Source organism: Streptomyces sp. NPDC050161 (assembly GCF_044460025.1).
Taxonomy (GTDB): domain Bacteria; phylum Actinomycetota; class Actinomycetes; order Streptomycetales; family Streptomycetaceae; genus Streptomyces.
The window spans coordinates 1-56,080 of record NZ_JBITJM010000015.1 but is presented as its reverse complement, the minus strand read 5'-3'; the positions used below and the strand labels follow the sequence as shown (position 1 = coordinate 56,080).

Sequence of the window (56,080 nt, the reverse complement as noted above, 5' to 3'; positions counted from 1 at the left end):
ACCAGCAGCGCGGGGCCCGCGACCGTGACGCCGGTGGCCCCCAGCTGGTAGATGCTCAGCTGGTAGGTGCGCTGCGCCTCGGGGGCCAGGCTGTAGGAGATACCCCAGCCGCCCGCCGACTGCCACAGCTCGCCCAGCGTGAGGGCGACGGCGGCCAGCAACAGCAGGAGTGCGGCGGCGAGTTCGTCCATGGTGCCGGTCATCGCGACCAGCAGACAGAACGCCGCGAGCGCGAGGCCCGCCGTCCGTTGCTTGCGGGCCGCGCACCCGATGGCGTCGCCGCCTCTGCTGAGCCGTACCTGGAGGAAGACCGCCATCAGTGTGTTGACGGTCAGCGCGACGCCGACCAGGGAATGCGGCGCTTGGGTGCGGGTGACGATCCACAGCGGGAACGCCACCGACAGGATCGGCATATGGGCGTAGAGGATGCCGTTCGTCAGGGACAGCAGCAGGAACGGCACGTTCTTGAACGGCAGCAGCTTGGAGCCTGGCGCCGGTTTCTCCGCCTGGTCCGCCGACCTGTGCGGCAGGCGCAGCCGTAGCAACAACAGCCCCGATACGAGGAATCCGAGCGCGTTGAAGAGGACGAAGGCGACGTAGGCGCGCGGCGAAGCCCAGGTGATCACCGCGGTCGCGGCCAGCGCGGACAGCGCGTACGCGGAGTTGCGGGCGACGGCCACCACCGCCATCGCGCCCACCATCGAATGCTCCTCGCTGGTGGTGCCGGCGACCGACTGGATGATCGGCACCGCGGCCCATTCGACGGCCCCGACCAGGCAGGCCACCACCAGGAACGTGCCGAAGCCGTGGACCAGCGGATAGACCAGGAAGGCGGCTGCCCGCCACAGTTGCAGCGCCACCAGGGTCGGGCCGTCGCCGAACCGGTCGGCGAGCCAGCCGATGGGGATCGCGCACACCAGGCCGACGAGACCCGCGACCGAGAGTCCCAGCCCCACCTGGGCGTTGGTCAGCCCGATGACCTGGGTGTAGAAGAGCGCCGAACCGGCGAGGAAGAGCCCGCGGCCCGCGGCGTCGACGAAGGCGACGAGGAGGAAGGTGCGGGCCGCCCGCCCCTGGGGGATGTTCCGGGCGGCCCCTCGTGCCCACGCGAGCGGCCCGCGCCCCGGCGGGAGCGGCCGGCCGGCCGGCGGTGATTCCTCGTCGTGCAGGTCCACTGTGCGGTTTCTGCCTTTCCTGGCGGCGGAAGAGGGGATGCGGGGAAGGTACCTGTGTGGCGGGTGTTCACGCCCGCGCGTCGTGTTTCGCGGCGGCGAGGCGTGCGAAGTAGGCGGTGGTGACGGCCATGACCGCGTGTCCCGTCATCCCGCCGACGTCGTGGGCCGGCGCGAACTCCACGATGTCGTAGCCGATCACCGGCTCGGGCAACTCCTCCAGCAGACCGAGCAGTTCACCGGTGCCGAAGCCGCCGGCCACCGGTGTGCCGGTGCCGGGCACGCAGGACGCGTCGAGCACGTCGATGTCGAGCGTCGCGTAGAAGTGGCCGACCCGCGCCGCGATCTCGGCCAGGTGGCGGCGGTAGGCGTCCCGTGCCCGCTGCGGGTCAGCGGCGAAGTGCGCGGCCCGTACCTCCCGGATGCCCTTCTTCTCGATGTAGCCGGCCTCGCCATCGTCGTACGCGCGGGTGCCGACGAGCAGCACGTTCTCCGGGGCGACCACGCCGTCCTCGATGATCCGGCGCAGCGGGGAGCCGTGCGAGACGGTGGAGCCCTGGTAGCCGTCCAGCACGTCCGGATGCGCGTCGAACCAGACGAGTCCGAGCTGCCGCCCGGCCCCGGCGGCCGAGACGATGGGGTAGGTGACCGAATGGTCGCCGCCGTAGGTCAGGACCGGCACGGTGGTGTCGCGGAACACCTCGCCGTAGACCTCCCGGATGTGGGCGACGGACCGGGGCAGGTCGAACCGCCAGGTGGGGACGTCGCCCAGGTCACGCAGCCGGACTCCGGACGCGTCCCGCCCGTGCCGGTCGGTGGTCTTGACGCGGCGGGACAGCTCCCGGACGCGGGCGGGCCCCAGCGAGGCGCCGCCCGCCCCGCCCGCGCCGCCTTCGAAGGGCACCCCGATGACGACGGCGTCGGGCGACGCGGTCGCGTCGGGGGGCAGGGCGAGCCCGTTCCAGAGGCCCGCGTCCGCCGCCACTGTCAGATCCATCGATGGCCTCCTGGTGAACCGAAGGGGTGGGAAGGAATGCGAGGGAATCGGGGAACGGGAGGGATTGCGGCGATATCCCCTAAGGGAGCGCCTGGACGGTGAAGTCGAAGCGTTCGTTCTCCTTGATGCGGCGCACGATGTCGGCCATGGGCGTCACCACGGCACAGTAGGAAGCCAGCCATTCCAGCGCGCGGTCGCGGTCCGCGTCGCGTGTGGAGACGACACCGTCGGTGGGCACCACGACGTTGTAGCCGCGGAAATGCGCGTCGGCCGCCGTTGTCTGGATGCACACCTGCGCCTGCATGCCCGTGATGATCACGGTGTCGATGTCGTGTTCCTGGAGAAAATCATGGAGACCGGTCTCGAAGAAGCCGCTGTCCTTCTTCTTCTCCATGACGATGTCGGACGGCTCGACGAACTCCGGAAGCAATGCGGCGCCCGGCGTGCCGCGCAGCACCGGAATCCGGCCGTCGTGGAGTTCGATCTTCTTGTCGCCCTCGTCGTAGATCAATTGAAGATGGATCACCGTGACACCCTGGTCCCGCATCTGTGCGAGGAATTCCCGGAACGCCGGTGTCATCAGCTCCACATTGGCCTTGCGCTGCTCGTTCTTGTCGACCAGATCGCGCTGGAGATCGTTGGTCAGAATCGCGTATCGAGGCATGCGTCGTCCCTGGATCGGGAGTTGGGGTGTGCCGAGACGTGGCCTCGGACGGCACGAGCGTAGTCATACGCATGATGCGCGGCAATGGTGGATCAATGGCTGGTTCAGGACAGTCTTGATACGGCCAGGAGTTGACATCTGACGCTCCTCTTGTCGGTGCGTCATGCGTATGACTAATCTGCCACGCGGTGGCCGGACTGCCGGGGCGGAAAGCCCCGTTGACAGCCGCCCCTTCGACACCGTACGAGAAAAGAGGCACGCCATGACCGAGCGCCTTTCCGTGCAGATCGACGAGAGGAACGACGCCTTCACCAATGCGGTGAAGGAGCAGCTGCTGAAGGATCTTCCGCAGGTCGGCACGGAGTCACTGGAGTGGCTGGTGCGGGAGCACTATCAGTTCTCCTTCGCGAACAAGACCCTCCTCCAGAAGGCCGTCGACTGCACCAAGAAGCTGGCCGACAAAGGGGTTTCGACGGAACTCCAGCGCAATGTCGACGAGGAGGACGGCCACGCCCCGATGTACAAGAAGGGCATGCTGGAAGCCGGTACCGACATGGACGAGCGGGTGGAGTTCGCGCCCACCACCCGCTTCCTCGCCGACGTCGACGCGCTGTGCGCCCCCGACCCCTCGCGCGCCCTCGGTTCGCTGTACGCGACCGAGACCGCGGCCATCTTCGAGCACGAGGTCTTCTACGAGATCTGCAAGGAGATCTGCGACCGCCGCGGCTTCACCTACGACGGCAGCCTGATCAAGCGCTTCCACGACATCCACCTGGAGGACGGCATCGAACAGGGCCACAAGGACGGCCTCGCCGCCTTCGTCGACCTCGGCCCCGACGCCGCCGACGGGGACGGCGACCCGATCGACATGGCCGAGGTCCGCAAGGGCGCCATGGACGCCATCGAGATCATGCGGGTGTGGTGGGACGCCCTCCTGGAGAAGACGCTCCGCGGCCCCGGTGTCACGGCTGCCTGACCGGTCCCGGCGGCTTCCCGCGGACTTCCGTGGCCACCCACGGACTTCCGCCCTCTCTTGAGTCTTCGCGTTCCCCCACGAAAGGCTGGCGCGTGACGAAGACAGTTGTCCTGGACCACGGAGCCGGTGGCGGGATGAGCCAGGAGCTCATCTCGGGCACCATCGCCTCGATCCTCGGCGATACCTACATCGGTGAGATGGAGGACAGCGCGCTGCTGGAACTGCCCGGCCGCCGGATCGCCATGACCACCGACTCGTTCGTGGTCGATCCGGTGTTCTTCGGCAACGGCGACATCGGAAAGATCGCCGTCGCCGGCACCGTCAACGACCTCGCCGTCAGCGGCGCCAGGCCGCTCTACCTCACCCTCGCCGTCGTCCTGGAGGAAGGCTTCGCGCTGGCGGACTTCCGGCGGATCCTGCACTCCGTCAGGGACACCGCGGAGGCGGCCGGCGTACGGATCGTCGCGGGCGACACCAAGGTCGTACGGCGCGGCGAGGCCGACGGGATCTTTCTCAACACCACCGGCATCGGCGTGCTGGAGCGCGCCACGGGGCTCTCCAGCCGCGCGCTGCGCACCGGCGACCAGGTCATCGTGACGGGCTACCTGGGCGATCACAGCATCCACATCCTCTCGCTGCGCGAGGGCCTGGGCTTCGAGCAGCGGGTGTTCAGCGACTGCGCGGTGCTCAACCACGTCATCGCCGACGTCCTGGACGCCTGCGGCGACGGCGTCCGGTGCATCAGGGACGTGACCCGCGGCGGCCTGGGCACCGTCGTCAACGAGTTCGCCCAGGCGTCAGGCGTGGCGATCGGCCTCACCCAGCAGGCGCTGCCGGTGCGTCCTGAGACCGCGATGGCCGCCGACATGCTGGGTGTCGACGTCATGTACCTCGCCAACGAGGGCAACCTCTGCCTGGTCGTCGCGCCCGACCGGACCGACGCCGCACTCAACGCCCTGCACGCGCACGGCACCTGTGCCGCCGCAGCCGTCGTCGGGAGCGTCGTCGAAGGACCGCCGGGAGAGGTGCGGATGACCGGAGCCGACGGCCGCGAGGCCACCGTGGAACTGCTCTACGGCGCCCAGCTGCCGAGGCTCTGCTGATGGATGCGGTCCGCCGCACCCTGCGCGTCACCGGCTTCGTCCAGGGCGTCGGCTTCCGGCCGTTCGTCCACCGCCTGGCCACCCAGCACCTGCTGGGCGGCTGGGTGCTCAACGACGCCCGGGGCGTCACCCTCTGCGTCGAGGGCCCGCGCGCCGCAGCCGACGCCTTCGGCCGCGACCTGCGCGAGCGGCTGCCCGGACTCGCCCGCATCGACACCTGCGAGGTCGTCGCCGAGGAAGCGGTGCGGGACTGGACGACCACCTTCGCCATCCGCCGCAGCCGCTCCGACGGCGGGGCCGGCGTCCTGATCACCCCCGACAGCTACGTCTGCACCGACTGCGTCGCCGAACTCTTCGACCCCGGCGACCGCCGCCACCGCTACCCGCTCATCAACTGCACCAACTGCGGCCCCCGTTACAGCATCATCACCGCGGTGCCCTACGACCGCCCGCAGACCACCATGGCCGACTTCGTCATGTGCCCCGCCTGCCGCAAGGAGTACGAATCGGCCGCCGACCGCCGCTTCCACGCCCAGCCCAACGCCTGCTGGGACTGCGGCCCGCGGGTGCGGCTGCTCGCGCCCGACGGCGCCGAACACCCCGCGCCCGACCCCGTCGACGCCGCCGCCGCACTGCTGCGCGGCGGCCACATCCTCGCGGTCAAGGCGCTCGGCGGCTACCAGCTGATGGCCGACCCGCACCACGCCGACGCCGTCGCCGCACTCCGCGCCCGCAAGGAACGCAGCGCCAAACCCTTCGCCCTGCTGGCCGCCGACAGCGAGACCGTCGCCCGCTACGCACACCTCGACACCCACGAGACCCGGCTGCTGGAATCCCCGGGACGCCCCATCGTCCTGCTCCGCGCCCGAGCCGGCAGCGGCCTGTCCCCGCAGATCGCCCCCGGCTCCCCGACCCTGGGCTTCATGCTGCCGACCACCCCGCTCCAGCACCTCCTGCTGGCCGGCACGTCCGGCGTCCTCATCGCCACCAGCGGCAACGCCCCCGACGAGCCGATGGCACGCACCGAGGACGAGGCCCTGGACACCCTCCAGGGCCTTGCCGACCACTTCCTGGTGCACAACCGCGCGATCCACCTGCGGATCGACGACTCCATCGCCCGCATCGTGCACAGCGCAGGCGAGCCCAAGGTGACCTTTCTGCGCCGCGCCCGCGGCTACGTCCCCGACCCGGTGCCCGCCCCGTTCGAGATCCCGCCGGTCCTCGCCGTCGGCGGCGAGCTGAAGAACACCGTCTGCGTCGGCTCCGGCACCTCCCTCTACGTCGGCCAGCACATCGGCGACCTCAAGACCACCGGCAACCAGCGGTTCTTCGCGGAGACCATCGACCATCTCCGCGGCGTGTTCGGGGTGACCCCGCGCTACGTCGCCCACGACCTGCACCCCGACTTCCACTCCACCCGCTACGCCCGCGCCTGCCGGGACATGGAACCGGTCGCCGTCCAGCACCACCACGCCCACATGGCCTCCTGCATGGCCGACAACGGCCTCGACCGCCCGGTCATCGGCGTGATCTTCGACGGCACCGGCTACGGCACGGACGGCACCATCTGGGGCGGCGAATTCCTCGTCGGCGACTACCGCGGCTTCGAGCGCGCCGGACACCTGGCCCGCTTCCGCCTGCCCGGCGGCGACAAGGCCGTCCGCGAACCGGCCCGCGTGGCGATTGCGCTGCTCACCCAGCACTTCGGCCCGGACGCCGCCTCCCTCCCGCTCGACCTGCTGCGGCACCGAGACCCCTTCGAGGTCGGCGTCCTGATGAAGATGACCACCCGCGGCATCAACGCCCCGCAGACCTCCAGCATGGGCCGCCTCTTCGACGCGTACTCCGCGCTGCTCGGCGTCTGCGAGGAGTCCGGCTACGAGGGCCAGGCCGCCGTCGAACTGGAGGCGCAGATCGCCTGGGACCACACCCCGGCCGCACCCTGGCCGCTGCGGCTGACCGAGGACGAGGGGCGTCTGGTGGTCGACCACCGGCCGTGGCTGGCCGCGCTGCTCGACGGAATCCTGGAACACCGCGCCACCACGGCCGAGTTGAGCCGGGCCTTCCATGAGAGTGTGGTGCACGCCGTGGTCGAGGTCTGTCTGCGGCTGTCGCGCACCCACGGGCTGCGCGATGTCGCTCTCAGCGGCGGGGTGTTCCTCAACCAGCATCTGCTGGTGCGTACGGAAGCGGAGCTGACCACCGCCGGTCTGCGGGTGCACACCCACCGGCGGATCCCCACCAACGACGGCGGCCTGTCGGTGGGACAGGCGATGGTCGCCGCGGCGCTGGCCACGGCGCAGGAGACGGCGAGCTGACGAGGCGGTCATGGACGCACCACGGGTACGGGAGTTGCTGGACTCCGTCGTCGGGCAGATCCGGAAGTACGTGCCCGACATGGCGCCCTACTTCGAGGACGGCAGGCCGCTGGGGGAGTACGCAGGCACCCTGCACCCCACCGCCCCGGCCGCCCCGGAGCACACCGCGCGCCAGGAACTGGTCGCCCGCGCCACCCGGCGGGTCCTGGCACGCGCCTTCGGCCCCCGGGGCCCCGGATCCACCGTCACCGCACAGCAGTTGCGCGCGGTGAACATCGTCGACCACCACCAGCTCCTCAACCACCCGCTGCTGCTGGGCACCAACATCATCGCCAACGCCTCCCGCCTCCTGGACGGCCGTCAGGGCGCGCCGATCGTCACCCTCTCGTGCAGCAACGTCGGCCCCGGCAACCACTACATGCGCGGCGGCTTCCGGTTCCGCGGCCGGGACGTCCCGTACTTCGCGGCGAAGGAACACCGGGACGTCATGTACCACGTACCCGCCCGCCCCTTCGACTTCGTGGAACGGCAGCGCGCCCTCAAGCGCTGGTCCGCCCACACCCCGGCCGACCAGGACTTCCTCCAGGAGTACCAGGACCTCCTGAACGGACTCGACCACTCCCGCACCCGCGCCCACCGCGACCAGCTCGCGGTCGCCGTGCACGGCACCTGGCCGCGGCTCTTCGCCCCGCCGCTGCGCGAGGGCGTCCCGCACCTGCTGTACGCCAACGCCGAGGACGTGGCACGGGAATCCCTCATCGAGCTGCTGGCGGGCGAGAGCGCCCTGGCCGACGCGCTGTTCGAGCCCACGCTGCGCGGCCACGTCCTGGACACCTTCCGGGGCGTCGTCGTCGCCTGGGACGAGGCGGCGGGCAAGGGCACCCACTTCTTCTGGCGCACCCACCCGCACCGCCCGGGGCTGCTGCGCCTGTACGTCCGGGGGAGGTCCCTGGTCCCCGCCGACCCCCGCTTCGCGCACCTGGGCATCGAGCTGACCCGGGACGCCGTCCGCGAGGCCCTGGCCCGCGAGGAGATCATCCCGTCCGTCGCGCTGTGGGTGAGCCTGCTGCTCTTCGCCGGCATCAAGCCCCTGGTCGGTCCCGGATCGCTCGTCTACACCAGCCGCCTCCGGCAGGGCTGGTCGGCGCTCTTCGAGGACCACGGGTTCCCGGACGAGGCCCGCCTGATGGCAGGCGCCGACATCAGCGGCATGATCGCCGGCACCCCGGTCTTCTTCGCACGCGCCGGATCCGCACTCACCACGCTCTACGCCGCCGACGTCATCCGCGGCGGCGGGGTCGACGAGAGCTACCTGGCCGCGGTGTTGCGCACGCCGCTCCACGACGTCCTGGCGGTGGGGGCGAGCGGCGTCCACGACCTGTTCTCCCACTCGTACATCCCCAAGGACCGGCAGCTCACCGAGCGCGTCGGCTTCGACGAGGCCGCGAGCGTCATCCACGGCTGGGTCTGAGGGGAGGCCCTCCGGAAGCGGCCCGCCCCGGTGCGGTCAGCCGCGCGGCGCCGGGCCGATGGAATCCCGCTGCCGGAACGTGACCGGCAGTGAGACACCCTCCGGCATCCGGCCGCCGCGCAGTTCCACCAGGGCGCGCATGCCCTGCCCGCCCAGCTCCTCCAGGGGAAGGCGCACGCTGGTCAGGGGTGGCGTGGTCGGCGGGGTGGACGGCGTGTCGTTGAAGCCGATCACCGACAGGTCGGCGCCGACGGTCAGGCCGAGGCTCGCCGCCGCGGCGTAGACACCCGTCGCCATGTTGTCGTCGTCGCAGATCATCGCGGTGGGACGGTCCGCCGCGGCGAGCACCGGGAGCACCCGCTCGCGCACCTCGGCGGGCGGCAGCGCACTGGGCACCCGCAGCGCCGCGGCCTGCGGGGCGGCCCGCATGCTCCGGTCGAAGACCTCGGCGCGCCTGCGGAAGGTCCACGCGCGCCGGTCGGCCCGTATGTGGGCGATCCGCCGGTGGCCGAGCGCCAGCAGCCGGGACACCGCCGTGGCCATGCCGGTGCCGACGTCCATGGTGACGGTGGGGGTGCCGGTCACCGGTGCGTCGTCCAGGACGACGAGCGGCACACCCGCGCTGAGGTCGCCGACGTTGTCGGCGGACAGCGAGCAGGCGATGACGCCGTCGAGTGCCTGCTGCGGGGCGGAGAACGGGCTGGCGCCGTCCTCGGCGCCGAGCGGGAAGACCACCACGCCGAGGCCGTGTCCCGCGCCCACCCGGGCCGCGCCCGCGTGGACGGCGGCGAAGGCGCTGTTGGTCAGCGTGGGCACCACGAGCAGAACCGTTCCGCTGGTGCCGAGACGCAGGTGGCGGGCGGACTGGTTGATGCGGTAGCCGAGCCGGCGCGCGGTTTCGGTGACCCTGCGGGCGGTCCGCTCGCTGATGCGGCCCGCCGACTTGCCGTTCAGAACGAGGGAGACCGTCGACTGGGATACACCGGCGACACGTGCGACGTCGGTCGCCGTGGTGGCGCGAAAGGGGTCAACTGTAGTCATTCCGGGATCTTTTTGGTGGGTGGTGCCGCGTTCAACGATCTCTTCTATCGCACAATCGCGGGGCGTGGGAGGGGAGTGTGCAAAGTGAGACCAAGCGGTTGGTGGCACCGGCCCCCGAACGGGAGGGCGCTGGCGCGAGGCGCCGACGGTGATGCCGGATGCGGGCCGCGCGCAATATGCGGCGAGAGGCCATGAGCTGCGCCGCATTCCGACCGGCGTGCCGGGCCGTGCCGTCCAGGCGTCGAGTGGTGAGTCAAGTGCCCCTGCCTGTAGTCGAGTTGAGGGTGTTCGCACTGGCCAGGGTGGCGGCCGGGCGCGGGCTCGGCGATTATCCGCCGTGCCGTCCAGGGCGGCGGCCGGTCGCACATCTGCGTAACAGGATGATCGCTTTCCGTATTTTTCTTTCGGGCTGCGTTGCACGTTCGCCCACCTCCTTCCGAAATCCTGCCCGTTGAGGACAGCACGTCCTCCGGCGCCCGCCGCGGACGCGGCAGCGCCGCCCACCGGAAGGAGGACAGAAACGTGACTCTCCACGACGCTCTCGCCTCACTGGCACCGATCACGACGAATTCGGCCGCGTCCCGCACCCCGACCCCTGCCTGGCCGACCGGATCGGAGAGCTGGCCGACGCGCTGTGACCCGGGGCGGGGAACCGCCCGCCCCCTCTCCGACAGCTCCCCACCAGCGGAAATCTCCGCGCCGCTGCGGCCGGGCCGATGGCATGCTGGGCCCGTGAAAGGACCCGACATCCCCTTCAGCTTCGCCCCCGCACTGCACCTCTTCCTCGCGGCGGGCCGCAGCGCCGACCGCACCCTCGTGACGACCGACGGAACGTCCACGCTCGGCCACGTCGTCGAGTCGCTCGGCGTACCCCTCACGGAAGTCGGACGGCTGCTCGTGGACGGCACGGAGGTACCCGTCTCGCACGTGCCGCAGGACGGCGAGAGCGTCACGGTGCAGGCCGTCGCCAGGCCCCAGCAGGTCCCCGGCGCCCCGCTGCGCTTCCTGCTCGACGTCCATCTCGGCACCCTCGCCCGGCGGTTGCGGCTGCTCGGCGTGGATGCCGCTTACACCAACGAGGACCCGGGCGACGCCGCACTCGCGAAGCAGTCGGCGCGGCAGCGCCGGGTCCTGCTCTCCCGGGACCGCGGGCTGCTCCAGCGGCGGGAGCTGTGGGCCGGCGCGTACGTCTACAGCGACCGCCCCGAGGAGCAACTCCGGGACGTCATCGGCCGGTTCGCGCCCGTACTCGCCCCCTGGACCCGCTGCACCGCCTGCAACGGCCCGCTCGCGGACGCCGACAAGGACACGGTCGTAGAGCAGCTCCAGGGCGGCACCCAGCGCACATACGACGTCTTCGCCCGGTGCACGGCCTGCGGACGCGTCTACTGGCGGGGCGCCCACCACAGCCGGCTGGAGGCGATCGTCGAGGAAGCGCTGCGGTACGGAGACAGCTGAGGCCGGTACCTCAGGGCGCTTCTGACGGATCTCCGCGGTGTCACGAAGCGCTCTGGCACGGGGTCAGGTGCCGGTCGAAGAACGTCCGTACGTGCCGCCGGACCGTGGGCACCGATTCCCGCGGCGGGAGCGCGCCGACCAGCGCGGTCCGCCGGGCCGTGGACATCAGCCCGGCGGCGTGGAGTTGCGGCGCGAGGGCGGCGTAGTCGGTGAAGACCCAGTGCGCGGCATTGCCGATCAGCCCTCGTTCGGTGCGGCCTCCCGGCCGGGAGAGCATCGCCGACCAGGAACGTGCCAGCTCCGCCCGCCCGGCGAAACCCTCGGACCCGAGCAGCAGCAACGGGCGGTCCACTCCGTGGCGGGCGACGGGGAACAACTCGCCTTCCTCGCCCGGCGCCTGCGGCGGATGGTCGAGGAAGCCCTCCAGGTTGACCGCGGCGCCGATCCTGCGGTCCTCGTACAGCGCCTCGGCGACCGCGGTGCCACCGGCCGAATGCCCGTACCCGCCCACCCGCCGCAGGTCCAGCGCACGCCCCAGACCCGCGGGCAGTGTGCGGCCGTCCGCGTCCGGATTCCGTCCGGCCGCCAGGAGTCCGAGCTGGTCGATGACGAACCGGAGGTCCGCGATCCGGGTGCCGACCAGGATGCGGAACTGCCCCGGATCCGACCGGGGATCGCCCCGCAACACGGTCGGGCGGACCTTGCCCCGCTCCGCCGTCCCGGAGGGGAAGTCGACCTCACTGGCGTCCCCGGGATGGTCGACGGTGACCACCACGTACCCGTGGCTCGCCAGCTCCTCGGCGACCCCGGTGCCGACCGTGCGCGGATCCCCGCCCCCGGGGCTGTACAGCAGGACCGGCCGCCGCACCGGCTGCGCGGGCGCGCCCGGGTGCGCGTGCGTCAGCGTCGCCGCCCAGTCCACCCCGCTCTTGGGCAGCTCCGGGTGCACAGCGGTGTCGATCCGTGCGAACCACGGGGCGGCGTCCGCGGTCAACTGCGGTGCGCGCGGGCGGCCGTGGACGGTACGGGCCGGGTAGCAGACCGTCACCATCACCTCGCGGACGCTGATGCCGTCCTCCCACGGGTCGCGCCGGGAGCGGTCGACGAGGTGCAGCGCGACGGACCCGACCGGGTGCGGACCGGTGGGCGCGGGCAGCCGCAGGATCAGGCCGCCGACTGCCGCCGCCCGCCGGGCGCGACGGCCCGCGGCATCCGCCCGCGCACCGTCCGCACCACCCGTGACCAGCAACGCCGCGGCTGTGACCGCCGACGCGGCGACCGTACGGCGGCCCACCCCACCGCCCCGCGCCCCTCGCTCAGGCGCCGCCTCCCGGCCCTGCCGTCCCCTGTTGTCGCGCGCTGTGTTCCGCATGGTTCTCCTCCGATGCGTGAGCGGTGTGCTGCTTCCGGCGGCCCCTCATGGGGGTGCAGGGGCCCGACCTGCATGCTGGTGCCGGACCGGTGGCCCGAGCGAGGATTCAGGGCCTGGCCGAAACGATGGCGCAGCGTCACCAGGGGGAGTAGTGATCCGGATCCACGTCACGGCGGCCGATGTCGCGCGGGTCAGGTTCGCGCCCCGCCCGGCCCCGTTGCAGGAGTTGAACGTCGCCCTCGCGATGATGGTCCGCCGCGACGACGAACTGCTCTTCGGGCGCTGGCGCCGGCGGCTGCTCAGATCCCTGCCGGCCGCCGTCCTGCCGCTGCGGGACCTGGTACCCGGGCAGGAGGCGCCCGCCTTCATCGACATCTTCGACGACCGTCTCGGCGACGGCCTCGACTCCGTCAGGGCCGCCGACCCGGCCTGGGTACGCGCCGAGATCGAACGGGTCCACGCCGCGCACCCGGCCCCGCCGCCGCTCTGGATCCGCGACCTGCACCGGGGCGACCGCGGCGCCTTCCAGCTGCTCCGCCGCGCCCAGCACGCGGCTTTCGAGACGGCGGTGCGGCCCGTCTGGCCGCAGGTCCAGGACCTGCACCACGCGGAGTTCACCCGCCACGCCCTGGCAGTCGCCGAGCACGGCATCGAGGCCGCCGTCGCCGCACTGCTGCCCGGTGCCCGGCTGCACGCCGACGTGTGGGAGTGCGACGGGCCCGACCGCGACGTCAGGCCGGCGGGCCGCGGCCTGGTGCTGATGCCCACCTTCCACTGGCGGGGCCACCCCCTCGTCTCCGACCTGCCGGGCAGCCCGCCGGTCGTCACGTACCCGGCAGGTCCGGGACTGCCGCTGCCGCTCACGGGGGCGGGCGGCGCGGACGAGGCGCTGGCCGGGGTGCTCGGGCGGACCCGCGCCGACATCCTGCTGCTGCTCGCGGACGAGCACAGCACCGGCGGCCTCGCCCGGCGGCTGCGCGTCAGCAACGCCACCGCGTCGGCCCACACCGCCGCCCTGCGCGGCGCCGGCCTGATCAGCACGGTCCGCGCCGGGCGCTCGGTGCTGCACCGGCGCACCGCGCTCGGCAGCCTGCTGGTCAGGGACGGCACGGCGCGGGGCACCGGCCGGTAGCCGCCCCGTGTGCCGGCCGGTCGCTACGGCGTCACGCCGTGATGCACCGCGCACTGCTCGATCAGCTTGGCGCGGGTCGCCTCCAGACGGTGCGCGAGGATTTCGGTGATCAGACGGACCAGCGCGAAGCCGAGGGCCGGCTCCTCCTCGCACAGCGCCCGCACCGCGTCCGCGTCGAATTCGTAGGCGCGGACCGGGCTGAACGCCTCGGCGCCGAAGTCCCATTCGTGCGGCGGGAACAGCCAGGACCAGCCGAGCAGATCGCCGGGCCCCAGCGTGGCCACGGTGACGCGACGGCGGCCAGGCACCTTCAGGTCCAACGAGACCGACCCCGAGCGCAGCACCCAGAACCGGTCGGCGATGCCCCGCTCCTCGAAGATCCGGGTGTCCTGCTCGAACAGGGCCTCGCGGGCCAGCGTCATCAGGCGGTCACGGTGGTCCTGCGGCAACGCGGTCAGCAGGCGGGTCGCGAGGGTCATGGCCGGTGACCTCCTCCCCGGGGCGATCGCCCACGCCGGGCCGCGCGGGCGTGCGGACGTCCTCCTCCCATTGAAACCGCGCCGGGCCCGAGGGGCACCCCGAGGAGGCGGAGTGCCCGGTCAGAACAGCGGAGCGGCGAAGAGATCACGCAGCCAGCGGGCGCTCTCCGCGTCGCCGGGACGGCTCGTGCCGGACGCCCCGGGGAAGAGCCGGCCCCAGGATCGGGCCCGGCCGATCGCGCCGACCCGGCACGCCACCCGCGCCGCCCGCCGCAGCTCCGCCGCCGTGAGCCCGGCCCCCGTCCACGGCTCCAGATACGCGTCCCGCAGCCGCGGCAGCGCCTCGGGCCCGTAGCGCTCGCGGGCCGTGAGGACAGGAACCAGCAGGCTGCAGAAGGGGTGGGACACCGCCGCGTCGCCCCAGTCGAAGAAGGTGAAACGGCCGGGGCGCGAAGCGAAGAGCTGGCCGTCGTGCAGATCGGCGTGGTCGAGCGCGTCGGGGATCCCGGCGCCCGCCAGCTCCGTGCACCAGCCGACGAGCCGGGGCCGCCGCGCACGCAGTGCCGCGCGGCCGGCCGGATCCAGTGCGGTGTTCGCCGCGACGAGCCGGTCGAAGTCGTCGGGCAGCGCCACCGTCGGGGCATCGGGCACGCCGAGCGCCCGGATCTCCTCGGTGTACGGGACCAGCGTGCGCTGCATCTCGGCGTATTGCGCGAGCGGCGCCTCCCAGGCGCGCGGGCCGGATCCGTCGCGCCGGAGCACCTCGCGGAAGAGCGTGCCGCCGTCGGGGAGCAGCGACCAGCCGCGCCCGGCGTCGACGGCGAGCGGCTCCAGGACATGGCCGGGAACCCAGCGGGCCAGTGCGGCGGTCAGGCCCGCCTCGAAGGCGCCGGCCGGCGGACCGGCCTTGAACCACACGGCGCGGTCCACCGCGACGGACATCCGCACCAGCACGGACCACGGCCGCACCCGCACCGTCCGCGGCCCCCGCTCGCGCAGCCCGTGCGCGGCGAGCGCGCGCCGTGCCCAGCCGAGTGCGTCCGCCCGCCAGTCGGCCCGCTCCCACGGCGTCACCGCGTCCCGGTACCGTCCCCGGTCCACCGTCTCGGGAACCTCATGTCGCATGCGGCCATCCCTACCACCGTGCCCCCGGAGCCGTCCGCCGCTTTTCCCGGGCCGGAGTGCCACGTGGTGCCCCGCCGGGACCGGTATGGATCCGGGCGGGGAGCGGGTGGGCCCGGTGCCCTGACGCGTGCAGGCCGGAGTCGGTTCCGTGAGGACCGTCACGCCGGTTTCTCGCGTCCGGTGTCGACCGGATGCCCCGTGCCGGGCGTAAGAGGAGTGAAGCGAGAGATCCGGGAGTGGCTGTTGACCGTCGAGGAGTTCGAAGAGTTCTACGCCCAGGCGGTCGCGCGGCTCACGGGGCAGTTGTACGTGATGCTCGGCGACCTGCACGAGGCGCAGGACGTCGTGCAGGAGGCGTTCGTGAAGGGGTGGAGCCGGCGCAGGCAGCTGGACCGGGACGGCCGGCCCGAAGCGTGGGTCCGCACGGTCGCCTGGCGGCTGGCGGTGAGCCGTTGGCGGCTGCGGCGCCGTACGGCCGACGCCTGGCAGCGCAGTGGCGCCCCGCCCCATACCGAGGGGCCGGGGCCCGAACAGGTGGCGCTGGTCGCCGCGCTGCGCGAACTGCCGGCCAAGCAGCGCCGCACGATGACCCTGCACTACGTCTGCGACCTCACCGTCGAGCAGATCGCCGGGGAGACCGGACTCTCCGCCAGCACCGTCAAGACACATCTGGTCCGGGGGCGGACCGCGCTCTCCCACCGCCTCCAGGATCCGCGTACGGAGGAGGAGCACGGTGCCTGAGTCCCACGACCCGCTGAGGTCCCTGTTCCGGGACGCCGCCGCCGTCGGGCAGTCCCACGCCCGCCCGGCAGCCGTCTCGGTCATCGGCGAACGCGGCAGGCGCGCGCGCCGGCACCGGCTGGCCGTGCTCGCGGCCGTGGCCTGCCTGGTCCTCGCGGGCGGCGGCGCAGCCGCGGCCACGCTGCTGCCGGGCAACCCGCCGCCGGTCCTGCCCGCCACCACTCCCGCTCCCTCCAGGCCCCCGGCACCCGTACCGACCGACAGCGCCCCGCCGTCCGGTGCCCCGCTCCCGGGCACGAGCTGGAGCCCGAGCACGGCAGGAGCCCCCACCGGGACACCCACCGCTTCCGACCCCCCGTACGCCACCGGAGAGGCTTCCCGGGACACGACACCGCCCACCCTTCCCGCGCGCACCACCGCGCCGCCGACCTGACCCCCCACCGTTCCGCGACCCGCCCGCCGCCGGGCGATCCGGTACGCCCAGGAGAATGTGAAATGCCCGCTATATCCCACCGGTTGCGCGAGAAAGCACCGGTGCCCGCGCCACGGACCGCCGCACCGGAACACCCCCCGGCATCGCCAGGGGAGAGCACCGCAACCGGCCCCCGCCCCACCAGGACCGCGTCCCCCGGCCACCTCGTGTCCCGCCTCGCCGCCCGCCTCACCCCCGCCGACCGTGAGGTGCTGTGGCTCTACCTCCTGAGCCGCATCGGCGTGGCCGTCACCGCCTACTGCGCCAGGTGGCTCTTCCCCGGCGACCGCGCCACCCGCACCGCCGCCTCCGTCCTCTCGCCCTTCGAACGGTGGGACTGGGGCCACTTCCTGCACATCGCGCGCGACGGCTACTTCCCCGGGCACGCGGGGCCCTGGCAGGCAGGATGGGACAACCGGGAGGCGTTCTTCCCCGGCTTCCCGATGCTGCTCCGCGCCGTCCACGTCGTCGTCCCGTCCTGGGCCGCGGCCGGCCTGCTGATCTCCTTCGCCGCCGGTGCGGTGGCCGTCGTGGCGCTGGCCAGGATCGCCCGGCTGTACCTGCCCGAAGCGGGCGCGGGACGCCGCACCGTGCTGTTCTTCCTGCTCTCGCCCTGCGCGATCTTCCTCGCCGCCGGATACACCGAAGCCCTCTTCCTCGCCTTCGCCCTGCCCGCCTGGCTCACCGCCCAGCGCGGCAACTGGCGCCTGGCGGCCACCCTGACCGCCCTGGCCACCACCGTCCGGATCAGCGGAGGCTTCCTCGCCGCCGCCCTCGTCCTGCAGTACGTACTCACCTTCCGCGGCCACCGCGACCTCCGCGCGCTGCCCTGGCTGGCGCTGCCCGCCCTGCCCGCCTTCCTCTACAGCTGGTACCTCCAGGCGCACACCGGCGACTGGATGGCCTGGAAGAGCGCGCAGGAACGCGGCTGGTTCCGGGACTTCCACACCCCCTGGGAGGCATGGCAGCACACCTGGCAGGCGGCCTTCGACCACACCCAGAGCACCGGGTACGCCGCGATGTTCCAGGCCGAACTCCTGGCCATGGTCGCCGGACTGCTGCTGACCGGCCTGCTGATCAGGCGCCGCCGGTGGCCCGAAGCCCTCTACACCGGCCTCAGCCTGTGGGCGCTCGGTACCTCCTACTGGTACACGTCCATCCCCCGCGCCACCCTCCTGTGGTGGCCCCTGTGGATCGGCCTGGCCGCCTGGAGCCTGCGCAACCCGCGGATCAAGACCGTCTACCTGAGCCTGGCAGGACCCCTGACGACCGCCGTCGCCCTGACCTTCCTGACCGGACGCTGGGCCGGGTGACGACGGTCTGGCCGATGGCCTGCCGGACGGTGTCCGCTACGCGGCGACCGCGTCCGGCAGGCCATCGGGGCCGGACTCCCCGTCCTGCCCCAGCACCTGTTCCGCCCAGATGATCTTGCCGTCGGTGGTGTAACGGGTGCCCCAGCGGTGGGTGAACTGCGAGATCAGGAACAGTCCACGGCCGCCCTCGTCGGTCGTACGGGGATGCCGCAGATAGGGCGAGGTGCTGTTGCCGTCCCAGACCTCGCAGATCAGGGTGTGCTCCAGGATCAGCCGCAGCTGGATCGGCGCCGACCCGTACCGGATCGCGTTGGTGACCAGTTCGCTGACCACCAGCTCGGTGGTGAAGACCAGGTGCTCCAGGCCCCAGGCCGTCAGCTGCCGGGCGGCGGCCCCGCGCGCACGGGCGACGACCGAAGGATCGGCGGGCAGATCGAACGAGGCCCAGCGGTCCGCGGCCAGCCCCCGGGTGCCGGCCAGCAGCAGCGTGACGTCGTCGAAGGGCCGGGCGGACACCACACTGCCGATGACGCTCTCGCACAGCGCGGAGAGCGAGAGGCCCGGCGCTTCGAGCGCCCTGCGCAGCTGCCGCGCGCCGACGTCGCCGCTCCCGCCGGGCGCGCTCCCGGCGAGCAGCCCGTCCGTGTAGAGCGCGAGGACGCTGCCCTCGTCCACCGGCAACTCGACGGTCTCGAAAGGGAGTCCGCCGATGCCGAGGCGCGGTCCGACGGGCAGATCGGCGAAGGCGGCGGTGCCGTCGGGGGTGACCACGGCGGGCGGCGGGTGCCCCGCGCTGGCCATGGTGCAGCAGCGGCCGACCGGATCATAGATCGTGTACAGACAGCTGGAGCCCAGCGCATCGGATTCGTTGCCCGGCCGGTGCGTCACCATCTCGCCCTCGGACACCCTGCCCACCAAGTCGTCCAGATGGGCGAGGAGTTCGTCGGGCCGCAGGTCCAGGGCGGCGAGGGTCCGCACGGCGGTGCGCAGCCGGCCCATGGTGACGACGGCGTCGAGGCCGTGGCCCGATACGTCGCCGACCACCAGCGCTACCCGGGCGCCGGACAGCGCGATGACGTCGAACCAGTCACCGCCCGCGTCGGCCAGTTCGTCGGCGGGCCGGTAGGAGGTGGCGACGTCGACGGCCTCCTGCGGGGGGAGCCCGCTCGGCAGCAGGCTCTGCTGGAGGGCCAGGGCCGCCCCGCGCTCCCGGGTGTAGCGGCGGGCGTTGTCCATGCAGACGGCTGCGCGGGCGACGAATTCCTCCGCGAGCCGGAGATCGTCCGCACCGAACGGCGCGTCCTGCCGGCCGCGGAAGAAGGTGGCCACCCCCATCGTCACGTGTCCGACGCGGATCGGCACCACCATCGCGGTGTGCAGCCCGAGTTCACGGAATCCGGCGGGCCGGCTCGCGAGGCCGCCGGCGGCCCAGTCGGGGCCCTGCGGATCCAGCCGCTCGGTCCGCCAGGACCGGCCGTCCGCCAGCGCGCGGACCGGCGGCGACCCGGCGCGGTAGGTGACCGGATCCCCGGTCCCCGCCACCGCCTCCGGAACACCCTCCCGCAGCGACCGCTGCCCGGCGCGCCGCAGCACCACCGTGTCCTCGTCGCCGAGCGGCCCGCCGGGTGGTTCCCCGCCGCTGGTCACCGCGTCCAGCAGGTCGACGGCGACGAAGTCGGCGAGGTGCGGGACCGCCACGTCCGCCAGGTCCTGTGCGGTCCGCAGGACGTCCAGGGTGCGGCCGATGTACTGCCCGGCCCGGTCCAGCAGCGTCAGCCGCCGCCGGGACCGGTAGCGCTCGGTGATGTCGATGACCGTGTAACAGACGCCGATGGCCCGCCCGTCGGCGTCGTCGAGGCGGACGAACGACATCGAGTACGCGCGCTCCTCGTGCGGGTCCGAACGGGGCCGCCCGACGTGCTCGTGGTCGAGCTGCGGCACCCCGCTCTCCAGGACCTGCCGCATCCGCGCCTCCAGGGCCTCGGCGTCGAAACCGGGCTGGATCTCGCCCAGCCGGCGCCCGATCCGCCCCTGCGCACTCCCGCCGCCGAAGCGCTCCAGCGCGGAGTTGGACCATACGCACCGCAGGTCGGTGTCGACGACGGCCATGCCCACGGGCGACCTGTCCACGATCCGCTCCAGGACGGCACGGGTCATCGTCCACGCCGCTGCGGGCGGCGCCTCGCCCGCCAGGACCAGCCAGTGGGCCCGCCCGCCGCCGTCGGTGACCGGCGCCAGCTGCACATCGACGCGGAGCGGGCTGCCGTCAGGACGCAGCGCCGACACCAGCCCCCGCCAGCCGCCGTGCGCCCGGCACTCCGCCGCCAGCGCCGGTACCCGGGCCGCGTCGTCCGGGGCGAGCAGCTCGCTGATGTCCGTACCCAGGACACCGGCGGCCTCGCGGCCGAGCAGCCGTACGGCGCCGGGGGACCAGCTCTCGATCAGCCCGCGCGCGTCGAGCAGCAGGACGGCGGCGTCGGCCAGGGCGAGTGGCCTCTCCTGTCCGGCGTCGCCGTTCGCCTGGAGCTTCACCATCACAGCTGCCCGTCTCTGCGGAATGCGCGCCTTTCAGTCTAGTTTTCCCAGTTTGCTGGCGTTCTCGCGGTTCGGCACCTTACGCGCGTACCGGACCCCAGGACCGGGAGCGCCGGACGGCACGGGGCCAGGGCCCCGGCTCTCAGCTCACCGCCGGTGGCCGCCGCAGCACGTACAGGCCGACGCACACCGCCACGGCGATGACGCAGCCCGCGAAGGCCAGGCCCGCGCCGCGCAGCCCCAGGCTCAGGGAGAGCGCCCCGACCCCGACGACCGGCAGCGAGATGCCCAGGTAGGCGGCCAGGAAGAACGCCGAGATGGTGCCGCCCCGGTGCTCGGGCGGCGCGGCGTCGCTCACCGAGGTCAGCCCGGCGCGGAAGGCCAGGCCCTGGCCGATGCCGCCGCACACCGCCCCGGCGACCAGCACCGGAAGCGACTGCACCACGAGCGACGTGGCCACCAGCACCAGCCCCGCCACCAGCACCAGGCACCCGCCGGGCAGCGCCCTGCGGACCCCCAGCCGCCCGGTCAGCGCCTGCCCCGCCGTCGACCCGAGGAACACCGTGAAGACGACCGCACCGGAGACGGCCAGGTTGTGCACGCCCAGCGTCTCGCCGACGAAGCTCGGGGCCACCGCGGTGAACAGCCCCAGCAGCGCGAATCCGGCGAACGCGGCGACCGCCGACGGCGCGAACACCCCCCGCACCTCCGGCGGCAGCCGCAGCCCCTCGGGCCGCAGCCGACGCGGTCGCCGGGGCGCCGCCACGGTCTCCGCCAGCCGCCAGGTCAGCACCGCCGCCACCCCCAGCAGCACCAGATGCACCAGGAACGGCAGCGTCAGCGGCCACGGCGCGTACTGGGCCAGCAGCCCCGAGAGCAACGGACCGCAGCCGAGCCCGCCCATGTTCGCCGCCGTCGCGGCGAAACCGGCCCGCGCTCGGTGGCCGGGCCCGGCCAGCTCCAGCACGGCGGCGGTGGCCGCACCGCTGAACAGGCCCGCGGCGAACCCGGACAGCACCCGGCCGAGCAGCAGCAGCGGCAGCCCGCCCTCGCACACGAAACACAGCGCACTGGCCGCGGAAAGCCCCAGCGCGCACAGCAGCACCGGCCGCCGCCCCACCTCGTCCGACACATTGCCGGCGAGCAGCAGCACGGTGATGACACCGACGGCGTACGCGGCGAAGACCACGGTCACCATCAGTTCAGAGAACGCCAGCTCGGCGCGGTAGAGCCCGTACAGGGGGGTGGGCAGCGTCGTGCCCGCCATGCCGATGGCGAACACGGCGGCGGCTGCCGCACAGCCCGGATGCCGGCCCTGATCCCTGCGACTGATCATGGTCGCAACAGTAGGATCGATCCGCGCTCCGCGCCGTCGAGCGCTTGCCCGCGGACCCGGTGGCTCCGGGCCCGCGGACGGATCAGGCGGTCAGCAGCTCGTGCAGCGCCAGCGGCGTCACATAGCCGGGCCAGCGGCCGTCGTCGAAGAGATGCATCCCGGCGTCCTGGTAGCACTGGTCGACGAGTTGGGAGCAGATCATGTGCCCGGTGGCGGCGACGTAGCGGCGCAGCCCCGGGACGTTGAGGTGGATGCGGTGGGTGGCGATCGCCAGGTAGTCGAGGAAGCTGTACGGCACGCCCACGTACTTCAGGGCCGCGGCACAGACGTCCGCGCGGTGCTGCGGCGAGTATTCCGGCGGACTGACATACAGCACGTCGGCGTCCGCGTACGAGTCGAGCCGGGCGATGCGCGCCCCGCCCGGTTCCGCTTCCAGGAGCTGTCCGTCGGGCAGCACCAGGAAGGCGTGCTGGTAGTCGGCGAAGCCGTTGCCGTTCAGCCACTGGCCGATGCGGATCAACCGGCCGGCCGTGCCGGGTATCTGGGTGAGCCCTATGTCGCCGGGCTGGGGTTCGGAATGAATCATGTGCGGCTCCGGGAGACCCGAAAAAGTTGGATTCCTGGAGGTCATACCCATATCCGCAGGTGATGGACCGTCATGGGAAGGATGGGGGCGTTGAGTTGGGCGGGCGCGACGGTCCGCGGGTGCCCGGCGTGACCGGTGGGGCCCGCCGCGCCCTCGTGACCTGCGGATGCGGGCCCGGTGCCGCCGACCTAGGCTCTCGTTATGGTCATCGACCGGCGCATGCTGCTGCGCGGCATGGGCAAGGCGGTGGTGGTGGGCGCATCGGGCGCCGCTCTCGCCGTCGGTGCCTCGGCCGGGCCGTCCGGCGGCCGGGGCACGGACCGCCCCGGGGGCCTGCCCGACTCGCCGCTCGCCACGGCCCGCCCCGCCATCACGCCGCGCACGGCCTGGCAGGCAGCCGAACCGGTACGACGGGAGCATGCCGCGCTGCACGCCGACGCGGTGAAAGCCGTCTTCCTCCACCACACGGGCAACGCGAACGACTACGCGCGGCGGGACGTCCCCGGCCTCATCCGGGCCGTCTACGAGGACCACGTCGGCAGCCGCCACTGGGACGACATCGGCTACAACTTCCTCGTCGACCGCACCGGAACCATCTACGAGGGACGGGCCGGCAGCATCGAAGGGCCCGAAGTCGGCGCGCACACCGAGGGTTTCAACATCGGCACCGTCGGCATCGCGGCCATCGGCGACTACGCGGGCGACGCCGAGGTGCCGGGGGCGCTGCTGAACGCCGTGGCCCGGATCGCCGCGTGGAAACTCGGCATGTACGGGGTCGACGCCCGCGGCACGGCGGTGCTGTTCTCGTCGAACGACCGCAGCAGGTTCCCCAAGGGCAGCCGCTGCGTCTTCCGCGCCATATCGGGACACCGCGACGGCTTCGTGACGACCTGTCCGGGCGCGGCCCTCTACGCGCACCTGCCGCAGATCCGCGACCGCGCCGCCCGCCTCCAGCGGCGGAGCGGGCCGTCCGCCCGCCGCCCCGCCTGAGCACCGGCGCAGAGCCGGCGCCGGGAGATCAAGACCCGGCGGTCACCGGCGAGTTGCCCCGGTCGCCCACCGAGTCCTTGCCCGCCGACTTCGGAATCGGCCGGTCCGCCCGCAGCGCCTTCCAGACCTGCTGCGACGCCTTGTCCAGCGGCAGCACCCGGTCCGGGTTCTGCGGGTCGTAGGTGACCGGCATCGTGACCATGTTCATGTTCTCGGGGCCGATGCCCTTGAGGTCCTTCGCCAGGCCCAGCAGCTTGCCGGTGGAGGCCAGTCCCGAGTCGGCCCTGACGGTCCGGGTCGCCGTGTCCGCGAGGCCGTAGAGCTGGGCCGGGTTGCTGAACAGGCCGATGCTGTCGATCCGTTGGGTCAGCGCCTTGACGAACGCCTGCTGGAGCTGGATGCGGGCGAGGTCGCTGCCGTCGCCGACGCCGTGCCGGGTGCGGACCAGGCTCAGCGCCTGCTCGCCCTTGAGGTGGTGGGTGCCGGCGCTCAGGTCGAGCTTGCTGTCGGCGTCCTTGACGGCCTTCTGCGTGGTGACGTCCACGCCGCCCAGCTCGTCGATGATCTTCTTGAAGCCGGTGAAGTCGACTTCCAGGTAGTGGTCCATGCGGACGCCGGACATCTTCTCGACCGTCTTCACGGTGCAGCCGGGGCCGCCCACCTGGTACGACTCGTTGAACATCGCCTGCCGGGCGGCCGGTGCGGTGCCGCCCTGCGAGGTCGGGCACTGCGGACGGTCCACCATGGTGTCCCGCGGAATGCTGACGACGCTCGCCTTGTCGTGGGACTTGTCGACGTGCAGCACCATCGTCGTGTCGGACCTGGCGCCGCTGACGCCGCTCCCGTACTCGCCGTGCGTGCCCGCCCGCGAGTCGGAGCCCAGCAGGAGGATGTTCATGGCGCCGTTGTGCGCCCCGCCTGGCCGGTCCTTGCCGAGGGCCGCGTCGATGTCGACGCCCTGGAGGTTGCCGTCGAGGTGCGCCCAGAGATAGGCGGCACCCGACCCTCCGATGACCAGGACGCCCAAGGCGGTCCAGGCGGTGACCCGCAGTGCCTTGCGCCGCGGGCGCCGCTTCGTGTGCGGTCCGTCGCCGGCCGGCACGTGGCCGGCAGGCTCCGGGGTGTCGCTCCCGCTCTCGTGCGGCATCTGCAGTCCGTTTCTACGTACGCGTCACTGGGTGCGCGAGGGCTCAGTACGCCGAGTCGACGTTGTCGATGGAGCCGTACTTGTCGGCGGCGTACTGGGCAGCCGCGGTGATGTTGGCGACCGGGTCGGTCAGGTCGTTGGCGGTGCCGGAGACGTGGTACGCGTCGAAGGTCGGCTGGATGACCTGGAGCAGGCCCTTGGAGGGCGTGCCGTTCTGGGCGTTGACGTCCCAGTCGTTGGCCGCCTCCGGGTTGCCACCGGACTCGCGCATGATGTTGCGGTGCAGGCCCTCGTAGCTGCCCGGGATGCCCTTGGACTTCATGATGTCGAGGGACTGCTGGATCCAGCCGTCCAGGTTGCCGGACGAGGAGCCCTGACCGGCCTTGGCGGCGGAGTTCGCCTGCGCGGTGACACCGGCGGCGGAGACGGTGGCGGCGGCGACGCCGTGCGAGGCCGGCTCGGCGGCGTGCGCGGGGGAGGGCGCGACGGTGAGCGCGGCGGCTGCGGCACCCAGTGCGGCGACGCCGGTGACGGCGAGCTTACGGAAGCGCGTGCTGGTGGCGGTGCGGGTGGTGGCGGTCATGCAGCAGTACCTCTTCGTTCGGTGATGGGACGTGCCCCGGGTTCCTTGCGCCGGCGTCTTGCGCTGTACGCGGTGGGCCCGATCGGCAGCGGCGGGCGATTCCCGCCGGGTCCGGCGATCGGCTTCCCGGGACGTCAGCCATGGTTAGCGAACCGGACGGATCAGGGCAATGCCCGCCCGTACTACCCCATGACGTAGCGGAGGCCGCATGACGGACACCCACCCGTCGTGGGCCCCGGCGCCGCCCGCGCCCCGTCTACTACCGCGCCCCGTACGTGACGGACGACCTATGGGCGGGCTCACAGCCGACGGCCCCCACGGGCGTCTCCAGAGCCCCGGAATGTGGCCGTGCGTCGCCCCCTCGTCGCCCTCCGCATCCCGCGAAAGGGCCCCCGGCAGCCGCCCCCGGGCCACCGCACGCCGAACGAGGCGCGGGCCGGCCCCCGGGATGCCCCGGTGACCGGCCCGCACCCGGCGGGTCAGGCGGTGGGAGCGCCGGAAACCCTGCGCTCGCCGCCGTTGCGCCGGTGCCACGCCCGGTACACGTCGGTGGCCGCGGTACGGGGCTCGTGCCGCATCGGCAGCCGCCGCTCGGTGTGGTCCTTGGCGAACTCGCCGTAGAAGGTGTCCAGTTCGAAGTACTTGCGGTCGTCGACGTAGTACGGCTCGTAGGCGTCGCGGGTGGTGAGGAAGACGACCTCGTCGGGGCTGCAGTAGTACAGCGAGCCCAGGCACATCGGGCACGGGTGGGCGAGGACGTAGATCGTGCTGCCGGTCAGGTGCTCGGTGCCCAGGCTCCGGCACGCCTCGCGGATGGCGAGGATCTCCGCGTGCGCGGTGGGGTCATGGGTCTGGGCGACGAGGTTGGGGCTCTCGGCCAGGATCCTGCCGTCCTTGACGATGACGGTGGCGAAGGGGCGGCCACCTTCCTCGACGTTGCGGCGGGCGAGGTCGATGGTGCGCTGGGCGAAGTCCATGGGAAGTCTCCGGGATCGGGTCGTGGGGCCGGCCGGCGTCGGCCGGCGACGGGGGAGCGGGCCGGGAGGACGCCCGGCCCGCCCCGCCGCGATCAGAACGGCTTGGTCGGCAGGTACTTGCCGTCGAGGGTGATCACCGCGCGCTCGCCGCCCTCGGGGTCGGCGACCTTCTTGACGTCGAGCTTGAAGTTGATCGCGCTGATGATGCCGTCGCCGAACTGCTCGTGGATCAGGGCCTTGAGGGTGGTGCCGTAGACCTGGAGCATCTCGTGGAAGCGGTAGATGGTCGGGTCGGTCGGCACGCCCGAGGGCTGCGAGCCGCGGGTGGGGATGGTCGCGAGCAGCATCGCCGCGTCCTCATCGAGGCCGAGCAGCTCGGCGACGGCGGTGGCGGCGGGCGCGGGCAGGGCGTGCTGGCCCAGCACCGCGGCGGTGACGAACGCGACCGACAGGCCCGCGGCGTCGGCGAGTTGCTGCCAGGAGAGGTCCTTGCGGGTCTTGGCCTCCACGGCGGCGATGGCCAGGTTCTGCCGTGCGGTCGGGTCGAACTGTGCGTGGATCATGCGGGTTTCCTTTCGGGGTGTCCGGCCCGGCGGATCAGGGTGCCGGGCCGGGGGTTCGGGGGGTGGCGGAGCCGCGTCGTGGTCAGGGTGCGACGGGCTCAGGCCGGCCGCTCGCCGGGTCGAGTTCTTCGACGGTGCCGGTGGCGATGTCGTAGACCCAGCCGTGCAGGGAGACCGCGCGCCGCCGCAGGGCACGGGCCACCGAGGGGTGGGTGGCCAGGTTCGCGAGCTGGGCGATGACGTTCCGGCGTACCCACGCGGCCACTTGGTCCGCGTCGCCGTCCGGTTCCGCGCCCTCGGGTGCGGTGTCAGGCCGGGCGGCCTCCGCGTGCCGCAGCCAGCCGGCGGTCATCGGCAGCGCCGTCATCTCGTGGCCGTCGGCGAGCGCGGTCATCGCGCCGCAGCCGGAGTGCCCGCACACCACGATGCCGGTCACTCCCAGCACCTCCACGGCGTACTCGATGCCGGAGGCCACACTGTCCCCGCCCGGCGCATGGGCCGGTACGAGGTTGCCCACGGTCCTGATGACGAACAGCTCTCCCGGCTCGCTGTGCGTGATCAGCTCCGGTACGACACGGGCGTCGGAACAGCTGATGAACAAGGTGGTGGGCCGGTGCCTGCCGGCGAGCCCGGCGAACAGGGGGGCCTTGGCCGGGAAGACCTCCTGCTGGAAGGTCTTCACGCCCGCTGCGAGGTCGTGCACGGTGACTCCCTTCGGTGCGCACCGGTGGTGTCCGGTGGTTGTCGGCCGGAGAGGCTGACGAAATCCACCCTGCACGACCTGCACCTATAGCGTCCAAGACGTAATAGCCATCGCATCTATTGCTCGCGTCTATGGCTGGGTCCGGCGTGGTCGGCTCCGGCCTGCCGGGCGCCGGAAGTCGTGCGTCCGGTTCCTGGTTCGCCGCCCGCTATCGAGGCTTTTTCCCGTCTGATCCCCACCCGTCGAGGGCGGTGCGAAGGTGCCTGTGCGCGGATGATCAAGGACCTTTTGCAGGTTTAAAACGATCACTGTCACTCGTCCGTGTTCATTGTCGCGGTGATACCCGGATCCGTTTCCCGGTGGCCGGTTCCGGACCCTAGTGTGATCAACAGTTCAACGGGGTCCGCCCTGCCCGGCTCGCCCGCAGGCCCGCGCCCCCCATACCCCCCTACCTGCACATACTCAACTCCCGCCCGGCGTACGGGACTTGCCGCGTCCGCGGCGCGGAGTGAGTGGTGCGCAATCGTCTTGAAGAGGAGCGTCGGATGTCGATCGATGCCGGCACCGAGGAACAGCACGGCCCGCAGCAGAGCCTGGGAACCGCGGCGGCGCGGAACCTCGCGACCACCACCAAGTCCGCGCCGCAGATGCAGGGCATCACCTCGCGCTGGCTGCTGCGGATGCTGCCCTGGGTGCAGACGGCGGGCGGCGCCTACCGGGTCAACCGGCGGCTGACCTACACGGTCGGCGACGGCCGCATCGACTTCAACCAGACCGGCTCCCGAGTCGCCGTCATCCCCCGCGAGTTGGGGGAGCTCGCCGCCCTGCGCGGCTACGACGAGGACGACGTGCTCGCCACGCTCGCCGGCCGGTTCGTCCAGCGCGAGGTCGAGCCGGGCGAGGTCCTGGCCGAGCAGGGCAGCCCCGCCGACCAGGTCTTCCTGCTCGCCCACGGACGCGTCAACAAGCTGACCGACGGCCGCTACGGAGACCAGGCCGCCCTCGGAGTGCTCGCCGACGGCGACCACTTCGGCGCCGACGGCCTGCTCGACTCCGACGCGGTCTGGGAGTACACCGCCAAGGCGGCCACCGCGGGCACCGTCCTGACGCTGTCCCGCCGCGAGTTCGACGCCGTCCTGGACGGATCCCCGTCCCTCCAGGCCCACATCCGCGAGTTCCGCGCGCTGCCGCAGCAGCGGCAGAACAAGCACGGCGAGGCCGAGATCGCCCTGTCGTCGGGCCACGTCGGTGAACCGATTCTGCCCAGCACCTTCGCCGACTACGAACTCTCGCCCCGCGAGTACGAGTTGAGCGTCGCGCAGACCGTGCTGCGGGTGCACACCCGGGTCGCCGACCTCTACAACGAGCCGATGGACCAGACCGAGCACCAGCTGCGGCTGACCATCGAGGCGCTGCGCGAGCGCCAGGAGCACGAGCTGATCAACAACCGGGAGTTCGGCCTCCTCCACAACGCCGACTACCGCCAGCGCATCCAGACCCACTCCGGCCCGCCGACCCCGGACGACCTCGACGAGCTGCTCAGCCGCCGCCGCGGTTCGAAGTTCTTCCTCGCCCACCCGCGCACCATCGCCGCCATCGGCCGCGAGATGAACTCCCGCGGCCTCTACCCCGACCACGTCGACCTGAACGGCAACCAGGTCCCCGCCTGGCGCGGCGTCCCCCTGCTGCCCTGCAACAAGATCCCGATCACCAAGGAGCGCACCAGCTCCGTGCTCGTCCTGCGTACCGGCGAGGACGACCAGGGCGTCATCGGCCTGCACCAGACCGGCCTGCCGGACGAGTACGAGCCCGGCCTGTCCGTCCGGTTCATGGGCATCAACGAGAAGGCGATCATCTCCTACCTCGTCAGCACCTACTACTCGGCCGCGGTCCTGGTCCCGGACGCGCTCGGCGTGCTGGAGAACGTCGAGATCGGCCGCGGCCGGGAGTAACCGGAAACCGCGGACGAGACGAACAGAGGTGAGGCGCAGATGACACAGCCCTTCAGGCTTCCGGAGTTCTACGAGCCGTATCCGGCACGGCTCAACCCGCATCTGGAAGCGGTACGCAGCCATTCCAAGGCGTGGGCCCGTGAGATGGAGATGATCGAAGGGTCGGGTATCTGGGACGAGCGTGACTTCGACGCCCATGACTACGCCCTGCTCTGCGCCTACACCCACCCGGACGCGCCGGCCGCGGAGTTGGCGACGGTGACCGACTGGTACGTGTGGGTCTTCTTCTTCGACGACCACTTCCTGGAGAGCTTCAAGCGGAGCCAGGACATGGCAGGGGCGAAGGCGTACCTGGACCGGCTGCCCGCCTTCATGCCGGTCGACCCCGTCGCCGCCGGACCCGAACCGGTCAACGCGGTCGAGCGCGGCCTGGCCGACCTGTGGCAGCGCACCGTGCCCGCCATGTCGCAGGACTGGCGGCGCCGCTTCGCCGAGAGCACCCAGCACCTGCTCGAAGAGTCGCTGTGGGAACTGGCGAACATCCAGGTCGGCCGGGTCGCCAACCCCGTCGAGTACATCGAGATGCGCCGCAAGGTCGGCGGCGCCCCCTGGTCCGCAGGGCTCGTCGAATACGCGGCGGGAGCCGAGGTCCCGGCCGCGGTGGCCGCCAGCCGGCCCCTGCGGGTGCTGAAGGACACCTTCTCCGACGCGGTGCACCTGCGGAACGACCTCTTCTCCTACCAGCGGGAGATCGAGGAGGAGGGCGAACTCTCCAACGGCGTCCTGGTCTTCGAGAAGTTCCTCGGCTGCACCACCCAGCAGGCGGCCGACGCGGTCAACGACCTGCTGACCTCCCGGCTCCACCAGTTCGAGCACACCGCGGTCACCGAACTGCCGCCGCTGTGCGCGGAGTACGCCCTGGACCCGGCCGCCTGTGCCGACATCGCCGCGTACGTCAAGGGGCTCCAGGACTGGCAGTCCGGCGGCCACGAGTGGCACCTGCGCTCCAGCCGCTACATGAACGACGCCGCGTCCTCGGGTGCGGCAGCGGGCCCCGGCGGGCTGTCCGCTGCGGGCGCCCGCGTGCTGGGCGGCCCGACGGGTCTGGGAACGTCGGCGGCCCGGATAGCCGCCTCGCTGGCGGCCACGATGCCGGCCAGGGTCAGGCGCCACACCCACGTGCCGTTCCAGGTCGTCGGCCAGGTCGCCATCCCCGAACTGCACATGCCCTACACCACCCGGCTCAGCCCGCACCTGGCCGCCGCGCGCGAGAACGTGGTGGGCTGGGCGCACCGGATGGGCATGCTGGACGGCCTGCCCGGCACCACCGCGTCCGCCTCCGCCTTCCCCGAACCCGGCATCTGGGACGAACACAAGCTCCGCGCCTTCGATTTCGCGCTGTGCTCGGCGGGCATCCACCCCGACGCGTCCCTGGAAGAACTCGACCTCACCACGGGCTGGCTCACCTGGGGCACCTACGGGGACGACTACTATCCCGCGGTCTTCGGACGTACCCACGACCTGGCGAGCGCCCAGCTCTGCACCGAACGGCTGTCGGCCTTCATGCCGGTGGAGTCCGCCGGCGACGTGCCGCCACCGGCGAACGCCCTGGAGCGCACACTGGCCGACCTGTGGGCCCGCACGGCAGGACCCATGACCGTCGCGGCCAGGCGCACCTTCCGCCGCACCATCGAGGACATGACGGGCAGTTGGCTGTGGGAGCTGGCCAACCACCGGGAGAACCGCATCCCCGACCCCGTCGACTACGTCGAGATGCGCCGCAAGACCTTCGGCGCCGACCTCACCATGAGCCTGTCGCGCCTCGGGCACGGCAGGACGGTCCCGCCGGAGATCTACCGCTCCCGCCCGATCCAGGCCATGGAGAACGCGGCGGCGGACTACGCGGGGCTGCTCAACGACCTGTTCTCGTACCAGAAGGAGATCCAGTTCGAGGGCGAGGTGCACAACGCGGTCCTCGTCGTCCAGAACTTCTTCGACTGCGGCCTCCAGGAAGCCCTCGGCGTCGTCAACGACCTGATGACCTCCCGGATGCGCCAGTTCGAGCACATCGTCGGCGTCGAACTCCCCGCCCTGTTCGACGAGTTCCGCCTCGGCACCGCGGCCCGCGCCACGCTGACCGGGTACGCGGAGGAACTCAAGAACTGGCTCGCCGGGATCCTCACCTGGCACGAGGACTGCCACCGCTACGAGGAGGCGGAACTCCGCCGCCCCGTCGGCAGCCCGGTGCGCCGCCTCGCGGGACCGCGGGGCCTCGGCACCTCCGCCGCCCGCATCGGCCGGAGCACACGGGTGCCGGTGCGGTGAAACCGGTGCGGGTCCGCGGGCCCGGCAGGGCCTTGCGGACCCGCACTCGCGGCCGGTCCTGGCAGCCGTCGCGGCACGGGGCGGGACGGCTACTGGCCGGCCGAGGCCAGCGGCGGGGGACCGGGCCTGGGCACGGGCGGCGGCTGCTGAACGGCCGCCGCCCACGCCGCGAGCAGTTGCTCGTACTCGGCCTGTTCCTCGGGCCCCAGGGGCCGGCCTGCCCGGTCGGACATGAACGCCCTGATTTCGGCGTTCACGTCGGCCAAGGACCGGGAAGGAACCGGTCGCGATGCAGGAGTCGGGCACATGGTGTGCATAGTATGTGGAGATTCGGTAAGTAGCCCAGTGGATATCGCGCCGTTGTGCAAAGACCAAGACCGGCCGCACTCGCGGGCCGCACCCACGGCCCGCATCGCCGCTCATCAGCCGTACCGGGCCGCAGCGTTGACCCTCGCCTCGTACGGAGCCCGCGGCCGGGATCCGCGACCGTCCCCCGTGGAACGAGCGACACCCTAGAATGAGCGCTCCGGACGGACGGAGAGCGGCAGTGGTGATGGGCATCGAAGGCGAAGGCGGCGCGGCGGACCCGTCCGCCGAGGTGCTGACCGAGGCAGCCGCGATGTTCGGGCTGCTGGCATCGCCCCCGCGGCTGCACATCGTGTGGGCGCTCGCACAGGGGGAGAGCGACGTCAGCGGGCTCGCCGAGCGGATCGGCGGGGCGCTGCCCGCGGTGAGCCAGCATCTGACGAAGCTGAAACTCGCCGGACTCGTACGGTCCCGCCGCGAAGGCCGCCGGGTCGTCTACCTGGTCGACGACCCCGATGTCGTGGCGGTGGTGCGACTCCTCGTCGTGCAGCTGGCCGCCCGCGCCGGGCAGGCACTTCCGGCACCGCTCCGTGACGTCGGTGCCTGAGACATCCGAGGCGACCGGAACCGGCCCACCGTCCCGCGATCAGGCGCGGACGCGGCCGGTCACGAACCTGCCGGCCGGCTCCGGAGCGAGCGGACCGGCCGCGCTCACCACCCACCACCTGATGCGTCTGCTGGACAGCGGGCCGCGCGGCCTGACCGAGCAGCAGGCCGACGAACGGCTGGCACGCGACGGTGAGAATACCGTCCCCGCCTGGCGGCCGATCTCCTGGCCGCGGCGCTTCCTCCGCAGCGTGCGCGACCCGTTCACCACGGTCCTGCTCTGCCTCGGCCTGGTGTCGGCGGCCGTCGCCTCCTGGGGCACCGCCTGCGTGATCCTGGTCCTCGTCGTGGTCAGCTGCGTCCTGCGCTCCGGCGGCGAGCACCACGCCAGCCGGTCGATGGCCGCGCTGCGCGAGATGGTCGCCACCACGGCGTCCGTCCAGCGGCGCACGGACGACGCGTCGCCGCCCATGGCGCGCGAGATCCCGGTGGAACAACTCGTCGTCGGCGACGTGATCAGACTGGGCGCGGGCGACCTCGTCCCGGCCGATGTACGGCTGCTGCGGGCGAGCGGGCTGACCGTGCACCAGGCGGCGCTGACCGGCGAGTCCGTACCGGTGCCGAAGTACGCCGTCGACGATCCGGGGGGCGGCGACGCGGAGCCGGAGCCGGGGCACATGTGCTTTCAGGGCAGCAGCGTCGCGTCCGGGAGCGGGACGGCGCTGGTGGTGGCCACCGGCGCGGCCACCCGGTTCGCCGCCGCCTACCGCGGCGCCGCGCGGCGCCGCGGCGAGACGGCGTTCGACCGCTCGGTCCACGGCATCGCCTGGACCCTGATCCGCTTCATGCTGCTGACCCCGCCGCTGGTCCTGATGGCCGACGCCGCGGTGCGCGGGCGGGGGCTTGAGACCCTGCCGTTCGCGGTCGCGGTGGCGGTCGGGCTGACCCCCGAGATGCTGCCGGTCATCGTGACCGCCGCGCTGGCCAGGGGCGCGTCCGCGCTCGCCCGCACCAGCGCGGTGATCGTCAAACGGCTGCCCGCGCTGCACGACCTCGGGGCGATGGACGTCCTGTGCCTCGACAAGACCGGCACCCTGACGCAGGACCGGCCGGTGGTGGAACGGACCGCCGACGCACGCGGGCGCCCCGACCCCGGCGTGCTGAGCTGGGCGGCCGTCAACAGCTTCTGGACCCTCGAACTGGCCGAACTGCCCGCCCCCGACTCGCTGGACGAGGCGATCCTGGACGCCGCGGAAGAACACGGCGCCGACCCCATGGCCTACGAGGGTGTGGCGGCCCTCCCGTTCGACCCGGCCAGGCGGCTCGCCACCGCCGTCGTCCGCCGCCCCGGGCGGCACGGAACCCGCACGCTCGTCGTCAAGGGCGCGGCCGAGGACGTCATCGACCGCTGCGGGCGGACCGCCGTCGACGGCGTGGAAGCCCCGCTCGACGAAGCCGGGCGGGCGCGGCTGCTCCGTTTCGCCGCCGACGAGGCGGCCGGCGGCCTGCGCCTGCTCGCCGTCGCGCTCGCCGAACGGCCCGCCCGCAACGGCCCCTACCGGGACGCCGACCTGCGCGGCCTGGTCTTCATCGGCTTCGTCGCCTTCCGCGACGCCCTCGCGCCGTCCGCCGCCGACGCGCTGGGGGTCATCGCCCGGCGCGGCGTGACGGTGAAGGTGCTCACCGGCGATCACCCCGGCACCGCGGCACGGGCCTGCCGGGATCTCGGCCTGGAGCCGGGCGAGGTCCTCACCGCCGACCGGCTCGGCCATCTGTCGGGAAAGCCGCTCGCCGAGGCCGTCGAAGGCGCCACGGTCGTGGCCCGCTGCACGCCCCGGGACAAGGCCCGCATCGTGGCCGCACTCCGGGAGAGCGGCCGGACCCCCGGCTTCCTCGGCGACGGCGTCAACGACCTGCCCGCGCTGCACGCGGCCGATGTCGGGATCTGCCCCCGGGGAGCGGTGACCGTCGCCCGCGAAGGCGCCGACGTCGTGCTCGCGGAGAAGGACCTCACCGCCATCGACCGCGCGATCACCGCCGGACGCCGCAGCAGCGGCAACATCGCCGCCTACCTGCGCATCACCCTCTCGTCCAACCTCGGCAACGTCATCGCCATGCTCTCCGCCGGCCTGCTGCTGCCGTTCCTGCCGATGCTGCCGGCCCAGGTCCTGGTGCAGAACCTCTGCTTCGACGCGGCCCAGCTCGCCTTCGCCTTCGACCGCCCGGCGCCCGCCGCGGTACGCAGGCCGTCCGCGCTGCGCCCGCGCCCCTTCCTCCGCTTCATCACCGCCTTCGGCCTGCTCAACGCCACCGCCGACCTGGCCACCTTCGCGGTACTCGCCTTCACCCTGCACACCACGGCGGGTTCCGGCGCCCCGGAGGTGTTCCACGCCGCGTGGTTCACCGAGAACCTCCTGACCCAGGCGATGGTGATGCTGCTGCTGCGCGGCGGGCGCCGCGCGGCGGAGGGCCGTACGGCGGGCCCGATCCAGATCGCCGTCACCGCCCTCGCGGTGATCGGCGTCCTGCTCCCGCTCTCGCCGCTGGGCCCGCTGCTGGAGATGGCGCCGCCGCCCGCGCTGTACTACCTGCTGCTGGCGGCGGTCCTCACGCTGTACGGCGCGGCGCTGGCGGCGGTCAGGGCCCGGTACGCGCGCCGCGAGGGCTGAAGCGCGGCCTGAAAATGAGCGACCGTCACACGGGAGAGGCCGGAGCGGCCAGGACCCCAGGGCGAACCGGCGCTCCCCAGGAGGATTTCGCGTTGTGGCGGACGGAGATCACGCAGCGCTTCGGTCACCACATGGGAGGTCAGCAGGCGGTCGATTCCGTCGGACACCGGTAGGTGGGTGAGCTCCGGGTCGTCGGTCTCCGAGGGCCGGGCCTGACGGGCCCGGTGCCCGTCTGTGACGAGGTTGCGCAGCACGGCAGACCCACCCCGGAGTAACCTGTCAATCGACTTGATGGAGTTAGCCGGGAAGGTGGGTCCGTGCTGGACGACCAAGCGCTGATGCAGGCGCTGAACAGTGCCCCTGTCGTGGATGGCCGATGCCAGGACCTGTGGCGTGACGACCATGAGGTGGACAGGTGGGCGCGGGAGCACGGCGGTCGCGGCGGCGAGGAGGAGCGCCGGTGGCTGCGCACCGCACGGGACGCGCTCCAGGCGGTGGAGTCGGGCACGTCGGCCGAGCCCCGTCTGCGCGGAGTCCTCGCGGGCGTCCGCAAAGTCCCGCAGCCCGGCGCGTCGGGCATCGAGTGGCGCCTGGAGGTGCCGCCGGAGCGCAGGCTCGCCGTGGAACTCGTGCTCGCGTGGGCGGACGTCAAAGAGCGCATGCCCGGCCGTCTGCGGCCGTGCGGGAACCCAGAATGCCGCCTCTTCCTACTGGACCGCAGCCGTGCCAACACCGCACGATGGTGCTCCATGAAGACCTGCGGGAACCGGCTCAAAGCCCGCCGGCATCAGGCTCGGGCGCGGGAGACCCCGCAAGCCGAGTAGCGCGCCGGCGCCTTCGGCGAAGAGTGCCGGAGTGCCACCCTTCGCCCGGCACGTCGAGCCCGAGCTCAATCGGACGGCGTGACCGGGGACCTCATGCCGAGCCACTGCTCGGCGTCGTAGGCATGGAACCGCTCCACCTCGACGAACCCCAGCTTCGCCGCGAGGCGCATCGAGCGGATGTTGGCGGTCTGGGTGGCGAGCACCACTGGTTCGCCGGGAAGCGCGCCGGCGAACCAGTCGAGTGCCGCGGCGCACGCCTCGGCGGCGTATCCGTGTCCCCACGCCTGCGGCAGGAACAGGTAGCCGAACTCGGCCTTCCCGGCGGCCTTACGAAGGCGCCCCGCTTCTCTGGTGAGCATGATCTGGCCGATCATCGCTCCGTCGAGATCGACGGTGAAAAGGCCGGGACGTCGGCCGGGCGCCCCGGGCATCTCGCGCTCGATGTCGTCACGCGGACGAGGGCCACCGAGGTAGGTGTTCACCTCTGGCGAGGCCAGCAGCTCGATGACCGCCGCACGGTCCCGGGCCTCGGGCTCACGGAGCACGAGCCGCTCGGTCCTGATCGGGGCAGGTGGCCAGGCGACGGGTCCGAGTGCAGTCATGCCGACCAGCTAATCAGCGGGCCCGTCAATGATCAAGACGCACGGGCCGGTCAACTCGCGTGCCCTGGCCCCGCCTTCACCAACGGACGTGCCTGGTCCGGCCCGTGCGCCGACCCCCAACAGGCTCTGCCCCTCACCAGTCGTCACCCCCGAAGCCGCCGCCGCTGTCACCGAAGCCGCCTCCGAAGTCGGCGGGATCGAAGCTCGCCCCGGAGAAGTCCCCGCCCTCGGTGCCGCTCTCCCCGTAGGGGGAGTCGGCGAAGGCGGACGGGGCGCTGAGGAACGAGCCGAGCACGGTGCCGGCGACAAGACCGGTCAGCATGCCGCCGCCGAAATAGCCGCCTGCCCACGGCGTGTAGGCGGGCCCCGCGTTCCAGTAGGGCTGTGGCCCGTCCGGCGTCTGCACCGTGCGGGCCTGCGGCTCCTCGCCTGCGGACAGGCGGGTGGCGTCCGCGGTGCAGGCGGGCACGGTGCGCGGTGCGCCGCCGGTGGGCGCCCACTGCACGTCGACGGTGGACGGGCCGTGCCGCGGGTCGAAGAAGCAGGGGGCACGGCGGACGGGCAGCGGTTCGCCGATGCGGCGCGAGGCGAGGGTCGCCAGCGCGAACCGCCCCTCGTCCAGCGCCTCGGTCACCGCCCGTACGTCCTCGGGGCGGCGCGCGGCGTCCATCGCGGACTTGGCGGTGTCGTACGCGTCCAGCGCGCGGGTGTAGTCCTGCCGCATGGCGTCGTCGGCCCCGGGCTCGGACGGGTGGAAGTCGAGTCGTTCGAGCGCCTCGCCGAAGGCGGTGATGTCCTCGTCGACCACCAGCCGCAGGGCCTTGAGTTCGGCCTGCTCCCGCTCCTCACGCTTCTTCCTGGTCCTGCGGTACAGCGCGTAACTGCCCGCGCCTGCGGCCACGATGATGGCGCCGCCGATGAGCAGCCCGCCCACGGAGCTCCCGTCGGTGCCGTCGTCGGCTTCCTCGCTCCAGGAGGCGGGCGCGTGGCCGTGTGCCTGGGCGGCGGCCTGCCCGGCGAATTCGTCCACCGTGGCCCGGGTGTCGCCTGCGTGGGACCGCCGCGCCGCGCCCTTGAGGTTGGTCACCGCGTTGCGGGGCAGCACCCGAGGGTCGGCCCCGGCGTTGAAGCCGTCGTCGCCGAGGTGCACGGCGTACACACCGGCGATGCCGACCTTGGTGCGCAGGTCCTGGAGCAGGGTGCGGCGGGGGAACTCGGGCGCGTCCGGCAGCACCGCGACGAACACCGGCCGGTCCGCCTCCCTGACCTTCTTCGCCAGGGCGTCGGCGGCGGCCTCGGGGAACTGCCCGCCGACCCGCGGGTCGACGTACACCGGGCCCTTCTTGAGGGCGGCAGCCACCGCGTCGAGACCGTCCGCGGCGTGGGCGGGCCGCGGTACCACGGCGGCTGCGGCCACCAGTGTGAGGACGGCCAGGAAGACGGCCGGCAGGAGCCTGGGCAGCAGCGCCCGGCTGAGGGCAGACATGGACGGATCTCCTTCAGGAATGCGGGAGTTTGACGGCAGGGCCTAGCCGTACGACAGGTCCGAGCACGGGTTGTCGTCGGCGGAACGGGCCTTCTTGGCCAGGTCGGGCGGCACTTCGGTGGTGGCGGGTGACGGGCCCGCTGCCGGGGCCTGTGCGTAGGAGGTGCCGACGGTGACGTCGATGCCGGGGGTGGTGGCCTGCCGGGTCGTCGAGTCGGGGAAGAGGCGCGCGACGGTGTGGGCCTGGTCCTCCTGTCCCGGACCGTAGGCGATGACCGTGGTGGCGAGGTGCTGGGTCGAGGCGGTGGTGGTGCGGTCGACGGTGAAGCCGGAGCCCTTCAGTTCGTCGGCCGCGCGGGCCGCGAGCCCCGTGACGGTGGTGCCGTTGTAGACGCTGACGCTGATGCCCGCGCCGGACACCGAGGCGCTGGGGCTCGGGTCGGCCTTGCCGCCGTCGTCCGCGTCCCCGCTCTTGTCCCCACGGGCGTCCTTGCCGTCGATGGTGCGGTCCGCGCGCAGCGCCGCCCACAGCTGGTCGGCCTCCGGGTGCACGATGGCGACCCGCGCGCCCTGGTAACGCCAGGGCAGCGTCACGAACTTGGTGTTGTGCAGGTCGATGTCCTTCAGCTCCATCGCGAAGGAGATCAGCTTGTTCGCCGAGCCCAGACCGGGGTCGACGGTCAGCGACTCGGTGGCGGCGGTGGCCAGCGGCAGCAGCGCTGCCGGGTTCATCCCCTGCGACTTGACCTTCTTGATCAGGCTGGAGACGAACGCCTGCTGGCGCTTGATGCGGCCGATGTCGGAGCCGTCGCCGATGCCGTGCCGCAGGCGTACGTAGTCCAGGGCCTTCTGGCCCGAGACGGTCTGCGGTCCCTTCTTGAAGATGACCTTGCCGAGCGAGCCGCGGTTGGGGTTGAGATGGCCCTGGCGGACCTCGTTGGGCAGGCACACCGGGACGCCGCCGACGGCCGACGTCATCTTGGAGAACCCCTCGAAGTCGACCACCATGGTGTGGTCCACCCGCAGCCCGGTCAGCTTCTCGACCGTGTTCTGGGCGCAGGCGGGGTTGCCCTTCGGTGTCTCGCCGATGGTGAACGCGACGTTGAACATGGTGTTGGGCTTCGGCCGGCTCCACTGCCCGTCGGGGAGTTTGCACGCCGGTATGGTCACCAGCGTGTCCCGCGGTATGGAGACCGCCACGGCGTGCTTGCGGTCGCCGTAGACGTGCAGCAGGAACGCGGTGTCCGAGCGTCCCACCGCCCCCTCGCCGCCGCCCAGTTTGCTGTTGCCGCCCGAGCGTGAGTCCGAGCCGATGACCAGCACGTTGCTGCCGCCGGTCCCGGCGGCGGGCCGGTCGCGGCTCACCCCGTCGGCGCCGAACGTGGTGATCTTCCCGTCGAGGTGGACGTAGAACCACCCGGCGCCGGCGGCGAGCAGTACGAGGAACGAGACCACGGTGATCGCGGCTATCCGGACCTTGCTGCGCTTGCGCCGCCGCCGTCGGGCAGGCCCCTCGCCGCTGCGGCGTCCCACTCGTGCCGTATGGCTGCCTGTCACGTGTACACCCTCATCCGTGCGGGGTTTCTTGCAGGGGAAGGCGGCTGGCACCGCCTTGGTTATACAGTTGCGCAATGTAGCAAGTGAAATCCGGGGCCGGGTCCTGCGGGACGCCGGTCCACAACGAACTGGGAGGCGGGCACACGATGCTGCGCAACGGACTTGAGCCCTGGCACCTGCTGATCGTGGCGCTTGTGGTGATCCTGCTCTTCGGGTCGAAGAAGCTCCCGGACACCGCTCGCGCCCTGGGCAAATCGCTGCGGATCCTCAAGAGCGAGACCAAGGCCATGAAGAGCGACGGCACGGAACCCGCGGCCACGTACGAGTCCGGCGAGCCGGCGCGTCCGGAGCCGCACACGATCCACGCCATGCCGGGCGGCCCGGTCACGGGGCGCCCCGAGGGAGTGGCCGATCCGGGGGCGTTCGGTTCCGGTGCGACGCGCGCGGGCGCCGGGCACCCGGCACCGGAAAATCCGGAACGTCATGAACGTCAGGAAACCGTGAACCGCCCTGCGGGGCCCGCTTCCTGACGTTCCGTCATGAATGGCTTGATGCGGACCGCTCCCCGTCGGGCGCCGACCTGCTTCCGCCCATGGGTAATACTTTAGATATTGCGCAAGCAGGGAACCATCATGGAGGGCACCTTGACGGTTCCGTACGACGCCGGAGGGCTTGCCGTCCGGTCACCCATCGCAGGCAAGAGGAGAAGCAGCACCATGGGCGTCAGCCTCACCAAGGGCCAGAACGTCGTCCTCAACCAGGACGGCACCCCGCTCGCGGATGTCACGGTCGGCCTCGGCTGGGACGCCCGGCCCGTCGGGGGCCGGGACGTCGACCTGGACGCCTCGGCCATAATCTGCGGCCCCGGCCAGAAGGCCGTGTCCGACCGGCACTTCATCTTCTACAACAACCTCGCGAGCCCCGACGGCGCGGTCCGTCACACCGGAGACAACACCACGGGTGACGGCGAAGGTGACGACGAGCAGATCCTCGTCGACCTCGACCGGCTGGACGCACCGGGCGCCGATGTCGAGCAGGTCGTCTTCACCGTCTCGCTGCACGACGCCGAAACGCGCGGCCAGAACTTCGGCCAGGTCGACGACGCCTACATCCGCGTCGTCGACAACCTCACGGGCCGGGAGATGTGCCGCTACGAACTCTCCTACGACGCCGCGGGCGAGACCGCCATGGTCTTCGGTGCCCTCTACCGCCGCGGCGGCGAATGGAAGTTCCGGGCCGTCGGCCAGGGCTACGCGTCCGGCCTGGCCGGTATCGCCACCGACTACGGGGTCGACGTTGGCTGACACCGGCGCCGCCCCACTCGCCCGCCCCTCTTCACCTGACTCGGGGGAACACGTGTATGAGCCCATCCGCTTAAGAGCGGAGGACGGACCCGACTTCGAGCAGCTGCTGGACCGCGCCCTGCGGACCCCGGAGGTCACCGACGCGCTGCGCCGCTGTGACGAGGGTGTCGACGCCGGGCAGTTGCGCGCCCAGGCGCTCGGTTCACAAGCCGCCATCGCCGCTGCGGCAGCGGCGGAGTACCGGACCTATCTCGCGCTCCGTACCGCAGGCGCCCGGCCGGTCACCCTGCCGCACCGGTCCGGCCGGACGGCACGGGCCACCGGCGGACTGCTGCCCGCGCTGGGCGTGCTGGTGCCGGGGCTGGCGGCCACCGCCGCCGCCATCTTCCTGCTCATCGGCTTCGGGCTGCGCGCCGTCGGCATGTCGTCCAGCCTCGCGGACGACCTGGTGTTCGCCGGGGTGACGGCGGCCTGCATCGCGGCGGTGGCGACGCTGGCCGGGCTGTTCTGGATGCTCGTCGTGGCGGCGCGCAACCGCTCGGTGCCGGACGGCGGTGCGGAGCAGGACCCCTATGCCGCGCTGGTGCGGGCGCGCGAGGCGTGGCACGGCGCGCTGCTGGAACGCGGCGTGCTGCCGTTCCTGCTCGGAAGGCTCGATACCGGACTCCCGTCCAAGAAGGCGGGCCCGGTCGCCGGCCGGGCGCTGCCGGTGACCGGCGTGGACGACGCGGGGACGGCGGGCGACGGCCATCGGCGTCGGCGCGGCGGGCCCGGCTACAGCGCGCCCGACTTCGCGAGCCCCGACTTCAGCAGCCCGGACTTCACCGGGCCCGAGGCGCCGAGCCGGGAATGACCGGGCCGTGAGGCGGCAGGCCGCCGGCCTTCCGGCGGGGCGGGCGGCCGTGCGCAGGCGGCGATGCACGGCCGCCCGCCTACCCGGCCGCCGGGGCCCGCTCGTCCTCGGGCACCGAGATCACCCAGTGCGTCGCCTGCCGCGGGCGGAGATAACCCACCCAGTACAGCGCGGCCACGGCCACGATGACGCCGGTGATGACCAGGCTCTTGGTGCTCTGCTGACACAGCACCCACACGAGCACCGCGACGAGCGCCACCGGGACCGCCGGCCACAGCGGCATGCGCCAGGCCGCCCGGTGCCTGTGCGCCCCGCGGCGGGACACCAGCGCGCCCAGCGCGACGAAGACGTACATCGCCGCGACCGCGACGCCGGTCACCTCGCTCAGGGTGTCGAGGTTGACGAAGCACAGGGCCGCACCGGGGACGCCCACACCCAAGGTCGCCGCCCACGGTGACCCGAAGCGCCTGCCGACGTGCGAGAAGACGCGGTTGACCCGGTCCGGCCAGGCCGCGTCGCGGGCCGACGAGAAGACCACGCGGGAGTTCTGGATCACCATCACGATCGCGGCGTTGATGATGGCCAGGGCGATGCAGAGGCTGACGAAGGTGCCGACACCCGAATTGCTCCAGCCCGTCACCATGCCGGCGACGTCACCGGCGCCCAGGGTCGCCAGGTCCGGTGCGCCCAGCGTGATCGCGACCACCGGGATCAGGACGATGGCCGCGCCGATGCCGAGGGTCCACAGCACGGTGCGGGAGACGTTGCGGCGCGGATTGTCCATCTCCTCGGCGAGGTACACGGCGGTGGAGAAGCCCTGGAGGATGAAGAGCGCGGTGGCCAGGCCCGTCACGATCAGTCCCGCGGTGACCGCGCTGCTGTGCCCGTGCCCCGCGTCGATCACGGGATGGATCAGCACCGACGCGGGCCGGCCGGCGTGCCCGAAGCCGAGGAACGCGACGACCGCGCAGGCCACCACCTCGAGCACCAGGAAGATGCCGGTGATCCAGGCATTGGCACGCAGGTCGAGCAGGCCCATGGCGGTCGCCAGCAGCATGACGGCGGCGGCGGTGAGCTGCGGATCCAGATGCACGAGCGGGGCCAGGTAGTCGGCGGTGCCCAGGGCGATGATCGGCGGAACGATCATGACGACGATCAGGGACAGTACGAAAACCAGCCACCCGGCGAGCCGCCCCATCAGCGTGCCGACCATGGCGTACTCGCCACCGGAGCTGGGCACCAGCGTGCCCAGCTCGGAGTAGGTGAAGGCGACGCCTATGCACAGCAGGGCCGCGACGGCGATGGTGAGCGCGGTACCGGTGCCCAGGGTGGCGAACGAATCCGGCACGATCACGAACAGCGACGACGCCGGTGTCAGGCAGGACAGGGTGAGCAGCGTGCCGCCCACCACCCCGATGGAGCGGTTGAGCTGGGGCGCTTCCCCGTCCGGCGCGTGACGTGAATCCCGGCCCGGCGGCGTGGAAGCAACGGGTGCGGTGGGCGTCTGGGTCATCCGTGTCCCATCAGTGCTGGCGGCAGGAGGGGGCATCCTTTGGGGGGAGAGTGCCTCGAAACGGCCTTCCGGTGGATCGAGGGCGTCGCTTCGGTGACCGAATACAACCGCTGCCCGGCACGTACGTCAAGGTCTCGTAAGGATTCACAGGCAACGAAATCCGTTGATGGGTACCTGTATTGAGGTCCTTATCCGTGCAGGGGGCGCAAGGCGTACGCGGAATCGGTTGCGCTGCTGCCATGTGGCCGGTCGCTTCGGATTCCCCCGTGGCCGGAACCCACTCCCCGGCGCCGGAGCGTGAGTTCCCGATCCCGGCGGGTTCAGCGTGTGTCGTCCGGAGCGGGGACGCGGCCGGTCGGCTCGGTGCCCGCCGTCGGCAGGAAGACGCCGATGAGGTACTTGTACAGACCGGCGCCGAGCACACCACCGACCAAGGGGCCGATGAGGGGCACCCAGAAATAGAAATTGCCCCACTGATCCCGCCAGGCACCCCGGTAACCGGTGAGGAAGCTGGCGAGCCGGGGCCCGAAATCCCGCGCCGGATTGATCGCGTAACCGGCGTCGGTCCCGAACGCCATGCCGATCGCGACCACGACAAGACCGATGACGAACGCCGCCATATTGGCTCCGGGCGGCGTGTTCAGCAGGTCGGTGATCGCGAAGATGAGAAGCAACAGCAGGGCGGTACCGATCACTTGGTCGCGGAATGCGCCCCACTCGTGAATGCCCGCCGTGGTCGAACCGTTCCCCGGCAGGGTGGAAAAGACGAACTGCGTCTTGAGGGAATGCGCCGGATCCGCCCTGGCCAGCACCTCGGTGTAATTCCAGCGCACCAGGAGCGCGGCGACGAAGGCGCCGGCCGTCTGCGCGAGCGCATAGGGCACGACCTTGGCCCAGGAGAACCCCTTGAAGACCGCGAGTGCCAGCGTCACGGCCGGATTGAGGTGGGCGCCGCTGATCCGCGCCGCGACGTAGACACCGAGCGTGACACCGAGACCCCAGGCCCAGGCGATGCTGTCGTGGTCACCCAGACCACCCTTGGGATCGGTGAGGGCGCCCCCGGCCACCACCTGGGCGACCACGCCGCACCCGAAGAGAATGAGCACCATCGTGCCCAGGAATTCCGCGGACATCTCGCGGATGATCCGGGACTGGGGAACCGGTTCGCTCATGGGATTCGGCGTCTCCTCGATGAATTCGGGGCCCGGCCTGCTCGCGTCGAGGCGTCCGCAATGATCGTCATTGCACCCCGGGCCATCGCGCCACCCGGAATCCGTCCGGCCAGGCATAAATGATCCGGCCGGGTGGCACGGCTGCGCCGTACGAGTTGCCGCACGGCAGAGGGAATCCCCGCCGACGTGGCGGCCCGCGAGCCATCCGAAAGCGAGGATTACGGTGCACAATCGCGGCGGAAGAAATCCCGTGGCCCCCGCCCCCGCCGCCGCTCCCGGCGTGAAAAGAGAGCTGCCCGTGTCTCTGCTACTGACCCTGCTCGGCGGACTGAGCGGCGCCGCACTCCGCTACGGCGCGGAACGCGGACTGCGCCGACGCGGCCGTGACCTCGCCCGCTGGATCCCCATCGCCCTGAACGCCGCGGGATGCTTCCTGCTCGGTGCCCTCGCGGGATGGGCGCATCTGCACCGGATGGTCAGTGGCCTGATCCTGCTCGCCGGTGCCGTCACCGCGTACAGCGTCGCCGGAGACGACAACGGGCGGCTGGCACTGGGCGGCCGGCGCGGGCCCGCACTGCGCCACGTCCTGGCCGGGTGGTGCGTCGGCCTGCCCGCCGCGGCCGTCGGTGCCTTCATGGCCCTGAACTGACGCCGCCCGCACGGCCGTTACGCGGGCGGGGGCGGCGGGTAACCGACGCGTGCGGCGCCCGCACCCCGCCGCCGTGGCCCACCTTCCGTACCGGTGCGAAGAGTTGGTGCCCGAGGGACATGTCACGGCGGATGACGGGCATGGGGGTGGGTGACGGAGACCGAGCAACCGGCGGGAGCCACGACATGCGCCACACCGGAACGACCACGATGGACACCGCACACCTGGCGGGGCAGCACACGCCGGAGACGGACGCCTTCGACGACCCGGTGGCACTGCCCCGCATCGAATCCCCCCGGACCGTCGCGCCGGCCGACGCCCGTGAGCTGTCGCGGCTGTTCTTCGAACGGCTCACGGCGCTGGAGGAGGGGACGCACGAGTATCAGTACGCGCGCAACACCCTCATCGAGATGAACCTGTCGCTGGTGCAGTACGTCGCACGCCGCTTCCGCAGCCGGGGACCGGAGACGGACGACATCGTGCAGGTCGGCACCATCGGCCTGATCAAGGCCATCGACCGCTTCGACACCTCGCTGGAGAACGAGTTCACGACCTTCGCCGTCCCCTACATCAGCGGCGAGATCAAGCGGTTCTTCCGTGACACCACCTGGTCGGTACGTGTGCCGCGCCGACTCCAGGAACTCCGCGTCGACCTCGCCCGCGCCCGCGAGGAACTGGAGGGCGACGGCGTCCACGAGCCCGGCGTCGCCGACCTGGCGAGCCACCTCGGCCTGAAGGAGGAAGAGGTCAACGAAGGGCTCGTCGCCTGCAACGGTTACGACTCCGACTCCATCGACCGGCCCGTCCACACGCGGGGCAGGCAGCAGGCCGGGCTCGTCGCCGATCTCATCGGCCAGGAGGACCCGGCGCTCGCGCTGGCCGAAGACCTGCACGCGCTCAAACCGCACCTCGCCGGGCTCGACGAGCGGGAGCGCATCCTGATCCGGCTCCGCTTCGGCGAGGAGATGACCCAGTCGGAGATCGGCGCGGAGCTCGGCCTGTCCCAGATGCACGTCTCCCGCCTGCTCAGCCGTGCCTTCAGCACCCTGCGCGACGGCCTGCTCGCCGAGGAGTGAGCGACCGCGCGGGCCATCCGGCCCCGGTGCTCACCGGGCGAGGGTGGCCAGCAGGATCTTGCCGCCGCACGGGTGCGGCCTGATCGTGATGTCGCGGGCCAGGCTGCGCACCATGGGCCAACCGAAGCCGCCCGTCCGGCCGGTGAGGTCGGGTCGGCGCTCCTGCGGGTGCGCGGGGCTGGGGTCCTCGACGCCGACCAGGATGCTGTCGAGATCCGCGGTCAGGTGCAGGGCCGTGACGGCGCCCGCGTGCCGCAAGGCGTTGGCGACCAGCTCGGACACCAGCAGGAGCAGGTTCTGGACGGTGGTCGCGGGCAGCTCGGGGGTGAGCGCGGCGACGAAGCCGGCGGCGAAGTCCCGGGCGTCCGCCGCCGTACCGGGACGGCAGACGGGCAGGGCGGACCGGGCCGTGTGATCGTCCGTCGCAAGCTGATGCATAAGCGTCTTCACCCCTGTCGGCGGGGCCTCTCGTTCGGTTGCTTTCCCCCAGGCGTCCGCCTGCGGTCCAGGTCCGTCTACCCAGCGGAATCCGGGTGAAAAGGATGCGTGGCAGGCGCCCGTGAGAGATCCCCGGCACCGCCGTTCACGGGAGGCCCTGAACGGGACGGTGTGCGGCAGGGCCGGGATGTCGTCGGTGTCCAGAATATCGGTGCGCCGGGCCGCCGCGACGCCCGGCCCTGGGGCGGGTCCGCCGGGCCGCCGGGCCGTCGGCCCGGCGCGGGAGAGGCGGTCACCGGCGCCGATGCGGGGAGCGGAACCGGGTGCCACACTTGTCGTGCCGGCGCTGAGGTGGGCGGCGCACGCGGTCCGACGCAACGGGCGGGTCCGCGTCCCGCCGGAACCGCGCCCCGCACCGGCGCGGACCCATGACCGCGACACCACCGACGGGCTCGGACCCGCCGGTGGTTCCCCACGTGTGGAGCGGACTTGTGATGCCTGACGGAGGGCAGTGGGACAGCGCCCTGTTCCAGGGAACCGCGGCCTACTACGAGCGCGGCCGGCTCCCGTACGCGCCCGGATTCGCCGGGACACTGGCCACGGCCATCGGTCTGGACGGCCGGGGCAGAATCCTCGACGTCGGCTGCGGACCCGGCACCGCGCTGCTCGCGCTGGCGCGCTACGTCACCGAGGCGGTCGGCATCGACCCGGACGCGGACATGGTGGCCGAGGCCGAGCGGCAGGCCGAACGCCGCGGGGTGACCAACGCGCGCTGGGCTGCGGTCTGCGCCGAGGACCTGCCGGCGGGTCTCGGCGAATTCCGCGCCGTGGTGTTCGCCAAGTCCTTCCACTGGACGGACCGCGAGCGTGTCGCGGCCACCGTGCGGGAGATGCTGGAGCCCGGAGGTGCGTTCGTCCACATCAGCGACCTGGACGTGCCGCCCGACGCACCGACGCCGCTGCCGTGGCCCGCGCCCCCGTACGACCGGATCGGCGAGCTGGTGCGCCGCTATCTGGGACCGGTGCGCCGTGCGGGGCGGGGAGTGCTCGTCAACGGCACACCGGACCGGGAGGACCTGGTCCTCGCCCGGACCGGGTTCGTGAACTGCGAACGGCATGTCGTGCCTGCCGGAGGCGTGGCCGACCGCACCACGGACGACATGGTGGCGTGGGTGTTCTCCCGCTCCAACTGCGCACCGCACCTGTTCGGCGACAGGCTGCCGGACTTCGAGCGGGACCTGCGCGAGGTGCTGCGGCAGGCGGCACCCGAGAACCGCTTCGCCGAACGGCTGCCGGCGACCGGAATCATGATCTGGCGCAAGCCCGAGCGGTGACACCGGCCGGGCGGACCGACGGCCGGTCCCGGGCCACGGGCCTGCTCACACCCGCGCCGGGCGGACCGCCGACCGCGGGCGTAATGTGGATCCGACGACCTCCGTGACCAGGGGCTTTTGTGCAGGCGGGCCCGGCCGACGCGCGTCCGGCGGGGTTCCTCACAGCCGCCGCGCGCACCCGGTCCGCAGCATCCCGTACGCATCCTCAGCGTGCAGACGAGGAGGCAGTGCCATGCGACTCTCGCTCCTGCGGCCCGTCATCGACCGGACCGGCCCGTGGATATCCGTGTACGCCGACGCCTCCTACGGCGCGGAAGACGCCGCCGCGCAGCAGGAGTTGTCGGCGAAGGCCGTCACGGACCGGCTGTTCGAGCTGGGTGCGGACGAGGCCACCTGCGGTGCGGTGCACGCGGCGCTGGTCACGCCGCCCGGCGGCGCATCGGCCGCGGACCGTGGCCGGGCGCTGCTCGCCGCCAACGGTGAGGTGGTGCTCGACCAACGGCTTCCCGGGCGGCCCGTCGGCCCGTTCGCCACCTGGTCGCATCTGCCCCGGCTGACACCGCTGCTCGAAGCCTTCGGTGACGACCCCGTCTGCCTCGTCGTGCACGTCGACCGGACCGGCGCCGACCTCACGGTGCGGGACGACCACGGGAGCCGGGGCGCGGGCCGGGCCCACGGCACACCAGCGGCGGACTGGTCCGAGCGGCACTTCCGGACGCGGCCGGAGAACACCTGGGAGCGGAACGCGGGCGAGATCGCCGCCGCTGCCGGTGCGGCGTTCGACAGCTGCGGGGCGGAGATCATGCTGCTGACCGGTGACGCACCCGAGCGCCGCGCCGTGTTCGACGGGCTCCCCGAACCGCTCCGTGCCGTGACCTACGAGACCGGACACGGCGGGCGGGGGCCCGGAGCGGAGAGCGAGCGGGTGGCGCGGGACATCGCCCAGCTGCGGGCGGCCCGCGAACAGGAGCACGTCGATGAGGTGCTGGGACGCTTCAAGGCGAGTGCCGGGCCCGGGGGAGGCGCAGACCCCGAGGTGGTGGCCGGCGTCGCCTCTCTCGTCGACGCGGCGCGGGAGCACCGCATCGACACGCTGCTCATCAGCCCGGACGGCCCGGACGTGGGCAGCGAGGTCTGGGTGGGCTCACGGGCCGACCAACTCGCCGTCCACGGCTCGGAGTTGCATCGCCTGGGCGAGGCGCACCCGGCCCCGGCACGCGCCGACGACGCGCTGGTGTGCTCGGCGGTCGCGGACGGCGCGGAGGCCGTGGTCATCCATGACGTCACGCAAGCACCGGCCGGCGGCCTCGGCGCCCTGCTGCGCCGGACGGAGTCCGCGCGGGGCTGACGGGCGCGGCGCCCGGAGCGCGCCCTGGTGGACCGCCTCGGCCGGTGATCAGCGGGCGAGCCGAGGGAAGAGAGCTGCGGCGCTGCCACGGTCGATCGCCTCGGCCTGGCCCGGGGTGAAGTCGGGGTACGTCTCCAGGAAGTGGTTGTAGTAACTGCCGGCGTCCTGCGGGGCGAAGGGCCAGTCGCTGCCGTAGAGGACGTGGCCCGGCTCGGCGAACGCCAGCAGCGCGGGCAGCGCGCTGGGGCTGGCGGCCAGCGCGGTGTCGAAGTGGAAGCGCTTGAGGTCGCGGATGACGTCGTCGGCGGTGCGGCCGGTGTCGGTCACGGTCGAGGTCAGGCCGGCGAACCGGTAGGCCGCGTACGGCAGGAAGCCGCCGCCGTGCGACAGGATGACCCGCACTTTCGGGTACCGGCTCAGTACGCCGTTGAGCAGCATGTTCAGGGCGGTGCGCGTGGTGTCGAAGACGTAGTCGGCGAGCGGCGCCGGGGTGCCGGGGAGCAGCGCCATCGGGGGCTGCGCGGGGTGCACGAACACCACCGCCTCGCGCCGGTCCAGCTCGGCCCACAGCGGCTCGAAATCCGGGTCGCCCAGGTAGCGGCCCCGGGCGTTGGACATCAGCACCACGCCGTCGGCGCCCAGGGTGTCCAGCGCGTAGGCCGTCTCCTCCAGGGCGCCGTCCACGTCCGGCAGCGGCACGGAGGCGAAGGAGCCGATCCGGTCGGGGTGGTCCTTGGCCATCTCGGCGCCGTACTCGTTGACGGCACGGGCCAGGGCGCGGGCCTCGGCGTCCCCGCCTCCGAGGTGCACGCCGGGCGAGGTGACGGACAGGACGCCGGCGGCGATGCCCTGCTCGTCCATCATCGCGAGCGCGCCGGGCGCGCTCCAGGCCGGAACGGCCCAGCCGCCGGAGTCCAGGCCACGGGCTTCCAGGGCCGCCGCCCAGACGGGCGGAACCAGGTGCTGGTGCACATCGATGCGCGCGGGCAGGTCCATTTCATTGCCTCGCTATCAGTTAGCTTGCTAATGATTTCCTTGAGTAAGCTAACGGTCATGGAGGGAAGACACAACAAGGCCCAGGACGACAATGCGGGACCGGAGGCGCCCGGGGCGTCGGCCGCCGGGGTGGACGAGCTGGCGCAGGCCGCCGACGCGCTCTTCTACGCGATGCGCCGCGCCCGCTCGGTCGCAGGTCAGGCGGGATCCGGCCTGACCCTGGCGCAGCTGGCCCTGCTCGAACCGCTGGCGGCGGATGACGAGCTGCCGGTCGGCCGGCTGGCCGCCGCCGCCGGGGTCAGCGTCCCCACCGCCACCCGGATGCTCCAGCAGCTGGAGAGCAAGGGCAGCGTCACCCGTCACCGCTCGCCCGCCGACGAACGCCGGGTCCTGGTCGGCCTCACCGAAGAGGGCCTGCGCCAACTGACGGCCGTACGCGCCCGGTTGCGCGAACGCCAGACCAGGACCCTCGCCCGGATCCCGTCCGGCGAACGCGCCCGGCTCACCCGCCAACTGCACGACCTGGCCGAAGCGATCACCGCCCTGGACGCCTGACGGGAGCGGCGCCTTCGGCCGCACCGGCCTGATCGGCGAGGAGGGCATCCGGACGTCCGTCGGGCTGCCCGCCGACCACGCCCGCGGCGGCCGGGCCCGGCACCTGCTCGGCTCTCCCCATGTCGCGGGCGGCGCGCTTTCGGCGTGAAGTGGTGAGGGGAGCGGCCATGCCCCCCGGGCGGCCGGGGGTGGTCAGGAACCTTCAGCGCTCGAAGACCGATCCGGCCGGGCACGGAAACAGGAGGCTGACGCCATGCCGACCGCGGAGTACGTCGCTCCCGTGCCGGGCGCTCCGTGCTGGGTGAGCCTGTCGACTCACGACCTCAGCAGCGCGCAGGACTTCTACGGTCAGGTGCTCGGCTGGACCTTCAGGCCGGGCAGCCTCGGCGACGACTTCTCCGTCGCGCTCGCCGGAGGGAAACCGGTGGCGGGCCTCGGCGCCGTCGCGCCGAAATGGCACCTGCCGGTCGTCTGGACCCCGTACTTCGCGGTCGAAGGCGCCGACGACACCGCGGCCCGGATCAGGGAACGCGGCGCCACCGTCGCCGTCGGCCCGCTCCGCCTGGGACACGGACGGGTGGCCCTGGCGGCCGACCGCGACGGCGCCAACTTCGGCTTCTGGGAGGGACGCACCCCCGCCTGGTCCGTCGGCCACGGCAGTGCGCCGCCGCTCCTCGAACTGCGCACCCGCGACGCCTTCGACGCGGCGATCTTCTACGCGGAGGTCTTCGGCTGGGCATCAGAACGCCCCGGTGGCTGCGACGTCATGTACGCGGACGAGGAGGTCGTGGTGAGCGAGGGCGGCCGTACGGTCGCCACGCTGCGGGGCGGCGGGGTCGAGTCCGCCCCCGACCCGCATGTGCGCCCGCAGTGGCACATCCACTTCCACGTCGACGACGTCGAACGGACGGCTGCCGCCGCGGCTGCCGCCGGCGGCTTCGTGCTGCCGCTGCCGCCCACCGTCGGCACGTCAGGCCCGCAGGCGGTCATCCGCGACCCGGACGGCGGGCTGTTCACGGTCTCCACCCCGTAGCGCGCGCAAGCCGCCGCGGGCCGTCCGGGTGGCTGCCGGGCGCGGGCGGGTCCACGCTGAGAAGTGCCGGGCCCGCCGCCGCCCTTCGTCAGCTTCGGAGCACGCCATGATCGTGATTCTCGGCCTCATCCTGCTGATCGCCGCGATAGCCGTCGGGGTCGCCGCCGTCGTCACGAACGTCGGCACCGGGCACGAACTCACGCAGGTGTTCACCGTGTTCGGCTACCACGTGACCGGATCGACCGGCGCGCTGTTCCTCTTCGGCGTGATCGTCGGCGCGGTGGGTGTCCTGGGGCTGAGCATGCTGCTGGCCGGTCTGCGCCGCTCCCCGCGCCGCGAGAGGCGCGCCGCGCTGCGGGACACCGACGCGCCGTCGGCCGACACCCGCCGTCACCGCCGCCCGCACCTCTTCGGGCACCGGACCGCCCACCGGTAGCGGACGAGCAGGTCAGCGGCGCGGTGGTAGCGCCGCCGCGATGCGCTGTGCGCGTTCCCGCGGGGTGAGCGCCGCGGCGTCGACGACGAGATCGAAACCGTCCGGCTCGCACACGTCGAGGTGGCCCCGGCTCAACCCGCGGAACCGTGCCGGGAAACGCGCCGCCTCCCTCTCCTCCAGGACCGCCAAGGGCGCGGTGAGATGCACCCACAACACGTCGTGGCCCCGGAGCGCACGCCGCCAGGCCGGCATCACTCCGGCGTCGATCGGCATCTCGTCGACGATGACGTTGTTCCCCTCCCGCAGCAGGCCGTCCACCGCCCGGCGCATACCGGCCAGCAGCTGCGCGCCGACCGCTCCGTAGCCGATCCGCAGGCGTGCGCGGCCGTCCCGCGGATCGGTGTCCCGGAGGTAGGAGAACCCCTCGGCGCTCGCCGTTCCCTCGCTGGTCCAGCGGTGCGGCAGCATGCCGAAGAAGGTGTCGAGGCCCAGGACGAGGAAGGCGTCCGGAAGAATCTCCTGGAGCTGCGCGGCCGTTGAGCTCTTGCCCGCTCCGGACGTCCCCGCGAGGACGATCGCCCGTCCCGGTGCCTTCATGATCACCCTTCTCCGTTCCTCGCTTCGGCTGCCGGTACGGCGCCGGTGTGCGGCTGACGCCGTGCACCGGCGGAAACCGCCGCAGGGGCTTGCCCGCGCGCATGGATACTGATCACCATGCGTACCGACTTCGACCCCGCAGCCATGCCCCGCAACGATTTCTACCGCCTCCTGACCGCCGTCGTGGTGCCGCGCCCCATCGCCTGGGTCTCCACCGTCGGCCCGGAAGGCGCCGCGAATCTCGCGCCTGCGTAGTTCTGAGGAAAGCGGTATCGGCTGAGGGGGACGTTAGCCCTGGTCAGCGGGGTGGTGCAAGGAACCGGGGGAGTGGCGACAGATGCTGCTACGTGGTCTGCGTGGCGTTCATGAGCCTTCCGCCCCGTTGACGCTGTCCGCCAATGTCTGGTGAGGCGCCCTTTGTGGCAGCGGCAAGCGGTTACTGATGCCTACGGACACCAACAGGTTCTTCGCCTGCTGGTGGTACAGCACATGCGCCCGTTTCGACCTGCGGAAATGGCACCCTGTGAGGCTCTCGGGCAGGGACTGGTCCGGGGATGGTCCGGATCTTGGTAGTTGCTGGCCCGGGCGACAGGGGCGGTCGGGAATGGGAAGTCGTGGGAGCGATCGCGAGAGTGGAGGACGCTCTCGCGGGTGGCCCGTCCTATCAACTACGGCCGGTGGTGGCGCCAGCTTCCCCAGGGCGAGCCTGAGCGCCAAGACCATAAAGGTGTCCGGACTCCCGCCGGCCACGGCGTTGTGTGAGCCTGGCTGCCGTCATCGGCAGGGGACTTTCGGCCACCTGCACCGCGTGGTTCGAGTCCGCTGGGAAGATCGTGAGCAGCTCAATCGCCGCGGAGCCTCATGCTGACAGCGGAAGCGGAGATGACCTGGGAAAGTAGCCTCCAACCGAACTCGTCTTCCCGGTCGAGTGCCGCCGCGTCGAGACCATTGAGGCCCTCGTGGATTTCGCGGATCGCGTCGTGCTCCCGGTCGCACACGGCTTCCAGGAGGCGCAGCATCTGCATCTTGAAGAGCATGCAGGTCACCCCTGCTTGGAGACTGAGATGCTCGACCGCCATGCGCGACGCGATGCTGACGAGAAGGGATAGAAGCTGCTGGCACCCGGGGGCGGGTGGTGCGTCGGCTTCGCCGATGAGGACCATGAGTGCGGTGCGACATTCGGGCACGCCGCAGGCAGCGGCCAGCCCCACTCGCAGCCCCACGTTGTGCAGGGTCTTGGCGATCACCTGCGGGTGCAGCGGCTGCTCGACCGCGAACGGGTGAATGGTTTGAAGGTGTTCCAGAGCATCGTTCCATCGATGCTGATAGGCCAGGGACTCGGTGAGGAGCCCTGTCAGTTCGAGGCGTTGTGGGCCCCGAAGGCCGTTGTCCTTAAGTAGCGTTCGGCAGCGCTGCTCTACTTCCTCGTCGGTCATGAGCCCGGTCGTGAGGGCGTCATTGATCTGGCCGATCTCGTGCTGAATGCGCAAGGACTCAGTGGCCGGCATTCGTTGGCGCAGGGAGGCGAAATCGGCTGTGAGGGCTTGTACCTCTGGCTCCAGGGCGCCCTGGCCGGTGTGACTGCTGAGCACCGTCAGGCAGTTGGCGACGGCCATGGACACGTCCTCGGGCCGGGAGTCGGCCAGTTGGAAGGCGAGGTCTCGGGCGCGTTGCAGATGAGGCAGCCACACTGCCGATGCTTCACCGATGTTTCTCAGTACGTCCACGAGCTGGGAACGGGTCTTCAGCTCAAGCACGGGGGCCGGTTCCTTGCGGGTCAGCAGGTATTCCAGCTCGTTCTCGAATGCCTGCCGGGCGTCGTCCAGCTTCCCCCGCAGCACGTAGGTACCGGCTAGGTTGCCCCACATGACCGCCAGCGTGTCCGTGGCGATGCCCAGTCGGCCGGCATGGCTGGCGAGGCTCTGCACGTGCGGCAGGACTGCCAGGAGATGCTTGTCGTCATTCGCCTCGAGAAACGCCGTCAGCCACCCCTGAGCATGGTACGCAGCTCGACTCAGGATCTCGGACACGTCGGTGTGGCCTTCCGCCAGCGTGCGGATGACATGCTGCACGATCTCGTTGATGTTGATCGTGTCGTCGACGCCTTCGCAGTGCGCGGTGGACCATTCCTGCTGAGGCAGCGTGCACAGGGGTTCATCGCGCCGGGCCAGTGACTCGGCACGCAGCGCACGATGCATCTCATGGGCGGTGAAAGGGACCTTGGCCTGCGGGCCAAAGACCACTGGATGGCGAAGACCCGACCGGACGGCGTTGTCGCTGGACATTAGGGTGGAGAAGTAGAGAAGCCAGATCGGAATCTGCCGGGAGGCGAAATAGGCCGCGGGGAGCAGTGCGTGGGCTGCGGCCTCGGACGCCGGCTGCAGCTCTTCCTTGTCCATCAGGCGTTTCAGAGCCAACCGGATGGCTCCGACCAGCGTCTCAGGGTACCCGTGCGGAATGGCGTCTCGGTCATTCAGCGCTAGATCACGGATCTGCCCCAGATAGCGTCCCGCTTCCCTGAGCCCGAACTCGCAACCGGCAAGGTGACCGCAGGCGAGCTCTATCGCCAGTGGCCAGTACTCAAGCTGTTCTGCGAGAGCCGCAGCGGTCCCCTCGCTGTCGGCATCCCAATCTCCCTCATGGTGCAGGCGCATCCTGATCAGCTCTGTGGCCTGATCGGGAGTCATGCTCTGGATCGCTACCTTGGCTCGCTGGGTTGCCCAACTGACCTGGTTGGTCGAGGTGATGAGGACGTGGCCGCGCCCGCTGGTCGGAACCCAAGGATCCACCAAACGGCGGTCGACGACATTGTCGATGATCACGAGCCAGGGGCGTGCCGAGGAGCTCAGTAGCGTGCGCACCTGGTCACGGAGCCGACTGCTGTCGGTATTTGGGATGTTGTCCGTGCGACGGAGCAGCCAGTCGTGAATGCTCTGGAAGGAGGAGCGTAGGGACGTGCTGCTCTCGCCGTTCACCCAGAAGATGTGGTCGTAGGAGTCGGCCATGTCGTAGGCGAAATCGGCGGCGGTACTCGTCTTGCCGATGCCGGAGGGGCCGAGCAGCGCGCAGGTGGGAACCGTGCGTTCCCGTCCGCCGCTTGTTACAAGTCATCTCATTTGGTTCGGTAGGCTGTCGGTTGTGGTGGGGATCGTTGAGCGGTTGGTGCCGGAAGAGTTGTGGGAGTTGTTCCAGCGA

Annotated in this window: 49 protein-coding genes and 2 pseudogenes (1 of these 51 cut by a window edge); 26 read left to right on the top strand and 25 right to left on the bottom strand. The window is 72.0% G+C overall.

The genetic code is table 11. The features are described from left to right. The 3 genes from ACIBK8_RS23750 to ACIBK8_RS23740 form a co-directional block, all read right to left on the bottom strand. Positions 1-1,175 carry the 5' portion of an MFS transporter gene (locus tag ACIBK8_RS23750; protein WP_399043826.1) on the bottom strand. Its footprint begins 145 nt before the window's first position, so the window shows 1,175 of its 1,320 coding nt (coding positions 1-1,175); the start codon lies at positions 1,173-1,175; its stop codon lies off the left edge, out of view. Positions 1,176-1,242: 67 nt separating this feature from the next. Then, positions 1,243-2,169 carry an arginase family protein gene (locus ACIBK8_RS23745; RefSeq protein ID WP_399043824.1) on the bottom strand — a complete coding sequence of 309 codons (927 nt, stop codon included), beginning with the start codon at positions 2,167-2,169 and terminating at the stop codon, positions 1,243-1,245. A 79-nt stretch (positions 2,170-2,248) separates the two neighbouring features. Continuing rightward, positions 2,249-2,833: a cysteine hydrolase family protein gene (locus ACIBK8_RS23740; protein ID WP_399043823.1), complete on the bottom strand. Its 585-nt coding sequence runs from the start codon at positions 2,831-2,833 to the stop codon at positions 2,249-2,251. A gap of 262 nt (positions 2,834-3,095) precedes the next feature. On the opposite strand from ACIBK8_RS23740, the gene ACIBK8_RS23735 reads away from it, so the two are divergent. The 4 genes from ACIBK8_RS23735 to ACIBK8_RS23720 all read left to right on the top strand — a co-directional run bounded on the left by ACIBK8_RS23735 (position 3,096) and on the right by ACIBK8_RS23720 (position 8,701). Continuing rightward, on the top strand, positions 3,096-3,809 hold the full coding sequence (locus ACIBK8_RS23735; protein WP_399043821.1) for a hypothetical protein: 714 nt from the start codon (positions 3,096-3,098) through the stop codon (positions 3,807-3,809). 92 nt (positions 3,810-3,901) lie between these two features. Then, entirely contained in the window at positions 3,902-4,912 is a 1,011-nt protein-coding gene (gene hypE, locus ACIBK8_RS23730) for a hydrogenase expression/formation protein HypE (RefSeq protein ID WP_399043820.1), read from the top strand. After that, positions 4,912-7,230 carry a carbamoyltransferase HypF gene (gene hypF / locus ACIBK8_RS23725; RefSeq protein ID WP_399043819.1) on the top strand — a complete coding sequence of 773 codons (2,319 nt, stop codon included), beginning with the start codon at positions 4,912-4,914 and terminating at the stop codon, positions 7,228-7,230. Before hypE ends, hypF begins: the two co-directional genes overlap by 1 nt. A gap of 10 nt (positions 7,231-7,240) precedes the next feature. Further along, positions 7,241-8,701, top strand: coding sequence for a hypothetical protein (locus ACIBK8_RS23720; protein ID WP_399043817.1), 1,461 nt, complete (start codon positions 7,241-7,243; stop codon positions 8,699-8,701). A gap of 36 nt (positions 8,702-8,737) precedes the next feature. Here ACIBK8_RS23720 and ACIBK8_RS23715 read toward each other — a convergent pair whose 3' ends face one another. Beyond that, positions 8,738-9,742: a LacI family DNA-binding transcriptional regulator gene (locus ACIBK8_RS23715; RefSeq protein ID WP_399043816.1), complete on the bottom strand. Its 1,005-nt coding sequence runs from the start codon at positions 9,740-9,742 to the stop codon at positions 8,738-8,740. Between the two features lie 732 nt (positions 9,743-10,474). Between ACIBK8_RS23715 and ACIBK8_RS23710 the strand changes: the two genes are divergently transcribed. Beyond that, positions 10,475-11,200 (top strand): Mut7-C RNAse domain-containing protein, encoded by a 726-nt coding sequence (locus ACIBK8_RS23710; RefSeq protein WP_399043815.1) that lies wholly within the window; start codon positions 10,475-10,477, stop codon positions 11,198-11,200. A gap of 40 nt (positions 11,201-11,240) precedes the next feature. On the opposite strand, the gene ACIBK8_RS23705 is transcribed toward ACIBK8_RS23710, so the two are convergent. Then, the gene (locus tag ACIBK8_RS23705) at positions 11,241-12,572 is read right to left on the bottom strand and encodes an alpha/beta hydrolase (protein ID WP_399043813.1); all 1,332 of its coding nucleotides are present in this window, start codon (positions 12,570-12,572) and stop codon (positions 11,241-11,243) included. A 151-nt stretch (positions 12,573-12,723) separates the two neighbouring features. Between ACIBK8_RS23705 and ACIBK8_RS23700 the strand changes: the two genes are divergently transcribed. Next, positions 12,724-13,704 carry an ArsR/SmtB family transcription factor gene (locus ACIBK8_RS23700; protein ID WP_399043811.1) on the top strand — a complete coding sequence of 327 codons (981 nt, stop codon included), beginning with the start codon at positions 12,724-12,726 and terminating at the stop codon, positions 13,702-13,704. Positions 13,705-13,727: 23 nt separating this feature from the next. Here ACIBK8_RS23700 and ACIBK8_RS23695 read toward each other — a convergent pair whose 3' ends face one another. Beyond that, positions 13,728-14,183, bottom strand: a complete 456-nt coding sequence (locus tag ACIBK8_RS23695) for a cyclic nucleotide-binding domain-containing protein (protein WP_393680784.1) — start codon at positions 14,181-14,183, stop codon at positions 13,728-13,730. A 120-nt stretch (positions 14,184-14,303) separates the two neighbouring features. Then, positions 14,304-15,308 carry an aminoglycoside phosphotransferase family protein gene (locus tag ACIBK8_RS23690; RefSeq protein ID WP_399043810.1) on the bottom strand — a complete coding sequence of 335 codons (1,005 nt, stop codon included), beginning with the start codon at positions 15,306-15,308 and terminating at the stop codon, positions 14,304-14,306. 243 nt (positions 15,309-15,551) lie between these two features. On the opposite strand from ACIBK8_RS23690, the gene ACIBK8_RS23685 reads away from it, so the two are divergent. From ACIBK8_RS23685 to ACIBK8_RS23675, 3 genes are all read left to right on the top strand, one after another. Further along, positions 15,552-16,049: a SigE family RNA polymerase sigma factor gene (locus ACIBK8_RS23685; protein WP_399043970.1), complete on the top strand. Its 498-nt coding sequence runs from the start codon at positions 15,552-15,554 to the stop codon at positions 16,047-16,049. Further along, positions 16,042-16,482 carry a hypothetical protein gene (locus ACIBK8_RS23680; protein WP_399043809.1) on the top strand — a complete coding sequence of 147 codons (441 nt, stop codon included), beginning with the start codon at positions 16,042-16,044 and terminating at the stop codon, positions 16,480-16,482. Before ACIBK8_RS23685 ends, ACIBK8_RS23680 begins: the two co-directional genes overlap by 8 nt. Before the next feature lie 62 nt (positions 16,483-16,544). Further along, positions 16,545-17,834, top strand: a complete 1,290-nt coding sequence (locus ACIBK8_RS23675) for a mannosyltransferase family protein (RefSeq protein ID WP_399043808.1) — start codon at positions 16,545-16,547, stop codon at positions 17,832-17,834. A 36-nt stretch (positions 17,835-17,870) separates the two neighbouring features. Here the strand turns inward: ACIBK8_RS23675 and ACIBK8_RS23670 are convergent, their stop codons facing one another. The 3 genes from ACIBK8_RS23670 to ACIBK8_RS23660 form a co-directional block, all read right to left on the bottom strand. Beyond that, positions 17,871-20,369, bottom strand: coding sequence for a SpoIIE family protein phosphatase (locus ACIBK8_RS23670; RefSeq protein ID WP_399043806.1), 2,499 nt, complete (start codon positions 20,367-20,369; stop codon positions 17,871-17,873). Between the two features lie 142 nt (positions 20,370-20,511). Further along, positions 20,512-21,705 (bottom strand): MFS transporter, encoded by a 1,194-nt coding sequence (locus ACIBK8_RS23665; protein ID WP_399043805.1) that lies wholly within the window; start codon positions 21,703-21,705, stop codon positions 20,512-20,514. Positions 21,706-21,787: 82 nt separating this feature from the next. Further along, a complete protein-coding gene (locus ACIBK8_RS23660; RefSeq protein ID WP_399043803.1) occupies positions 21,788-22,291 on the bottom strand; it encodes a hypothetical protein in 504 nt (167 codons plus the stop codon). Positions 22,292-22,492: 201 nt separating this feature from the next. Between ACIBK8_RS23660 and ACIBK8_RS23655 the strand changes: the two genes are divergently transcribed. Beyond that, the gene (locus ACIBK8_RS23655) at positions 22,493-23,281 is read left to right on the top strand and encodes an N-acetylmuramoyl-L-alanine amidase (protein ID WP_399043802.1); all 789 of its coding nucleotides are present in this window, start codon (positions 22,493-22,495) and stop codon (positions 23,279-23,281) included. Between the two features lie 28 nt (positions 23,282-23,309). Here the strand turns inward: ACIBK8_RS23655 and ACIBK8_RS23650 are convergent, their stop codons facing one another. The 5 genes from ACIBK8_RS23650 to ACIBK8_RS23630 all read right to left on the bottom strand — a co-directional run bounded on the left by ACIBK8_RS23650 (position 23,310) and on the right by ACIBK8_RS23630 (position 27,254). Beyond that, positions 23,310-24,428, bottom strand: a complete 1,119-nt coding sequence (locus ACIBK8_RS23650; RefSeq protein ID WP_399043801.1) for an LCP family protein — start codon at positions 24,426-24,428, stop codon at positions 23,310-23,312. Positions 24,429-24,471: 43 nt separating this feature from the next. Then, on the bottom strand, positions 24,472-25,011 hold the full coding sequence (locus ACIBK8_RS23645) for a transglycosylase SLT domain-containing protein (protein ID WP_399043800.1): 540 nt from the start codon (positions 25,009-25,011) through the stop codon (positions 24,472-24,474). 479 nt (positions 25,012-25,490) lie between these two features. Continuing rightward, entirely contained in the window at positions 25,491-25,988 is a 498-nt protein-coding gene (locus ACIBK8_RS23640; protein WP_393680770.1) for a nucleoside deaminase, read from the bottom strand. 92 nt (positions 25,989-26,080) lie between these two features. Continuing rightward, the gene (cynS, locus tag ACIBK8_RS23635; protein ID WP_399043798.1) at positions 26,081-26,551 is read right to left on the bottom strand and encodes a cyanase; all 471 of its coding nucleotides are present in this window, start codon (positions 26,549-26,551) and stop codon (positions 26,081-26,083) included. Positions 26,552-26,633: 82 nt separating this feature from the next. Beyond that, positions 26,634-27,254 carry a carbonic anhydrase gene (locus tag ACIBK8_RS23630; protein ID WP_399043796.1) on the bottom strand — a complete coding sequence of 207 codons (621 nt, stop codon included), beginning with the start codon at positions 27,252-27,254 and terminating at the stop codon, positions 26,634-26,636. A 545-nt stretch (positions 27,255-27,799) separates the two neighbouring features. Between ACIBK8_RS23630 and ACIBK8_RS23625 the strand changes: the two genes are divergently transcribed. Together ACIBK8_RS23625 and ACIBK8_RS23620 are read left to right on the top strand one after the other, a co-directional pair. Further along, the gene (locus ACIBK8_RS23625; RefSeq protein ID WP_399043795.1) at positions 27,800-29,206 is read left to right on the top strand and encodes a family 2B encapsulin nanocompartment shell protein; all 1,407 of its coding nucleotides are present in this window, start codon (positions 27,800-27,802) and stop codon (positions 29,204-29,206) included. 39 nt (positions 29,207-29,245) lie between these two features. Next, the gene (locus tag ACIBK8_RS23620) at positions 29,246-31,531 is read left to right on the top strand and encodes a family 2 encapsulin nanocompartment cargo protein terpene cyclase (RefSeq protein ID WP_399043793.1); all 2,286 of its coding nucleotides are present in this window, start codon (positions 29,246-29,248) and stop codon (positions 31,529-31,531) included. An 89-nt stretch (positions 31,532-31,620) separates the two neighbouring features. On the opposite strand, the gene ACIBK8_RS23615 is transcribed toward ACIBK8_RS23620, so the two are convergent. After that, positions 31,621-31,764 carry a hypothetical protein gene (locus ACIBK8_RS23615; protein WP_399043792.1) on the bottom strand — a complete coding sequence of 48 codons (144 nt, stop codon included), beginning with the start codon at positions 31,762-31,764 and terminating at the stop codon, positions 31,621-31,623. A 320-nt stretch (positions 31,765-32,084) separates the two neighbouring features. Here ACIBK8_RS23615 and ACIBK8_RS23610 point away from each other — a divergent pair, with 320 nt between their 5' ends. From ACIBK8_RS23610 to ACIBK8_RS23600, 3 genes are all read left to right on the top strand, one after another. Beyond that, a complete protein-coding gene (locus ACIBK8_RS23610) occupies positions 32,085-32,444 on the top strand; it encodes an ArsR/SmtB family transcription factor (RefSeq protein ID WP_399043969.1) in 360 nt (119 codons plus the stop codon). Then, positions 32,428-35,112, top strand: a complete 2,685-nt coding sequence (mgtA, locus tag ACIBK8_RS23605) for a magnesium-translocating P-type ATPase (protein WP_399043791.1) — start codon at positions 32,428-32,430, stop codon at positions 35,110-35,112. The genes ACIBK8_RS23610 and mgtA overlap by 17 nt, the downstream gene beginning before the upstream one ends. 317 nt (positions 35,113-35,429) lie before the next feature. Beyond that, positions 35,430-35,936, top strand: coding sequence for a CGNR zinc finger domain-containing protein (locus tag ACIBK8_RS23600; protein WP_399043790.1), 507 nt, complete (start codon positions 35,430-35,432; stop codon positions 35,934-35,936). Between the two features lie 65 nt (positions 35,937-36,001). Here the strand turns inward: ACIBK8_RS23600 and ACIBK8_RS23595 are convergent, their stop codons facing one another. From ACIBK8_RS23595 to ACIBK8_RS23585, 3 genes are all read right to left on the bottom strand, one after another. Then, on the bottom strand, positions 36,002-36,538 hold the full coding sequence (locus ACIBK8_RS23595; protein ID WP_399043788.1) for a GNAT family N-acetyltransferase: 537 nt from the start codon (positions 36,536-36,538) through the stop codon (positions 36,002-36,004). A 133-nt stretch (positions 36,539-36,671) separates the two neighbouring features. Beyond that, positions 36,672-38,024: a hypothetical protein gene (locus tag ACIBK8_RS23590; RefSeq protein ID WP_399043786.1), complete on the bottom strand. Its 1,353-nt coding sequence runs from the start codon at positions 38,022-38,024 to the stop codon at positions 36,672-36,674. A 42-nt stretch (positions 38,025-38,066) separates the two neighbouring features. Next, the gene (locus tag ACIBK8_RS23585) at positions 38,067-39,581 is read right to left on the bottom strand and encodes an LCP family protein (RefSeq protein WP_399043785.1); all 1,515 of its coding nucleotides are present in this window, start codon (positions 39,579-39,581) and stop codon (positions 38,067-38,069) included. Between the two features lie 146 nt (positions 39,582-39,727). Here ACIBK8_RS23585 and tatA point away from each other — a divergent pair. The 3 genes and pseudogenes from tatA to ACIBK8_RS23570 form a co-directional block, all read left to right on the top strand. After that, a pseudogene (gene tatA, locus ACIBK8_RS23580) lies at positions 39,728-39,979 on the top strand (Sec-independent protein translocase subunit TatA); the annotation flags it as partial. 318 nt (positions 39,980-40,297) lie between these two features. After that, on the top strand, positions 40,298-40,885 hold the full coding sequence (locus ACIBK8_RS23575) for a TerD family protein (protein WP_399043783.1): 588 nt from the start codon (positions 40,298-40,300) through the stop codon (positions 40,883-40,885). Between the two features lie 52 nt (positions 40,886-40,937). After that, complete coding sequence (locus ACIBK8_RS23570) at positions 40,938-41,738, top strand: hypothetical protein (RefSeq protein WP_399043782.1); 801 nt, start codon at positions 40,938-40,940, stop codon at positions 41,736-41,738. A 79-nt stretch (positions 41,739-41,817) separates the two neighbouring features. Here ACIBK8_RS23570 and ACIBK8_RS23565 read toward each other — a convergent pair whose 3' ends face one another. Continuing rightward, complete coding sequence (locus tag ACIBK8_RS23565) at positions 41,818-43,251, bottom strand: APC family permease (protein ID WP_399043780.1); 1,434 nt, start codon at positions 43,249-43,251, stop codon at positions 41,818-41,820. A gap of 320 nt (positions 43,252-43,571) precedes the next feature. After that, positions 43,572-44,423: an MIP/aquaporin family protein gene (locus tag ACIBK8_RS23560; RefSeq protein WP_399043779.1), complete on the bottom strand. Its 852-nt coding sequence runs from the start codon at positions 44,421-44,423 to the stop codon at positions 43,572-43,574. A gap of 298 nt (positions 44,424-44,721) precedes the next feature. Here ACIBK8_RS23560 and ACIBK8_RS23555 point away from each other — a divergent pair, with 298 nt between their 5' ends. Both ACIBK8_RS23555 and ACIBK8_RS23550 read left to right on the top strand, forming a co-directional pair. Beyond that, positions 44,722-45,072, top strand: coding sequence for a CrcB family protein (locus ACIBK8_RS23555; RefSeq protein WP_399043777.1), 351 nt, complete (start codon positions 44,722-44,724; stop codon positions 45,070-45,072). Positions 45,073-45,257: 185 nt separating this feature from the next. Beyond that, positions 45,258-46,148 (top strand): SigB/SigF/SigG family RNA polymerase sigma factor, encoded by an 891-nt coding sequence (locus ACIBK8_RS23550; protein ID WP_399043776.1) that lies wholly within the window; start codon positions 45,258-45,260, stop codon positions 46,146-46,148. 30 nt (positions 46,149-46,178) lie between these two features. Here the strand turns inward: ACIBK8_RS23550 and ACIBK8_RS23545 are convergent, their stop codons facing one another. Continuing rightward, entirely contained in the window at positions 46,179-46,586 is a 408-nt protein-coding gene (locus ACIBK8_RS23545; RefSeq protein ID WP_399043775.1) for an ATP-binding protein, read from the bottom strand. Positions 46,587-47,080: 494 nt separating this feature from the next. On the opposite strand from ACIBK8_RS23545, the gene ACIBK8_RS23540 reads away from it, so the two are divergent. Both ACIBK8_RS23540 and ACIBK8_RS23535 read left to right on the top strand, forming a co-directional pair. Next, positions 47,081-47,920, top strand: coding sequence for a class I SAM-dependent methyltransferase (locus ACIBK8_RS23540; protein ID WP_399043773.1), 840 nt, complete (start codon positions 47,081-47,083; stop codon positions 47,918-47,920). A gap of 232 nt (positions 47,921-48,152) precedes the next feature. Then, entirely contained in the window at positions 48,153-49,268 is a 1,116-nt protein-coding gene (locus ACIBK8_RS23535) for a hypothetical protein (protein WP_399043772.1), read from the top strand. 48 nt (positions 49,269-49,316) lie between these two features. On the opposite strand, the gene ACIBK8_RS23530 is transcribed toward ACIBK8_RS23535, so the two are convergent. Further along, on the bottom strand, positions 49,317-50,264 hold the full coding sequence (locus ACIBK8_RS23530; protein ID WP_399043771.1) for an amidohydrolase family protein: 948 nt from the start codon (positions 50,262-50,264) through the stop codon (positions 49,317-49,319). 57 nt (positions 50,265-50,321) lie between these two features. On the opposite strand from ACIBK8_RS23530, the gene ACIBK8_RS23525 reads away from it, so the two are divergent. The 3 genes from ACIBK8_RS23525 (at position 50,322) to ACIBK8_RS23515 (ending at position 52,288) form a co-directional block, all read left to right on the top strand. After that, positions 50,322-50,819: a MarR family winged helix-turn-helix transcriptional regulator gene (locus ACIBK8_RS23525; RefSeq protein WP_399043770.1), complete on the top strand. Its 498-nt coding sequence runs from the start codon at positions 50,322-50,324 to the stop codon at positions 50,817-50,819. Between the two features lie 253 nt (positions 50,820-51,072). Then, positions 51,073-51,852, top strand: a complete 780-nt coding sequence (locus ACIBK8_RS23520) for a VOC family protein (protein WP_399043769.1) — start codon at positions 51,073-51,075, stop codon at positions 51,850-51,852. Positions 51,853-51,958: 106 nt separating this feature from the next. Further along, the gene (locus ACIBK8_RS23515) at positions 51,959-52,288 is read left to right on the top strand and encodes a hypothetical protein (protein ID WP_399043768.1); all 330 of its coding nucleotides are present in this window, start codon (positions 51,959-51,961) and stop codon (positions 52,286-52,288) included. A 12-nt stretch (positions 52,289-52,300) separates the two neighbouring features. On the opposite strand, the gene ACIBK8_RS23510 is transcribed toward ACIBK8_RS23515, so the two are convergent. Then, positions 52,301-52,885: an AAA family ATPase gene (locus tag ACIBK8_RS23510; RefSeq protein WP_399043767.1), complete on the bottom strand. Its 585-nt coding sequence runs from the start codon at positions 52,883-52,885 to the stop codon at positions 52,301-52,303. A 117-nt stretch (positions 52,886-53,002) separates the two neighbouring features. Between ACIBK8_RS23510 and ACIBK8_RS23505 the strand changes: the two are divergent. Continuing rightward, a pseudogene (locus tag ACIBK8_RS23505) lies at positions 53,003-53,134 on the top strand (flavin reductase family protein); the annotation flags it as partial. A gap of 593 nt (positions 53,135-53,727) precedes the next feature. On the opposite strand, the gene ACIBK8_RS23500 reads toward ACIBK8_RS23505, so the two are convergent. Further along, entirely contained in the window at positions 53,728-55,947 is a 2,220-nt protein-coding gene (locus ACIBK8_RS23500; RefSeq protein ID WP_399043968.1) for an NB-ARC domain-containing protein, read from the bottom strand. Positions 55,948-56,080 lie beyond the last annotated feature (133 nt).

Bases quoted from the DNA above. Each gene is read 5' to 3' on its own strand.
- ACIBK8_RS23745 (WP_399043824.1), bottom strand. From the start codon at position 2,169: ATGGATCTGACAGTGGCGGCGGACGCGGGCCTCTGGAACGGGCTCGCC.
- ACIBK8_RS23740 (WP_399043823.1), bottom strand. From the start codon at position 2,833: ATGCCTCGATACGCGATTCTGACCAACGATCTCCAGCGCGATCTGGTC.
- ACIBK8_RS23735 (WP_399043821.1), top strand. From the start codon at position 3,096: ATGACCGAGCGCCTTTCCGTGCAGATCGACGAGAGGAACGACGCCTTC.
- hypF (WP_399043819.1), top strand. From the start codon at position 4,912: ATGGATGCGGTCCGCCGCACCCTGCGCGTCACCGGCTTCGTCCAGGGC.
- ACIBK8_RS23720 (WP_399043817.1), top strand. From the start codon at position 7,241: ATGGACGCACCACGGGTACGGGAGTTGCTGGACTCCGTCGTCGGGCAG.
- ACIBK8_RS23715 (WP_399043816.1), bottom strand. From the start codon at position 9,742: ATGACTACAGTTGACCCCTTTCGCGCCACCACGGCGACCGACGTCGCA.
- ACIBK8_RS23705 (WP_399043813.1), bottom strand. From the start codon at position 12,572: ATGCGGAACACAGCGCGCGACAACAGGGGACGGCAGGGCCGGGAGGCG.
- ACIBK8_RS23695 (WP_393680784.1), bottom strand. From the start codon at position 14,183: ATGACCCTCGCGACCCGCCTGCTGACCGCGTTGCCGCAGGACCACCGT.
- ACIBK8_RS23690 (WP_399043810.1), bottom strand. From the start codon at position 15,308: ATGCGACATGAGGTTCCCGAGACGGTGGACCGGGGACGGTACCGGGAC.
- ACIBK8_RS23675 (WP_399043808.1), top strand. From the start codon at position 16,545: ATGCCCGCTATATCCCACCGGTTGCGCGAGAAAGCACCGGTGCCCGCG.
- ACIBK8_RS23670 (WP_399043806.1), bottom strand. From the start codon at position 20,369: ATGGTGAAGCTCCAGGCGAACGGCGACGCCGGACAGGAGAGGCCACTC.
- ACIBK8_RS23665 (WP_399043805.1), bottom strand. From the start codon at position 21,705: ATGATCAGTCGCAGGGATCAGGGCCGGCATCCGGGCTGTGCGGCAGCC.
- ACIBK8_RS23660 (WP_399043803.1), bottom strand. From the start codon at position 22,291: ATGATTCATTCCGAACCCCAGCCCGGCGACATAGGGCTCACCCAGATA.
- ACIBK8_RS23655 (WP_399043802.1), top strand. From the start codon at position 22,493: ATGGTCATCGACCGGCGCATGCTGCTGCGCGGCATGGGCAAGGCGGTG.
- ACIBK8_RS23650 (WP_399043801.1), bottom strand. From the start codon at position 24,428: ATGCCGCACGAGAGCGGGAGCGACACCCCGGAGCCTGCCGGCCACGTG.
- ACIBK8_RS23645 (WP_399043800.1), bottom strand. From the start codon at position 25,011: ATGACCGCCACCACCCGCACCGCCACCAGCACGCGCTTCCGTAAGCTC.
- ACIBK8_RS23640 (WP_393680770.1), bottom strand. From the start codon at position 25,988: ATGGACTTCGCCCAGCGCACCATCGACCTCGCCCGCCGCAACGTCGAG.
- cynS (WP_399043798.1), bottom strand. From the start codon at position 26,551: ATGATCCACGCACAGTTCGACCCGACCGCACGGCAGAACCTGGCCATC.
- ACIBK8_RS23625 (WP_399043795.1), top strand. From the start codon at position 27,800: ATGTCGATCGATGCCGGCACCGAGGAACAGCACGGCCCGCAGCAGAGC.
- ACIBK8_RS23620 (WP_399043793.1), top strand. From the start codon at position 29,246: ATGACACAGCCCTTCAGGCTTCCGGAGTTCTACGAGCCGTATCCGGCA.
- ACIBK8_RS23615 (WP_399043792.1), bottom strand. From the start codon at position 31,764: ATGTCCGACCGGGCAGGCCGGCCCCTGGGGCCCGAGGAACAGGCCGAG.
- ACIBK8_RS23610 (WP_399043969.1), top strand. From the start codon at position 32,085: ATGGGCATCGAAGGCGAAGGCGGCGCGGCGGACCCGTCCGCCGAGGTG.
- ACIBK8_RS23595 (WP_399043788.1), bottom strand. From the start codon at position 36,538: ATGACTGCACTCGGACCCGTCGCCTGGCCACCTGCCCCGATCAGGACC.
- ACIBK8_RS23590 (WP_399043786.1), bottom strand. From the start codon at position 38,024: ATGTCTGCCCTCAGCCGGGCGCTGCTGCCCAGGCTCCTGCCGGCCGTC.
- ACIBK8_RS23575 (WP_399043783.1), top strand. From the start codon at position 40,298: ATGGGCGTCAGCCTCACCAAGGGCCAGAACGTCGTCCTCAACCAGGAC.
- ACIBK8_RS23565 (WP_399043780.1), bottom strand. From the start codon at position 43,251: ATGACCCAGACGCCCACCGCACCCGTTGCTTCCACGCCGCCGGGCCGG.
- ACIBK8_RS23560 (WP_399043779.1), bottom strand. From the start codon at position 44,423: ATGAGCGAACCGGTTCCCCAGTCCCGGATCATCCGCGAGATGTCCGCG.
- ACIBK8_RS23550 (WP_399043776.1), top strand. From the start codon at position 45,258: ATGCGCCACACCGGAACGACCACGATGGACACCGCACACCTGGCGGGG.
- ACIBK8_RS23545 (WP_399043775.1), bottom strand. From the start codon at position 46,586: ATGCATCAGCTTGCGACGGACGATCACACGGCCCGGTCCGCCCTGCCC.
- ACIBK8_RS23540 (WP_399043773.1), top strand. From the start codon at position 47,081: ATGCCTGACGGAGGGCAGTGGGACAGCGCCCTGTTCCAGGGAACCGCG.
- ACIBK8_RS23535 (WP_399043772.1), top strand. From the start codon at position 48,153: ATGCGACTCTCGCTCCTGCGGCCCGTCATCGACCGGACCGGCCCGTGG.
- ACIBK8_RS23530 (WP_399043771.1), bottom strand. From the start codon at position 50,264: ATGGACCTGCCCGCGCGCATCGATGTGCACCAGCACCTGGTTCCGCCC.
- ACIBK8_RS23525 (WP_399043770.1), top strand. From the start codon at position 50,322: ATGGAGGGAAGACACAACAAGGCCCAGGACGACAATGCGGGACCGGAG.
- ACIBK8_RS23520 (WP_399043769.1), top strand. From the start codon at position 51,073: ATGCCGACCGCGGAGTACGTCGCTCCCGTGCCGGGCGCTCCGTGCTGG.
- ACIBK8_RS23515 (WP_399043768.1), top strand. From the start codon at position 51,959: ATGATCGTGATTCTCGGCCTCATCCTGCTGATCGCCGCGATAGCCGTC.
- ACIBK8_RS23510 (WP_399043767.1), bottom strand. From the start codon at position 52,885: ATGAAGGCACCGGGACGGGCGATCGTCCTCGCGGGGACGTCCGGAGCG.